This window comes from Pseudomonas moraviensis (genome assembly GCF_900105805.1).
Lineage (GTDB): Bacteria > Pseudomonadota > Gammaproteobacteria > Pseudomonadales > Pseudomonadaceae > Aquipseudomonas > Aquipseudomonas moraviensis_A.
In genome coordinates this window covers 853993-909878 of record NZ_LT629788.1, presented here as the reverse complement: position 1 = coordinate 909878, position 55886 = coordinate 853993, and the positions used below count along the sequence as shown (strand labels likewise).

Annotated in this window: 56 protein-coding genes and 2 pseudogenes (1 of these 58 running past the window's edge); 22 read left to right on the top strand and 36 right to left on the bottom strand. The window is 59.8% G+C overall.

Going from position 1 to position 55886, the window contains the following annotated elements; all coding sequences use genetic code 11:
• Nucleotides 1-664, top strand: partial view of an FAD-dependent oxidoreductase gene (locus BLU71_RS04390; RefSeq protein WP_083352404.1) — the final stretch only. It extends 866 nt beyond the left edge of the window; 664 of the gene's 1530 nt are visible here — the last part of the coding sequence; its start codon lies off the left edge, out of view; its stop codon occupies nt 662-664.
• Between the two features lie 124 nt (nt 665-788).
• Here BLU71_RS04390 and hemB read toward each other — a convergent pair whose 3' ends face one another.
• Nucleotides 789-1763 carry a porphobilinogen synthase gene (hemB, locus tag BLU71_RS04385; RefSeq protein ID WP_083352403.1) on the bottom strand — a complete coding sequence of 325 codons (975 nt, stop codon included), beginning with the start codon at nt 1761-1763 and terminating at the stop codon, nt 789-791.
• Between the two features lie 248 nt (nt 1764-2011).
• Entirely contained in the window at nt 2012-2710 is a 699-nt protein-coding gene (locus BLU71_RS04380; RefSeq protein WP_042609117.1) for a glutathione binding-like protein, read from the bottom strand.
• A gap of 283 nt (nt 2711-2993) precedes the next feature.
• On the opposite strand from BLU71_RS04380, the gene BLU71_RS04375 reads away from it, so the two are divergent.
• Complete coding sequence (locus BLU71_RS04375) at nt 2994-3668, top strand: hypothetical protein (RefSeq protein ID WP_039763430.1); 675 nt, start codon at nt 2994-2996, stop codon at nt 3666-3668.
• A 110-nt stretch (nt 3669-3778) separates the two neighbouring features.
• Here the strand turns inward: BLU71_RS04375 and mnmH are convergent, their stop codons facing one another.
• The 9 genes from mnmH to BLU71_RS04330 form a co-directional block, all read right to left on the bottom strand.
• Nucleotides 3779-4885 (bottom strand): tRNA 2-selenouridine(34) synthase MnmH, encoded by a 1107-nt coding sequence (gene mnmH, locus BLU71_RS04370; protein WP_064361377.1) that lies wholly within the window; start codon nt 4883-4885, stop codon nt 3779-3781.
• Nucleotides 4885-5919: a selenide, water dikinase SelD gene (gene selD / locus BLU71_RS04365; protein ID WP_042609115.1), complete on the bottom strand. Its 1035-nt coding sequence runs from the start codon at nt 5917-5919 to the stop codon at nt 4885-4887. The genes mnmH and selD overlap by 1 nt, the downstream gene beginning before the upstream one ends.
• Before the next feature lie 111 nt (nt 5920-6030).
• The gene (icmH, locus tag BLU71_RS04360) at nt 6031-6879 is read right to left on the bottom strand and encodes a type IVB secretion system protein IcmH/DotU (RefSeq protein ID WP_065615967.1); all 849 of its coding nucleotides are present in this window, start codon (nt 6877-6879) and stop codon (nt 6031-6033) included.
• Between the two features lie 140 nt (nt 6880-7019).
• A complete protein-coding gene (locus tag BLU71_RS04355; protein ID WP_065615966.1) occupies nt 7020-8126 on the bottom strand; it encodes a type VI immunity family protein in 1107 nt (368 codons plus the stop codon).
• Nucleotides 8119-9267, bottom strand: a complete 1149-nt coding sequence (locus tag BLU71_RS04350; protein ID WP_083352402.1) for a VRR-NUC domain-containing protein — start codon at nt 9265-9267, stop codon at nt 8119-8121. The genes BLU71_RS04355 and BLU71_RS04350 overlap by 8 nt, the downstream gene beginning before the upstream one ends.
• Before the next feature lie 182 nt (nt 9268-9449).
• Nucleotides 9450-11786, bottom strand: a complete 2337-nt coding sequence (locus BLU71_RS04345; protein ID WP_083352401.1) for a type VI secretion system Vgr family protein — start codon at nt 11784-11786, stop codon at nt 9450-9452.
• 365 nt (nt 11787-12151) lie between these two features.
• Entirely contained in the window at nt 12152-13108 is a 957-nt protein-coding gene (locus BLU71_RS04340; protein WP_083352400.1) for a quinone oxidoreductase family protein, read from the bottom strand.
• A gap of 29 nt (nt 13109-13137) precedes the next feature.
• On the bottom strand, nt 13138-13311 hold the full coding sequence (locus BLU71_RS04335) for a DUF1427 family protein (protein ID WP_080902507.1): 174 nt from the start codon (nt 13309-13311) through the stop codon (nt 13138-13140).
• Nucleotides 13312-13523: 212 nt separating this feature from the next.
• A complete protein-coding gene (locus BLU71_RS04330) occupies nt 13524-14291 on the bottom strand; it encodes an AraC family transcriptional regulator (RefSeq protein WP_042609113.1) in 768 nt (255 codons plus the stop codon).
• Between the two features lie 146 nt (nt 14292-14437).
• Between BLU71_RS04330 and BLU71_RS04325 the strand changes: the two genes are divergently transcribed.
• The gene (locus BLU71_RS04325) at nt 14438-14665 is read left to right on the top strand and encodes a DUF6555 family protein (protein WP_016775403.1); all 228 of its coding nucleotides are present in this window, start codon (nt 14438-14440) and stop codon (nt 14663-14665) included.
• Between the two features lie 48 nt (nt 14666-14713).
• Nucleotides 14714-14986, top strand: coding sequence for a hypothetical protein (locus BLU71_RS04320; RefSeq protein WP_083352399.1), 273 nt, complete (start codon nt 14714-14716; stop codon nt 14984-14986).
• 23 nt (nt 14987-15009) lie between these two features.
• Here the strand turns inward: BLU71_RS04320 and BLU71_RS04315 are convergent, their stop codons facing one another.
• The gene (locus BLU71_RS04315; RefSeq protein ID WP_080902506.1) at nt 15010-15177 is read right to left on the bottom strand and encodes a metallothionein; all 168 of its coding nucleotides are present in this window, start codon (nt 15175-15177) and stop codon (nt 15010-15012) included.
• 300 nt (nt 15178-15477) lie between these two features.
• Here BLU71_RS04315 and BLU71_RS04310 point away from each other — a divergent pair, with 300 nt between their 5' ends.
• Nucleotides 15478-17331 (top strand): glycosyltransferase, encoded by a 1854-nt coding sequence (locus BLU71_RS04310; protein ID WP_159245487.1) that lies wholly within the window; start codon nt 15478-15480, stop codon nt 17329-17331.
• A gap of 24 nt (nt 17332-17355) precedes the next feature.
• Here the strand turns inward: BLU71_RS04310 and BLU71_RS04305 are convergent, their stop codons facing one another.
• Together BLU71_RS04305 and BLU71_RS04300 are read right to left on the bottom strand one after the other, a co-directional pair.
• A complete protein-coding gene (locus BLU71_RS04305) occupies nt 17356-17808 on the bottom strand; it encodes a DMT family transporter (RefSeq protein WP_083354299.1) in 453 nt (150 codons plus the stop codon).
• Between the two features lie 3 nt (nt 17809-17811).
• Nucleotides 17812-18297 (bottom strand): DMT family transporter, encoded by a 486-nt coding sequence (locus BLU71_RS04300; RefSeq protein WP_065615962.1) that lies wholly within the window; start codon nt 18295-18297, stop codon nt 17812-17814.
• A 113-nt stretch (nt 18298-18410) separates the two neighbouring features.
• On the opposite strand from BLU71_RS04300, the gene BLU71_RS04295 reads away from it, so the two are divergent.
• The gene (locus tag BLU71_RS04295) at nt 18411-19346 is read left to right on the top strand and encodes a LysR family transcriptional regulator (RefSeq protein WP_083352397.1); all 936 of its coding nucleotides are present in this window, start codon (nt 18411-18413) and stop codon (nt 19344-19346) included.
• A gap of 200 nt (nt 19347-19546) precedes the next feature.
• Here BLU71_RS04295 and BLU71_RS28075 read toward each other — a convergent pair whose 3' ends face one another.
• The 3 genes and pseudogenes from BLU71_RS28075 to BLU71_RS04285 form a co-directional block, all read right to left on the bottom strand.
• The gene (locus BLU71_RS28075) at nt 19547-20302 is read right to left on the bottom strand and encodes a methyl-accepting chemotaxis protein (RefSeq protein WP_370593524.1); all 756 of its coding nucleotides are present in this window, start codon (nt 20300-20302) and stop codon (nt 19547-19549) included.
• A 102-nt stretch (nt 20303-20404) separates the two neighbouring features.
• Nucleotides 20405-21229: pseudogene (locus BLU71_RS28070) on the bottom strand (cache domain-containing protein); the annotation flags it as partial.
• 201 nt (nt 21230-21430) lie between these two features.
• On the bottom strand, nt 21431-22747 hold the full coding sequence (locus BLU71_RS04285; RefSeq protein WP_064361384.1) for a Na+/H+ antiporter family protein: 1317 nt from the start codon (nt 22745-22747) through the stop codon (nt 21431-21433).
• A gap of 230 nt (nt 22748-22977) precedes the next feature.
• On the opposite strand from BLU71_RS04285, the pseudogene BLU71_RS28065 reads away from it, so the two are divergent.
• Nucleotides 22978-24375: pseudogene (locus BLU71_RS28065) on the top strand (HAMP domain-containing protein); the annotation flags it as partial.
• A 102-nt stretch (nt 24376-24477) separates the two neighbouring features.
• Nucleotides 24478-25233 (top strand): methyl-accepting chemotaxis protein, encoded by a 756-nt coding sequence (locus BLU71_RS28060; RefSeq protein WP_371699990.1) that lies wholly within the window; start codon nt 24478-24480, stop codon nt 25231-25233.
• 247 nt (nt 25234-25480) lie between these two features.
• On the opposite strand, the gene BLU71_RS04275 is transcribed toward BLU71_RS28060, so the two are convergent.
• The 4 genes from BLU71_RS04275 to BLU71_RS04260 are packed head-to-tail and all read right to left on the bottom strand — an operon-like array spanning nt 25481 to nt 28082.
• Nucleotides 25481-26794 carry a sensor histidine kinase gene (locus BLU71_RS04275; RefSeq protein ID WP_083352395.1) on the bottom strand — a complete coding sequence of 438 codons (1314 nt, stop codon included), beginning with the start codon at nt 26792-26794 and terminating at the stop codon, nt 25481-25483.
• Nucleotides 26791-27459 carry a response regulator transcription factor gene (locus BLU71_RS04270; protein ID WP_042609104.1) on the bottom strand — a complete coding sequence of 223 codons (669 nt, stop codon included), beginning with the start codon at nt 27457-27459 and terminating at the stop codon, nt 26791-26793. Before BLU71_RS04270 ends, BLU71_RS04275 begins: the two co-directional genes overlap by 4 nt.
• Before the next feature lie 3 nt (nt 27460-27462).
• Nucleotides 27463-27774 carry a PepSY domain-containing protein gene (locus tag BLU71_RS04265; RefSeq protein WP_042609103.1) on the bottom strand — a complete coding sequence of 104 codons (312 nt, stop codon included), beginning with the start codon at nt 27772-27774 and terminating at the stop codon, nt 27463-27465.
• On the bottom strand, nt 27774-28082 hold the full coding sequence (locus tag BLU71_RS04260; RefSeq protein WP_083352394.1) for a PepSY domain-containing protein: 309 nt from the start codon (nt 28080-28082) through the stop codon (nt 27774-27776). Before BLU71_RS04260 ends, BLU71_RS04265 begins: the two co-directional genes overlap by 1 nt.
• A 263-nt stretch (nt 28083-28345) precedes the next feature.
• On the opposite strand from BLU71_RS04260, the gene BLU71_RS04255 reads away from it, so the two are divergent.
• The 4 genes from BLU71_RS04255 to codA all read left to right on the top strand — a co-directional run bounded on the left by BLU71_RS04255 (nt 28346) and on the right by codA (nt 32625).
• Entirely contained in the window at nt 28346-29425 is a 1080-nt protein-coding gene (locus BLU71_RS04255; protein WP_042609101.1) for a hypothetical protein, read from the top strand.
• 85 nt (nt 29426-29510) lie between these two features.
• Complete coding sequence (queD, locus tag BLU71_RS04250; protein WP_042609100.1) at nt 29511-29867, top strand: 6-carboxytetrahydropterin synthase QueD; 357 nt, start codon at nt 29511-29513, stop codon at nt 29865-29867.
• Nucleotides 29868-30103: 236 nt separating this feature from the next.
• Complete coding sequence (gene codB / locus BLU71_RS04245; protein ID WP_083352393.1) at nt 30104-31375, top strand: cytosine permease; 1272 nt, start codon at nt 30104-30106, stop codon at nt 31373-31375.
• Nucleotides 31376-31389: 14 nt separating this feature from the next.
• Nucleotides 31390-32625 carry a cytosine deaminase gene (codA, locus tag BLU71_RS04240; RefSeq protein ID WP_071172997.1) on the top strand — a complete coding sequence of 412 codons (1236 nt, stop codon included), beginning with the start codon at nt 31390-31392 and terminating at the stop codon, nt 32623-32625.
• A gap of 155 nt (nt 32626-32780) precedes the next feature.
• Here the strand turns inward: codA and BLU71_RS04235 are convergent, their stop codons facing one another.
• Nucleotides 32781-33761, bottom strand: a complete 981-nt coding sequence (locus BLU71_RS04235; RefSeq protein ID WP_083352392.1) for a diaminopimelate epimerase — start codon at nt 33759-33761, stop codon at nt 32781-32783.
• Between the two features lie 243 nt (nt 33762-34004).
• Between BLU71_RS04235 and BLU71_RS04230 the strand changes: the two genes are divergently transcribed.
• On the top strand, nt 34005-35156 hold the full coding sequence (locus BLU71_RS04230) for an MFS transporter (RefSeq protein ID WP_042609095.1): 1152 nt from the start codon (nt 34005-34007) through the stop codon (nt 35154-35156).
• A gap of 92 nt (nt 35157-35248) precedes the next feature.
• Here BLU71_RS04230 and BLU71_RS04225 read toward each other — a convergent pair whose 3' ends face one another.
• The 4 genes from BLU71_RS04225 to BLU71_RS04210 form a co-directional block, all read right to left on the bottom strand.
• Nucleotides 35249-37675, bottom strand: coding sequence for a TonB-dependent siderophore receptor (locus BLU71_RS04225; protein WP_083352391.1), 2427 nt, complete (start codon nt 37673-37675; stop codon nt 35249-35251).
• A 98-nt stretch (nt 37676-37773) separates the two neighbouring features.
• A complete protein-coding gene (locus BLU71_RS04220) occupies nt 37774-38757 on the bottom strand; it encodes a FecR family protein (protein WP_083352390.1) in 984 nt (327 codons plus the stop codon).
• Nucleotides 38758-38797: 40 nt separating this feature from the next.
• Entirely contained in the window at nt 38798-39289 is a 492-nt protein-coding gene (locus tag BLU71_RS04215; protein WP_083352389.1) for a sigma-70 family RNA polymerase sigma factor, read from the bottom strand.
• A gap of 51 nt (nt 39290-39340) precedes the next feature.
• Nucleotides 39341-40483, bottom strand: a complete 1143-nt coding sequence (locus tag BLU71_RS04210; protein ID WP_083352388.1) for an MFS transporter — start codon at nt 40481-40483, stop codon at nt 39341-39343.
• Nucleotides 40484-40580: 97 nt separating this feature from the next.
• Between BLU71_RS04210 and BLU71_RS04205 the strand changes: the two genes are divergently transcribed.
• The 3 genes from BLU71_RS04205 to BLU71_RS04195 all read left to right on the top strand — a co-directional run bounded on the left by BLU71_RS04205 (nt 40581) and on the right by BLU71_RS04195 (nt 44141).
• Entirely contained in the window at nt 40581-41345 is a 765-nt protein-coding gene (locus BLU71_RS04205; RefSeq protein ID WP_083352387.1) for an AraC family transcriptional regulator, read from the top strand.
• A gap of 97 nt (nt 41346-41442) precedes the next feature.
• Nucleotides 41443-42552 (top strand): HlyD family secretion protein, encoded by a 1110-nt coding sequence (locus BLU71_RS04200; RefSeq protein ID WP_083352386.1) that lies wholly within the window; start codon nt 41443-41445, stop codon nt 42550-42552.
• Nucleotides 42549-44141, top strand: a complete 1593-nt coding sequence (locus tag BLU71_RS04195; RefSeq protein WP_083352385.1) for a DHA2 family efflux MFS transporter permease subunit — start codon at nt 42549-42551, stop codon at nt 44139-44141. The genes BLU71_RS04200 and BLU71_RS04195 overlap by 4 nt, the downstream gene beginning before the upstream one ends.
• A gap of 116 nt (nt 44142-44257) precedes the next feature.
• Here the strand turns inward: BLU71_RS04195 and BLU71_RS04190 are convergent, their stop codons facing one another.
• Complete coding sequence (locus BLU71_RS04190) at nt 44258-44698, bottom strand: carboxymuconolactone decarboxylase family protein (RefSeq protein WP_042609087.1); 441 nt, start codon at nt 44696-44698, stop codon at nt 44258-44260.
• A gap of 189 nt (nt 44699-44887) precedes the next feature.
• Between BLU71_RS04190 and BLU71_RS04185 the strand changes: the two genes are divergently transcribed.
• Nucleotides 44888-45220, top strand: coding sequence for a hypothetical protein (locus BLU71_RS04185; RefSeq protein WP_042609086.1), 333 nt, complete (start codon nt 44888-44890; stop codon nt 45218-45220).
• A gap of 159 nt (nt 45221-45379) precedes the next feature.
• Here BLU71_RS04185 and BLU71_RS04180 read toward each other — a convergent pair whose 3' ends face one another.
• The 3 genes from BLU71_RS04180 to BLU71_RS04170 all read right to left on the bottom strand — a co-directional run bounded on the left by BLU71_RS04180 (nt 45380) and on the right by BLU71_RS04170 (nt 48615).
• Nucleotides 45380-46948, bottom strand: coding sequence for a sensor domain-containing diguanylate cyclase (locus tag BLU71_RS04180; protein ID WP_042609391.1), 1569 nt, complete (start codon nt 46946-46948; stop codon nt 45380-45382).
• A 174-nt stretch (nt 46949-47122) separates the two neighbouring features.
• Entirely contained in the window at nt 47123-47896 is a 774-nt protein-coding gene (locus tag BLU71_RS04175) for an aldolase (RefSeq protein ID WP_083352384.1), read from the bottom strand.
• A gap of 11 nt (nt 47897-47907) precedes the next feature.
• Entirely contained in the window at nt 47908-48615 is a 708-nt protein-coding gene (locus tag BLU71_RS04170; RefSeq protein ID WP_083352383.1) for a haloacid dehalogenase type II, read from the bottom strand.
• A 109-nt stretch (nt 48616-48724) separates the two neighbouring features.
• Here BLU71_RS04170 and BLU71_RS04165 point away from each other — a divergent pair, with 109 nt between their 5' ends.
• Nucleotides 48725-49582, top strand: a complete 858-nt coding sequence (locus BLU71_RS04165; RefSeq protein ID WP_083352382.1) for a LysR substrate-binding domain-containing protein — start codon at nt 48725-48727, stop codon at nt 49580-49582.
• A gap of 15 nt (nt 49583-49597) precedes the next feature.
• Here the strand turns inward: BLU71_RS04165 and BLU71_RS04160 are convergent, their stop codons facing one another.
• The 5 genes from BLU71_RS04160 to BLU71_RS04145 all read right to left on the bottom strand — a co-directional run bounded on the left by BLU71_RS04160 (nt 49598) and on the right by BLU71_RS04145 (nt 52152).
• Complete coding sequence (locus BLU71_RS04160) at nt 49598-50119, bottom strand: hypothetical protein (protein WP_042609082.1); 522 nt, start codon at nt 50117-50119, stop codon at nt 49598-49600.
• Nucleotides 50119-50430, bottom strand: coding sequence for a hypothetical protein (locus tag BLU71_RS27670; protein ID WP_231982468.1), 312 nt, complete (start codon nt 50428-50430; stop codon nt 50119-50121). Before BLU71_RS27670 ends, BLU71_RS04160 begins: the two co-directional genes overlap by 1 nt.
• Nucleotides 50431-50615: 185 nt before the next feature.
• The gene (locus BLU71_RS27665; RefSeq protein WP_231982466.1) at nt 50616-50846 is read right to left on the bottom strand and encodes a hypothetical protein; all 231 of its coding nucleotides are present in this window, start codon (nt 50844-50846) and stop codon (nt 50616-50618) included.
• A gap of 4 nt (nt 50847-50850) precedes the next feature.
• Nucleotides 50851-51348 (bottom strand): PAAR domain-containing protein, encoded by a 498-nt coding sequence (locus BLU71_RS04150; protein ID WP_042609080.1) that lies wholly within the window; start codon nt 51346-51348, stop codon nt 50851-50853.
• A gap of 135 nt (nt 51349-51483) precedes the next feature.
• Nucleotides 51484-52152 carry a ribonuclease T2 family protein gene (locus BLU71_RS04145; RefSeq protein WP_083352381.1) on the bottom strand — a complete coding sequence of 223 codons (669 nt, stop codon included), beginning with the start codon at nt 52150-52152 and terminating at the stop codon, nt 51484-51486.
• A gap of 164 nt (nt 52153-52316) precedes the next feature.
• On the opposite strand from BLU71_RS04145, the gene BLU71_RS04140 reads away from it, so the two are divergent.
• Both BLU71_RS04140 and BLU71_RS04135 read left to right on the top strand, forming a co-directional pair.
• The gene (locus BLU71_RS04140; RefSeq protein WP_042609078.1) at nt 52317-52787 is read left to right on the top strand and encodes a hypothetical protein; all 471 of its coding nucleotides are present in this window, start codon (nt 52317-52319) and stop codon (nt 52785-52787) included.
• Between the two features lie 100 nt (nt 52788-52887).
• Nucleotides 52888-53676, top strand: coding sequence for a transporter substrate-binding domain-containing protein (locus BLU71_RS04135; RefSeq protein ID WP_065615941.1), 789 nt, complete (start codon nt 52888-52890; stop codon nt 53674-53676).
• Between the two features lie 93 nt (nt 53677-53769).
• Here BLU71_RS04135 and BLU71_RS04130 read toward each other — a convergent pair whose 3' ends face one another.
• Nucleotides 53770-54132 carry a DUF6124 family protein gene (locus BLU71_RS04130; RefSeq protein WP_083352380.1) on the bottom strand — a complete coding sequence of 121 codons (363 nt, stop codon included), beginning with the start codon at nt 54130-54132 and terminating at the stop codon, nt 53770-53772.
• 441 nt (nt 54133-54573) lie between these two features.
• On the opposite strand from BLU71_RS04130, the gene BLU71_RS04125 reads away from it, so the two are divergent.
• Nucleotides 54574-55107: a PAAR domain-containing protein gene (locus tag BLU71_RS04125; RefSeq protein ID WP_083352379.1), complete on the top strand. Its 534-nt coding sequence runs from the start codon at nt 54574-54576 to the stop codon at nt 55105-55107.
• Nucleotides 55108-55112: 5 nt separating this feature from the next.
• Nucleotides 55113-55826, top strand: coding sequence for a peptidoglycan recognition family protein (locus BLU71_RS04120; protein WP_083352378.1), 714 nt, complete (start codon nt 55113-55115; stop codon nt 55824-55826).
• Nucleotides 55827-55886 lie beyond the last annotated feature (60 nt).

The following is a 55886-nucleotide window of genomic DNA, read 5'->3' as shown; positions in this document are numbered from 1 at the left end:
CGTACACAGCCCTGCGGGCGGCCAAGGCATGAACACCGGCATCGGCGATGCGATCAATCTGGCCTGGAAGCTCGCCGCCGTGCTCAGCGGTGGTGCCGAACCGAAACTGCTCGACACCTACGAAACCGAGCGCATCGCCTTCGCTCGCCGACTGGTCTCCACCACCGACAAGGTCTTCAGTTTCGTCACCGCCGAGGGGCGCATGGCCGACCTGCTACGCATGCGTGTGGCGCCGTTCCTGCTTCCGAAAATGGCCGCGTTCGAAGCAAGCCGCGAGTTCCTCTTTCGCACGGTCTCGCAAGTCACCCTCAACTATCGCGGCATGCCACTGAGTCAGGGCGAAGCCGGCCATGTGCACGGCGGCGACCGCTTGCCGTGGGCGCATGATGGCGAAGGAGATAATTTCGGACCGCTGCGGCAGCCGTGCTGGCAGGTGCATGTCTACGGCGACACCAGCGACGAGATGATCGCCTGGTGCGCCGAACATCACTTGCCGCTGCACGTCTTCGACTGGCGCCCGGCGTTTGAAACAGCCGGATTGGGCCGCAACGGCTTTTACCTGCTGCGCCCGGATACCTATGTGGCGATTGCCGAAAGCAGTGCCGATCCAAAAGTGATCGAGCGCTACTTCCGCGATCACGGCATCCGCCCGTTCTTCAACTGACACACCACAACCCCCTGTAGGAGTGAGCCTGCTCGCGATAGCGTTGTGTCAGTCGAGAAAATTCATGTCTGACACACCGCTATCGCGAGCAGGCTCACTCCTACAGTCTGGATTTGTGCTGGGCTTAGATCCCGGCCAGTGCCAGATCCATCGCAAAGTAAGTGAAGATCAGATCCGCGCCCGCACGCTTGATGGCGCCAAGGCTTTCGCGCACCACGCGATCCTCATCGATCGCGCCGGCCTGGGCGCCGAACTTGATCATCGCGTACTCGCCGCTGACCTGATACGCCGCCAATGGCAGGTTCGAAGCCTGACGAATGTCACGGATGATGTCGAGGTAGGCGCCAGCCGGTTTTACCATCAGCGCATCCGCGCCTTCCTGCTCATCGAGCAGCGATTCGCGCAGGGCTTCGCGACGATTCATCGGGTTCATCTGATAGCTCTTGCGATCACCCTTGAGCGCGCTGCCGCCGGCCTCGCGGAACGGACCGTACAGCGCAGAAGCGAATTTGGTCGAGTAGGCCATGATCGGAATCTGCGTGAAGCCGGCCGCGTCCAGTGCCTGGCGAATCGCGCGCACCTGGCCATCCATTGCTGCCGACGGTGCGATTACGTCAGCCCCGGCGCGAGCAGCGGCCACGGCTTGCTTGCCAAGATTGATCAGGGTCTGGTCGTTGCCGACTTCGTGGTTGTGCATCACACCGCAATGGCCGTGGTCGGTGTACTCGCAGAAGCAGGTGTCGGACATCACGATCATTTCCGGCACGGCATCCTTGGCGATGCGCGACATGCGCGAGACCAGGCCGTCTTCGCGCCAGGTGTCGCTGCCGCTGGCGTCGAGATGATGGGACACGCCAAAGGTCATCACCGACTTGATCCCGGCACGGGCATAGCGCTCGATTTCACTGGCCAGTTTGCGCTCGGGGATGCGCTGCACGCCGGGCATGCTGGTGATCGGCACGAAGTCGTCGATCTCTTCCTCGACGAATATCGGCAGCACCAGATCGTTGAGGCTGAATTCGGTTTCCTGGAACAGACTGCGCAGGCTCGCATTGCGGCGCAGACGGCGGGGACGTGCTTCGGGGAACTGACTGGACATGGGGCCTTTCCTGAAAAACAGCGGATGAGACGAAAGTCGTAGGGGGCGCAGCTTATGCCTTGCGGCGGGTGCGGGACAAACCTGGATCGGCCAAGAGAGCGTTACCGGGCTTGCAATAATCGATAAAACGCAACAAATCCCCTGTAGGAGTGAGCCTGCTCGCGATAGCAGTGTGTCAGACATAAATTTCTCCACTGATACACCGCTATCGCGAGCAGGCTCACTCCTACAAAAGGAAACGCGGTGCGTCAGGAAGGAATGGTCAGGCCGCGGATGACTGCCGGGCGAGCGAGGAACCGCTCCAGCACCCGGGTGACGTTGGGGAAATTCTGAATCCCGACCAGATCCCCTGCCTCATAGAAGCCGAGCAGATTGCGCACCCACGGGAACGTGGCGATATCGGCGATGGTGTAGCGCTCGCCCATGATCCAGTCGCGGCCTTCAAGGCGGGTGTTGAGCACGTTCAACAGGCGTTTGCTCTCCTCGACATAGCGGTCACGCGGGCGCTTGTCCTCGTAATCCTTGCCAGCGAATTTGTTGAAGAAACCGAGCTGGCCGAACATCGGGCCGATGCCGCCCATCTGCCACATCAGCCATTGAATGGTCTCGTAGCGCAGCGCGCCTTCCTGAGCGAGCAACTGGCCGCTCTTGTCGGCCAGATAAATCAGGATCGCGCCGGATTCGAACAGCGGCAGCGGCTGATCTTCCGGGCCATGCGGGTCGAGGATCGCCGGGATCTTGTTGTTCGGGTTCAGCGAGAGAAACTCCGCCGAGGTCTGGTCGTTGGTGTCGAAGCCGACGCGGTGCGGCTCGTACGGCAGGCCGATCTCTTCGAGCATGATCGACACTTTGACGCCGTTGGGGGTCGGCAGGGAGTAGAGCTGAATCCAGTCCGGGTACTGCGCCGGCCATTTCTGAGTAATCGGGAATGCAGACAGATCGGTCATTGGAAGCATCCAGTCACAAATTGAAAGCCGATCATAATGTAGGCCCGGGTTGGCGCCTACACGAACCGTAACATCCTGTCGCTAACCTGCCTGCATGCCCGCAAAGGTTGCCGTTAGAGTGCCGCGCACTGGCCCGGATCGAACCAAACGGGCATTACAGGACTCTGAGCTATGCCTTTCTCGCAGAGGAAGCTGTTCACGACAGGGAAACACCCGGTGCTGGGAGCCCGCGGTGCCAAGGTTTGTCAGCCTTAACCGATTTTGCTGAAGAATCTTCGAATTGATGACGAACCTGATGAGTTTCGCCAAACGTTTCAAACATCGCGCGTACGTGGCCCTGCCCTCCCTGCTGGCAGTCAGTGCGCTCTTTCTGTCCCTCGAATCCAGTGAAAGCCGCGCGCAACCGGCGGACGGCACGCAGACCCTGGTGTTCCTGCGTCATGCGGAAAAACCCGAAGGCGGCTTAGGCCAGCTCAACTGCCAGGGCCTGAACCGCGCCATCGATCTGTCGACACTGCTGCCGGAAAAATTCGGCAAGGCCGACTACGTGTTCGCCGCCAACCCGACACGCAACGTTGAAGAAGGCGAGCTGGACAACTCCTACAGCTACATTCGCCCGCTGATGACCATCAGCCCGGCCGCGATCAAGCTTGGCCTGCCGGTGAACATCGAGTTCTCCGCCAACGACACCAGCGATCTGGCCCGCGAACTGCTGGACGAGAAATACCACAACTCGACGATCTACACCGCCTGGTCACACGGCTATCTGCCGGAGCTGATCAACAAGGTCGCCGGCAATGCGGTGGGCGAGCGGCAGAAGATCACCGATGACTGGGCTGGAGACGACTTCGACTCGCTGTACGTGCTCACCCTGAAGTGGCACAACGGCAAGGCCAGTCTGCAGAGCCATAGCTACAAGCAAGGACTGGATAATGGCAAGGACACCTGCCCGACCTGAGTTTTTTATCGCCTGACCTGGCCCTATCGCGAGCAGGCTCACTCCTACATTTGGAACGCGTTCCACCTGTAGGAGTGAGCCTGCTCGCGATGAGGCCGGTACAACCGACGCTAAATCCTCTGACTCACCCGCTCGCGCAAATACTCGATCACCGCCTGACGCTCCCCGGCGAACTCGATCCGCCCGCCCTTCTTCTCGCGCTGGAACACATACATCGGGTCGTAGTACTCACGCAGCAACACGCTTGTCCAATCGCGAAACAGCTCGACCGAACCGCTACGGGCCTGTTCGGCCAGTGCCGCCTCCATCTGCCCGTACAGTCGTTGATAGCGCTCGCCACCCAGGCGACGCTGAATATTGTTCAGGCTGGCAATCAATCGCTCGGCATATAGGGCGAAACCCACCTGCTCGCCATGCAACGCGACGAACTCGGCGTGCAGGTCAATTACGTAATCCTGGAGGATTCGCTCGACCCGATTCTCAAGGCTGTCTTCAAGCCAGACCAGCGGTGCCGCTTGCATGCCCCGGTACAGCGGCAACGGCAAGGCACAGCTGCCGACCACCCGACTCTCGTCTTCCAGGACAAATTGCCCGATCCCGCGGGCGCGCTTTTTCAGCACATCGACAGCCAGGCGATTCTCGAAATCGATGTTGCCCGGTTGCCCGGTGGCGCGCTTGCCGAAACTCGAACCGCGGTGATTGGCATGGCCTTCCAGATCCAGACCATTGCTCAACTGCACCAGCACTTCGGTCTTGCCAGTACCGGTCATGCCACCGAGCAGAACCAGATCGCATTCGGCCACAGCCTGATCGACCGTTTCCAGGAGGAACGTGCGCATGGCCTTGTAGCCACCGCCCACACGCGGGTAATCGATGCCACCTTCGTCCTTGATCCATTGCTGGACGATCTGTGAACGCAGACCACCGCGGAAACAATAGAGATAGCCGTCGGGGTGGTTACGGGCGAATTCGACCCAGCCCTGGATGCGTGCCTCCCGAACCTCGGCCGACACCAGCCGCTCACCCAGAGCAATCGCGGCTTGCTGCCCGTGCTGTTTGTAACAGGTGCCGACCTGTTCGCGCTCACGGTCGTTCATCAGCGGCTGATTGATCACACCCGGGAACGCGCCGTGGGAAAATTCAACCGGCGCACGGACATCCATCATTGGCCGGTCGTTGAGGAAAATATCGCGGTAGTCAGTGCAGTCGCGGAGCATCAGATCACCTCGACTGCGTTCGTCTGTCGCTCGACCAGTTCGCCGATCGGCTCAAGGTTCAGCCCCAGTTCGGCAGCAACGCCGAGGAACTCTTCATTGCCCTCGGGCGTGACCGCAATCAGCAGACCGCCACTGGTTTGCGGATCGCACAGCACGCGCTTGTGCAGTTCCTGCACGCGGCCGACCTTGCTCGAATAGCTGTCGAAATTGCGCAGCGTACCGCCCGGCACACAGCCTTGATCGAGGTAGTACTCGACACTGTCCAGACGCGGCACGCGGTCGTAGGCGATGCGCGCGGTCAACTGGCTGCCGTCGGCCATTTCCACCAGATGCCCGAGCAGGCCGAAACCGGTAACGTCGGTCATCGCCGTAACGCCGGCGAGCTTGCCGAAACGGCTGCCGGGCTTGTTCAGGGTACACATCCAGTCACGGGCGACACCGACGTCGGCGGCGCGCAATTTGCCCTTCTTTTCTGCGGTAGTGAGGATGCCGATGCCCAGCGGTTTGGTCAGATACAACAGGCAACCGGCGGTGGCGGTGTCGTTGCGCTTCATGTGGCGCTTTTCCACCAGACCGGTGACGGCAAGACCGAAAATCGGCTCCGGCGCATCGATCGAATGCCCCCCCGCCAACGGTATGCCTGCGGCGTCACACACCGAGCGACCGCCACGAATCACTTCCCGCGCCACTTCCGGCGCCAGCACGTTCACCGGCCAGCCGAGGATCGCAATCGCCATCAACGGATCGCCACCCATCGCGTAGATGTCGCTGATCGCGTTGGTCGCGGCGATGCGGCCGAAGTCGAACGGGTCATCGACAATCGGCATGAAGAAATCGGTGGTCGACACCACACCGCGCTCGGCATCGATCTCATACACCGCAGCGTCATCGCGCGACGCGTTGCCGACCCAGAGCTTGGGATCGAGGTTCTGTGCGCCGCTGCCGGCGAGGATCACTTCCAGCACCTGTGGGGAAATCTTGCAGCCACAACCGGCGCCATGGCTGTATTGGGTCAGACGAATCGGCTCGCTCATGGGAGAGTCTCTGGCAATGAATGGGGCGGATTCTAGCAGAGCGTGGCACAGCGTTTCTGCCGGGTGCATGCCGGGCGCGGTCCATTTGCCTCGTCTTCAGGAGAAAATCGGTTACAGGTTGAGAATCCGCTCCAGGGACACCAGCACTTCCTCGGTGATGGCATTCAGACGGATCGTGTAGATCGTGTAGGCGACCGTCAGGACGACCGCTGCAAGAGCCCAAGGTGTCCACAACGGCCACGTCCGCTTGATCCGGTAGTTGCGTGGCGCGACATTTTTAAGCGGGTCGGTCAGGCGCTTGGGCGTCTCGCCACGCAGGGGGCGCAGCAGGCCGTGCAGCTGGCTGATGATCTTCTGTATCTCGTCATCGCCCTTGGCGTGGGCGCCGTATTTGCCCTTCAGACCGGCGATCAGGCACAGGTACATGAACTCCAGCACCTGCTGATAGCGGGCGGCTTCGGGGATCATGTTGTTCATCACGGTGAAGAATTTCTCGCCGCCCTGGGTTTCCCCATGGAACTGGCTGAGCAACGAGCGTGCGCTCCAACTGGACGACTTGCCCCACGAGGTGCGCATGACCACTTCGTCAATCAACAGGCACAGACTGTAGGAGTACGCCTTGAGCATGCCGGCGTCGTAGTCGAGTTGACGGACTTCTTCCATGATCGTGGTGATCTGGTTGCTGACGCTCATGTACAACTCAGGTACGTCGTCGTGCTGGTCCAGACGGCGCAGGCGGATGACCAGGCCTATCAGCGGCATGGCGGCATCGCACAGTGGATTCCATGCAAGGCCGCGCAGGTCGAACTCCGGGTCTGCAAGCAGCAAGGGTGGCTTGGGCTTGACTTGTTGCTCGGGCAGGTCCGTTTCAGCGTTGCTGGTGTCCTGTTGCGAATAGTCGAAGAGCCGATTGCTGGCGTCTGCTGCAGGCGCATTTTCAGTGGGTAGGTAGTCGTTCATACTTTCACTCCTGATCGTCCAGAATTGCATTTGGGGCAGCGGGATTACCGGTGCAGCAGGCCCACTCGCAACCACTGTTCAGGCTTTTGTCGATGATGGCGGACGAGTTTGAGAATCCGTTTAACGCCGGCATGGTTTGGTTACTGTTGTGATTTGTCGTCGGTGGCCTGGTTTGGAAAGGCGTCAAACATCAGCCTGCTTGCATCCAACTGCTGTTGCTCCGCTGCTGATATGCGGCGGTACTGTGGTGAAGACTGTCGCTTCGGGGTGTCTTTGGGAATGTCAAACCGGCGCATCCATTGATTGCTGGTGCGCTCATTGAGCCTCACTTCGCCAGCAATCGAGCCGTAATGCAGTGAACCGATGTTGCTGACCCGCAAAGGTTTGAGCACTTCATTGACCATCACATACAGTTCAGGACGTGGATCAATGTTGGCTTTACCCAAAGCAGGCCAGTCCCCGGCGCGGAAGATCGTGCCCCATTCGTAAGGCAAGATGCCGATGCGGACGTCGTTGAGTTGTTCAAGCAAGTCCTCGGTTGTGCCTAATTTGCTTACCCAATGGTGGGCGATAAAGGTGTACCAATTGAGGTTGGTGTAGCCGGTGCGCCACTTTTGATTGCCGTAGGGAATACACAGATCTGCCCCCCGATACTCTTGTATGAGTTCATATTCGATGTGCTGATAATTTTCCCACTCAAAACTGTGTTGAACGCCTAGTCCCGCGGCGCCGTGCAGCGGCCGTAAAATGTTGCAAAGATCGAGCATTAGGGTGTCGAATCTTTTCTTACCGGCACCCTTAAGCTCTTCTACGGGAAGGTAGAGTCTGACAGTTGTCATCGAGCCATGAACTTTTTCGTACCACCCTGCAGGCGAGCAAACATCAAACATATACGCGCCGACTTTTTCAAACCCCTTGTCGGATGACCACATAAGTGCAGCTGACTCTGATAGTCCATCTGACTGTATATACGAAATACAGTCCTGCTTGTTTTGCGGGGTGAAGGTTCTCTCAACCATGACCTCTCCCCCCGTATAACCCCACACCAATTTTTCACCGAAATGCGTGCAATAGAGTTCAAAAGCCTGAGCAATGTGTTTTCTACGCACTGGAAGATAAGCATCGACCAGATAAAAAATCGCGACCAACCCAACTTGTAAAACCGGCTTCTCTTCATCGTCCTCATCAACAATGGTGAAATCCCAGCGATGGGCATCAAAGTCTTTGAAGAATGACTCTTCATTCATAATAGGTCTCCGGCGCATCTTCCCAAAACACATAATTGTGGATGGTGGTCTGCTGGTGCTGCTGACGTTGGTTCCATTCGGTCCACCGGGCTTGGGCCTCCTGCTCGTCCGCAAGCAATGTCGAATGTGAAGGCTCTGTATTTGGATGGGCAAAGGCGGGCATGGCGGCTCCAGTCCCTACTCCGGCACCCGCTAGAAGTCGCTTGGTGACCGCAGTGATGAAAGGCTTGAAGCGGATCGAATGCCCGCCCGCATTGGCGACCAGAGCAGTTGCTTCAACCGCAGCAGTAGCGGGCGCAACCGCCACGGATGTCATCGCCGCGCCAATCGCCACAAAGGGTGCGGCCAAAGTTATTTCAATGCCTGCAACAGCTCGTCGATTCTCAGCCTGTATCGCTCGTTCATCCGGCGCTGCTGTCATCACTGGCGTTCCAAGTGCTATGAACTGGTTTTCCAATCTGAGCCGCGCTGCCGCATGTTCTGCATCTATGCGGCCAACCAGCAGCTTGTGCCTGGCCGCTGCGGCGCGCGACGCCAAGCTAGTGACTTGCGCGACCGGGCGGTAGACTGGCTCACTGGCCGAGGAGCGGACCCACTCACGCCACTTTTGTTTGTCGCTTGAGTCGCAATTCCTGGTCTCAAGGAGCCTCAGCTTCTGATAACCCCCCGCAATATCCGCGTATGCGGTCTGTTGATCACGAGTTAGCCTGTCCCCCGGAAACTTCATCTCAATCACCGATGCCAAATTACCTTGACTATATTGCGACATCCCTGGGTTGCCGAACGATCTAAGACGCAGAACATCAGGTATACGCAGCAATCCAGGAGGTTTTTTTTGTCCATCAATCCATAGTGCGCCGTCACTCGTCGAAGGCGTGGGTGACAAGAGTTGTTCAAGATCCGTTTTGCTCAACAGGTCGGTTTCAACGCGCATGCTTGCAAGTTGTTCAAAGTGACGGTTGCGCAACTGTTGATACTGCGAAAGCGGAAAACTGCTTGGCCGATGAGGCTCGCGCTTGCTCATGATCGGTTGCGGTGGACTTTTGCTCATATCAAAACCAACTTCACCGCAGTAAGGAAAGTGATACTTGAACGCTTCGTTATCACACCGCACTAACTGCGAGACGGTGCGCTGATACATTGGATAGCCATCCTTCGCGCGCTTATAGGGAGTTGCTTTAGCGTATGAGGCTTTTTCACACAAGTACCATAAGTCCAGGGGGTCCGTGACGGGTAACACCATGCCGCTACTACTGGGTTTCGTGACACTGCGGGTTTTACCGTCAGGGGCTCGGCTTGCTGTTCGCGGTTTTAAGGGTTCATTCATGACTTGTTATCTTCCGATGTCGGGTTCAGGGCAAAGTCAATGTCCATAACGCCGAAGTCATCCCAGTATCCGGCACGGAGCTTCACTAGTTTGTTTTCATCGGCTAATACTTGAATTTCCAAAGGCTCTGCATCGCTTGAATCAACGATTTTGGTTTTGCCTTCGGCGTCAGTTCTTTCACGTAAGGTGTGACCGCTGCCGCGTGATATTTCATAAGGCCGATCGGCTACCGGAGCACCGGTATTGGCGTCCCGCAGAATAAAAAATTCTTGCAAGTCGCCGTTTGAAGGACTGCCTTCTCCCCTCCAGCCGCCATGGCCTCCAGGCCCACCGTGCAACTCGACCGGACCTTTGATAGTGATCAATAAGCCGTCGAGTGTGATGCCGCTGTCGTCGAGGGTGAGGGTTCCCGCAGGGGCCTTGAAGACAATGCGCTGCCCTGCTTTCACTTCGTAGCAGGTAGTTTCCTGTTCAATAATCTTGCCAACCGCCAGCCGATAATTACTTTGTACTTTGTGATCAACGTTACCGCCGGTTTGAATGTGATGATCAGTTCCCGTTTTATCGTGGCGCTCATTGCCAACACATTCGATACGGTTGTTGTCGATGACGGTCTCGTGATCACGCCCGACATGGTGGAACCGATCCCGAGCGACGGCGTGACGATGGTCCTGGCCAATACTCACGGTCTCGTTATTGCTGACCTGTTTCATACGGTCATGGCCGACCTCGACTTTTTCATCATGTTCTACCCGCTTGTTACGATCATTGCCGACGAAGATGCCATTGTCGTTTTTGACATGAACGTTCTTGTCCCTCTCTGCATGAATAAACACCTCCTGCTGCCCCAGCTCATCTTCAAACCGCAGCTCATTGAACCCTAGCCCTTTGTGCGTGCGGCTTTTGATGGTCATCCGGGTTTTGTGTTTCGGTAGTTCATACGGGGGCAAGTTGGTTTGCCGATATGCACGCCCGGTGGCAATCGGTTGATCCGGGTCGCCGTCGAGATAGCTGATGATCAGTTCCTGTCCGACTCGCGGTATCGCCATGGCGCCCCAGGTCGCCCCGGCCCAGCCTTGCGCCACACGAATCCAGCATGAGCTCTGGTCGTTGTTTTTATCCGAACGGTCCCACGGGAACTGCACCTTGACCCGGCCCCATTCATCGCAATAGATCTCTTCCCCCGGCGGGCCGACTACGGTGGCGATCTGCGGGCCGTCGATGCAGGGTTTGGTGCGCAGCGGGGCTTTCCAGTCGGCCATCCAGTGGATGGCGCTGGCGCTCATTTCATAAGACGTTCCATGGTCGCTGCCGAACGCTTCCTCCTCCAGGCTGCTGTGTTGTTTGCCTTGATGCTGAACGGCGATGGTGCGCCAGCGATCGTTGAAACTCTCGCGCGGGTGTTCGTTGAGGTCGAACGCCAATCCCGGTTGCAGGCGTGCATCGTCGCCTTTGAGATGCGCGAGTTTGGCGTCGTTGCGCAGGGCGGTCAGGCGTGTCTTGGTAAAGGGCTTGCCGGCGATGTCGCGCTTGTAGCGCCCGGGGTAGTCGTAGCGTTCGTAGTCCTTGTGCTGGTTGTTCAGGTCCTGGTCACCGGTCGCGGTGTGCTGTTGGTTGTAGCGCGGGTGGGTGAAGGTATAGTCGCGCTGTACCTGGCGTGCGGTGCGCACTTGTTCGGTGTAGTGGAAGCGGGTCAGCGCTGGCTCCATGCAATCGCCGCCGGCCATTGGCTGATAGAGCACCGGGCAGTCTTTATGGGTACCGATCGTGCCGAGGCCACCGACGCGGTCGGTGAGGACCAAAGTGTGGCCGTCGGCGCGGTGTTCGAAGGTGTAGAGCAGGCCTTCTTCGGCAGCGAGGCGGGCGGTGAAATCGAGGTCGGTTTCGCCGGCCTGTACGCAGTATTCGCGGGGTTGGTGGTCGAAGCAGATTTCGCGGCGGATGTCCGTCAGCTTCTGCTCGGCCAGTACGCTGGTGATGATGTCGGGCACGGTCTGGCCCTGGAAGATGCGCCAGTTGGAGCGTAGATCGAAACGCGACAAGGTCGGCTCCACCACAGCGCTGTAGCGGGTGCGACGAAAACCGGTGTCGCCCTGGGTGAACAGGCTGACCAGACCATGGACGTAGCGCACCGCGGTTTCGCCGCGCCAGATGGTGAACAGCCCCGCCAGGTCGAGCACGCGATTGAAGTCGATGGCGGCGTTGTGGCTGGCCAGTTCCAGGGTGAGCTGGAATGGCTGGGACAGCCCTTCTTCGAGGGTGAACGAGACCACGTCAAAGGGATCGCCTTTCAGGGGGGTGAAGGTGAAACGCAGGTCACATTGGCGGGGCATGGCATGACTCCTTGTCGAGTGCCGGGATGATTCGATCAGAGCCTGCCAGGCTGCCAGTCGTCAGAGCGTTACCGGGCCGCAAGACGGGAATTCGGACCGCTCGTGCGAGCGTTCGGGTAGGACTGCGGAGGCAATCCTAGGGGGGAGGAATGGTGCGCTCAATCCCGAGCAGATAATCAAGAAGACCCTTACGGAGGAACCACGAAGGGCTGTCAGACACGTCTGAAATTTGCCTGTCGAGTTCCCAACCCAGGGAGCGAGCCTGCTCGCGAAAGCGGTGTGTCAGTCGGCGAATGTTTCACTGATATATCGCCATCGCGAGCAGGCTCACTCCTACATGGGTTCCGTGTGTGTGGGAATGGGCGTCAGGGCAGCAAAATGATCTTGTCGCCGCCACCCTGATTGACCTCTGCATAACGCGCCAACCCTTCCGCCAGCGGCACTTCCACCAGGCCCTGCGGCAGCGGCAAGCGATCCTCGTCGAAGAACCGCCCGAACTGCTCAAGCATCGCCGCGCATTCTTCGACGCCGTACAGCAACGAGTTGATGCCGACCACCGAGCCGCCCTTGCGATACAGCGCCAGCGCCGGCAGTTGCACGTGGCCGTCGACCGGGGCGGCGATGATGGCGATGCGGCCGAAGGTGGCCAGTGCGGCGACCGAGGCCGGCAGCCAGAAACCGGTGGTATCGAAGATCACATCGGCGCCGCCGCGGTACACCGCGTTGACCTGCGCACCCAGCTCGTCAGGCTTGTCCAGTTGAATCGTCTGATAGCCCTGCTTCTGCAAATCCGCCACCTGCTCGGGCCGGCGCGCGGCGGCCAGCAACTGCGCGCCGCGCACTTTCGCCAAGTCCAATGCCGCCGTCGCCACCGCCCCGCCGCCGATCACCAGCAAGCGCGTGTCAGCGCTGACCAGGCTGCGTTCCAGCGCATCCCACGCCGTGGTGTACGGCACGCCGAGGCTGGCGGCCTGGGCGAAACTCAGATGCGCCGGTTTGTGCGCCACGCCATTGGCCGGCAGTTTGACGAATTGCGCATGGGCGCCGTCGGCGAAGAAACCCAGCTCGCGCCCGGTGCCCCAGACTTCCTGACCGATCAACGCTTGCGGTCCCTCGACCACCACCCCGGCAAAATCCCGTCCCGGTACCCGCGGCAAAGTGGTGTAAGGGAAACGACCGAGGACGTTTTTCACATCGCTGGGATTGAGGCCCGCAGCCTTGATCTGCACCAGCACTTCATCGACGCCGGGCACCGGGGTCGGCACGTCGACGAAACGCAGGGAAGACAGGTCGCCGGTCTGATCGAATTGCAACGCTTTCATGGGCACATCCACCGTGAAAAAAGGGAAATTCAGGACAACCAGCCAGCGACCAGTTGCCGGCCCATCGGCCACAACTGCTCACCGGCCAACATGCCGAGCAGACCGACCAGCGCGATGGCCGGCGGTGCGGGAGAACGGAAATCGAGCGCGCCGTAGAGCAGGCCGACGCCCAGGCCAATGGTCAGAGAAATGAGGTAGTTCATGGGGGGAACTCCGCCGCGATAAGTGATGGGCAGAGTCTAGGGAAAGGGACGGAGCGGTATCGGCCAAGGACTTCTGAATTTCGGACAAAACCAAAAGGTCACCACAACTCCCTGTAGGAGTGAGCCTGCTCGCGATAGCGGAGTGTCAGTCAACTCATCAACCTCTGAAAGACCGCTATCGCGAGCAGGCTCGCTCCTACAGGGGGTTGTGTTCAGCCAGTGGAGAATTGCGAAGGCGCGACGCCCAGCTCTCGGCGAAACATGTCGCTGAAGCTGCTCGGTGAATAGCCCAGTTCACGAGCGATGACGCTCACCGCCACGCCCTGAATCAACGCCGCCACCGCCGTCGCCAGTTGCACTTGGCGCCGCCATTCGGCGAAGCCCATGCCGAGGCTGTCCTTGAACAACCGCGCCAGAGTGCGCACGCTGGCGCCGGCGTTTTCCGCATGCTGCTCGAACGGGATCTCCAGTGACGGCGCGGCCATCACTGCCTGACACAGGTTCATCAGACGCCGGTCGGACTCATCCGGCAGTGGGATCTTCAGTTGCGAACGCCTTGCCCGCCGCAACTCCAGCAACGCCAGCCCGACCAGCGCCTCGTAATACTCAGCCTCGCCATCATCGCCCTGCGCCACCAGCCCGACGATCAACTCGCGCAGCAAACCGCCGACTTCGATCACCTGCACCGTCGCATCCAGCGTCGCCGCCAACGCCGGGCGCAGGTAGATATTGCGCATCTGCAAGTCCGACACCACGCGAATCCCGTGGGGCACCCCCGGCGGCAACCACACCGCCCGCTGCGGCGGCACCACCAGTGCTTCGTGCGGGGTTTCCACCCACATCACCCCGCTCATCGCATACAGCAACTGCCCCCAGACATGCTCGTGCGGCTCGACGAACAAACCACGCGGGTACGTCCGCGCCAGCGGTTGCACGGGCACATCGGTGTCGGTCAGATCAGGGGGCGCGGCGAGGGCCATGGCGAGCGTTCACAGGGGGTTGGCGAAGCCGCCATGGTAACCAGCACGCCCCGCCCTCGCCAACGATAGATACCGTCGAACAATCCAACTGAATTTTCTCGGCACAGCGCGATCCGTTTAATACCACAGGGAGGAATACGGGCTTTATGAACAACGCAAAACTTTACGTCATCGACTACACACTGCATGGCACCCCCAAGTCGTTCATTATCCGCTCGGACAAAATGGACAACGCCGAAGCCTGGCACTGGGCAAGCTGCGACGCGGGCGTGGGTCGCATCCCGCGCTTCGGCCGCGAGAAAGTGCAAAAGACCAGCAAACCGATGGCAGAAAAATTCGGCCTGGAAAACGTCACCTGGCGCCAGACCAACTGACCCCATCGCCTTCACCGCAGGCTTGGCAATCGCAAGGGGGAATCGACGATGACCGACACTTATCACCCGGCCCGACTGGATTACGGCCTGACCACTTTCTTCGGCCAGATCAGCAAAACGGTGGATTGCGAGGTGGCCCTGGAAACGGTGGCGGATGACCCCTACCGCTTCACCTTGTGCGTCCAGGCACCGGTGCCGGAGGATCTGGACCAGGCCAAGATCGTGGTGGTCAAGGTCAAGGGGCGAACGTTGCAAGGCACGGTGAGGCACTTTGAGCGCCGGGAAGACGACAGTCTGAAAATGGAAGTGGAGCCTGATTAGGCTCCACTTTTTTTTTGCCCTGATTATTTCGGATGGGCGCAACCGCAGCCCTTCATCGCACACTCTTCACCGTGCTTGTGGTGATGAGCGCAGGCCTCACAGCAATAGTGTTTACCGTGCACAGCATAGGAATGTTCGCCCTCTTTGAGGGTGCAGTTGCAGCCGGGGCAGTCGCATTTTTTATCGGACATGGGACAGACTCCTTGCGGGTGGTTGTCTGGGACTTGCGGGCGAGCCGTGATATCAGTGTAGATGCTGTCCAATGGCAACGAGACTGATACCCCATGGAAGTGCTGCGACAAATAATGGGGTTACACCAGTTCGTCTGAAATCCGCCAATTCAGCACTTCTGACTCCCGCACGGCTGGTTGGCTATAACTGTCATTTCAAAATATGCTAAAAACCTGTCATTTATGACAGTAGACCGAAAAAACCATAGCAATACATTCTTCCTGAATGCCAGATAACTAGCACTATCAGGAACAATGCAGATGAACGCCTTATATTTCGGCTCAATTATTTACGTACTTGGCGGCATTATTCTAATGATGACATATTCATTGGAAACCATTTCAAATAAATACTGGACACGCTTATACACAATCGCCGCTCTCATCGCTGCAGCATGCACTTTATTCATAACAGGCAGCATTGAAAGCATTGTCATGCCAACAGCATTTTCGCTTTTTATTGGAGTACTTGCCCGCTTTAGCATGCCGCGCTACACACTATTTGGGATTTACAACCTGATGTTCACTGCCTGTTACCTGTCATCACTGGCGATTTTCATGGCAGCGCTTATCCATCAAAGCCAGTGGAGTAAAACAGCTGAGATAACGGCCTACGTGCTACTGACTGCTGCGACATTAGTCACGGCATTCGACATGCTATGGAGCGGTATCATGGAGCTGCCGGAACTCCCACTGAAGTATATTAAGCGTAACCACGCCTTACAAACTTCAGCTCTGCAAAAAAACAAAATATCACCAAAAATATCCATACACGTGCCTTGCTACAAAGAACCCCCCAGCCTGGTTATTATGACACTGAACGCCTTAGCAAATTTATCCTATGAAAATTACGAAGTCATCGTAATCGACAATAACACCAAAGATGAAAATCTTTGGAAGCCGGTACGATCCCACTGCCAAAAGCTGGGTAAGCGCTTTAATTTTTATCATGTCGACCCTCTTTCAGGAGCCAAAGCGGGCGCAATGAATTACGCTTTGCGGCATACGGATCCTGCGGCAGAAATAATTGCATCTGTTGATGCAGATTACATAGCACATCCTGAGTTTCTGTCTTCGCTTATCCCCCTGTTCAGCGATCAAAATGTATCCTTCGTACAATCCAGCCACGATTATCGTGAGTGGCGAGACAATCTTTTTCTATCAGGAGTCTATTATTTCTACTTGCGGAAACAAAAAATAGTTCACCCCGTCATGAATGAGTTCAACTCAGCCAATCTCGTAGGCACCATGTGTTTGATTCGCAGAAAAATGCTTGAGGAGGTCGGTGGTTGGGCTGAGTGGAGCCTTACGGAAGACGATGAACTATCGGTTCGCCTGCTGGCACGAGGTTATATCGGACACGTGTTCGCTGATACATGGGGACGCGGCTTGATACCCAGCACATTTGAAGGCATTAAAAAACAGATGTTTCGCTGGCAAGCTGGCCCCATTCAAGAACTCCAAAAAAATTGGCGCTTGCACATCAGCTTAGTAAAAAACAGCAACCTGAGTTCAACACAAAAAGTACTTCGATTAAAGCGTCTGATGGGAGAAGCAGCGCCAGGTTTTCTGCTAGTGCCTAGTCTCGTGACAATATCACTCGGAGCTTACCTGGCCAAAAACGACATAAAGATAGAGATCCCCAACAGCATATTATTATTCCTGATCTGCGCACCTTACATGAGACAGATCAAGAGATGGATTACTTTGAAACATCTCAAAGGAAACAGTGCACGCAATTTTATAATGACAATCATGATAGAAAACGCATTGCAGTGGAATACAGCCACCGCTTTCTTCACCCCACTTTTCAAATTAAACATACCCTGGATCAGAACGAACAAGTTCGGCAAGACACACAGCCTGGCAAGAGCCTTTCAAGCTTCTCGCACGGAAATCGTGCTAGCAATAACCCACTTGGTTTCTTCATTGATACTTTTCCAACATTCATCCCTTTATCCGATTGACCTCATCGCATTACTGTCCATATGGTTACTTTCCCAGGCTTTCACTTATTTCTGCGCCCCACTAATGGCAATTATCAGCGAGCTTGAACTACCGAAGGAAAAGTCATCATTTACAACCGCGCCCATACCCGATGACGTAATAGAATGACTATTTCATCTGATATGTATTCATTCACCCAGTCCGCTGCGAACTCCGATACATAAACACCAAAGCCACCGCCAAACAAACCATCGCCAGCATCCGGCTCGAAGACAAGCCGATCGCCGGATTCTCCAACCAGCCAAAATTGTCGATCAACATCCCCATCCCCAACTGCCCGACAATCACCGCCACGGTCGCCACAGCCGTCCCGACCACTGGCACCGCGCCGACCATCACCATCATGTACACCACGCCAAACAGCGCCCCGGTCAACTGCCACTTCGGCACCTCCAGCAGACTCACCGCCTGCGCCGGCTCGAAAAACAGGATCAACAACCCGGTCACCACCGCACCCACGGCAAAGGTCAGCAGACTGCTACGCAGCACACCCACCGTCTCACCCAAGCGACCATTGATCGCCGCCTGAACACTCAATACCGCACCGGCCAACACCACCACCGCCAGCAAAATCACCAGACCCATCATTCACCCCCGCGCAATCAGAATCAAAGCCACCACAATCAAACCCAACGCCAGCCAGCGCTCGCCGTTGACCTTCTTGCGCGTCGCGCCGAACCAGCCGAAATGGTCGATCAGCACACTCTTGCCGACCTGCCCGGACAAAATCGCGATCATCGTCATGGCAATGCCGATGTGCGGCGTCGCCAGCGTCAGCACCACCACGTAGATCGGCCCCAGAAAACCGCCGATCAACTGCCAGCGCGGCAGTTCGGTCAGCGCCGGACCTTTTCGCGGGCCGGCGAACAGCAGCAGTAAAAACAGAATCGCCGAGCCCACGCCGAAGATGCTCAAAGTTGCCCACAAATGCCCGACCTGCTCGCCCAACGGCCCGAGCAAGCCCGCCTCCACCGACAAGCCCATGCCGGCGAGAATCACCAGCGGCAGCAACAACAGACGTAACACCGAACGCTTCACTGGTGCCGCGACCAACCCCTCATCCAACGTCTGCATACACAACCTTCCACGCTCATAAACAAGGGCGCGGATTATCGGCTGGCGCCGCTGTGCGATAAATGGGAGCATCCGGACAACACTTTTGCGCAAAACGCACAGCGAGACACAGCATGCACGGGCTTAATGAACTCGGATTCAAGGCGTTACGGCTGTTTGTAGCGGTCCTCGACCACGGCAGCTTTTCCGAAGTGGCCCGCCGCGAAGGCGTCGCCCCCTCCTCCATTTCGCGGCAGATCCAGTTGATGGAGCAGGCGCTGAATCAGCAATTGCTCTACCGCCACACCCGTGCCGTCACCCCGACCGAAGCCGGGCGCACGCTCGGCCATCATGCGCGGTTGCTGCTGGTGCAATTGGAAGAAGCCGAGCAAGCGTTGCAGGAGCAGCAAAGCGAACCCACCGGACTGGTGCGGATCAACGCGCCAGTGGTGTTCGGCCAACGCCACCTGACGCCGTGGCTGGGCGAGCTCTGCGCGCGCTATCCGAAGCTGCAACTGGACATCCAGCAAACCGACCATTACATCGATCCGTTGCAGGAAGGCGCCGATCTGCTGTTTCGCATCGGTGCGCTGCACGACTCGAGCATGCAGGCTCGGATCCTTGCTCCGCACCGCTTTCAGGTCGCCGCCAGCCCGGCCTATCTGCAGCGCCACGGCACCCCACAGCATCCCGACGAACTCGCGCAGCATCAGTGCCTGGCCTACAAAGGCGCGGCCGGTCAGCAGCGCTGGTTTTTCCGCCGTGAGGGCGAGGACTGGACGCCGTACACGGTCAGAGGCCCGATCACCGGCAACCACGCCGACACACTCACCCAGGCTGCTCGGCAAGGGCTGGGGCTGGTGATGTTTCCGTCGTGGCTGATTGGCGAAGCGGTGCGCGAAGGCACACTGGTGCCGGTGCTCGGGGAGTATCAGGTGTCGAACAGTCTGGAGCCGCAGCAGATCGCGGTGCTGTGGCCGGGGAGCCGACGGTTGTCGGTGAAGGTGCGCACAGTGATTGATTTTTTTGTTGAATGCTTTGGCGAGATTCCCTATTGGGACAGAGCTTGAAGATCAAGAGCCCCTCACCCTAGCCCTCTCCCGGAGGGAGAGGGAACCGACCGAGGTGTACCACCTCCTGCATCGACCTGAAAAACCGCGTCGATTATGGATTCAAAGCGGGACTTTCAGGTCGGCGTAATCCCGCAATATCCCCCAATCGGTCCCCTCTCCCTCTGGGAGAGGGCTAGGGTGAGGGGCTTTTCAGGCGATCAGATACGGAACTGACCGACCAGCTTGCCCAGCCGCTGCCCCAGCTCCGCCAGACTGCGCGAGGTCTGCGCACCCAACTGCGTTTCATCAGCGACGCTGTCCACCGCCACCGCAATCTGATGCACGCTGCGGTTGATCTCTTCGGCCACCGCTGTCTGCTCTTCCGCTGCGCTGGCGATCTGCGCGTTCATCGAGTTGATCGTCGCGATCAACTGGGCCATGGCATCCAGCGACGCGCCGGCCTGATTAGCTTGCTGGGAAGTGCCGTCGCCGGCCTCGCTGGAGCGGCGCATCGCCTCGACCGCCTGCTGCGTGCCCGCTTGCAAGCGGTCAATCATGCCCTGGATTTCCTGGGTGCTGATCTGCGTTCGGCTGGCCAGCGCGCGCACTTCGTCGGCGACCACGGCGAAACCACGCCCGGCCTCGCCAGCACGGGCCGCTTCGATGGCTGCGTTCAAGGCCAACAGATTGGTCTGCTCGGCAATCGAACGGATCACCCCGAGCACGCCGACAATTGAACTGACGTCCTGCTGCAGGCTGTCCAGCGACACGCCGCTGTTGCGGATGTCATCGACCAGCGCATGAATCTGTTTGATGCTGCCCGCGACCACGCGCTTGGCGCTCTGGCCTTCTTCGTCGGTCTGTTGGGCGGCGACGGCGGCGTTCTGCGCGCTTTTCGCCACCTCCTGGGCGGCAGCGGACATTTCGTTGATCGCCGTAGCGACCTGATCGGTTTCGTGGCGCTGACGCTCCATGGCCTGATCGGAACGCTGCGCCTGTTCCGAGACCTGGGTGACCAGTCCGGTGAGTTGCGTGGTCATTTCGGTGATCTGCCGCACCAGGCCGTGGATCTTGTCGACGAAACGGTTGAACGAGCCGGCCAGCTCACCGAGTTCGTCTTGGCTGGTGATGTTCAGGCGCCGGGTCAGGTCGCCCTCGCCCGCCGCGATATCGTCGAGGCTGGCTTTCATTTGCGTCAGCGGGCGCAGAATGGTGTTGGCCAGCAGCATGCCCGCCGCCGCGATCACCAGCAGCACCAGTACAGCGACGCCGACGATGCTCAGCACCACGCCTTGCACACGCTCCTGCACTTGCGCTTCGACCTGCGCGACTTGCGCTTCGATGCCGTCGAGGTTGACCGAAGTACCGACCGCCATGTCCCACTTCGGCAGGTATTCGGTGTAGCCGAGTTTCGGCACCAGCACCTTGGCGTTGCCCGGCAGTGGCGAGCTGTATTGCAGATAGTGGGTGCCGTCCTTGGCCACTTTGACCAGGCCGAGGTTGACGTAGACGCCGTTCGGATCGCGGTTGTCCTTGAAGCTTTTGCCCACACCGTCGGGGTCATTGGCCTTGAACAGGCGCACGGTCTCGGAATCGTAGCCGAAGAAGTAACCGTCCTTGCCGTAGCGGATGCCCGAGAGCAATTTGATCGCCTGCGCCCGCGCCGCGTCGTCACCCGGCGCAGCGGCGTCGTAAAGGGGTTTGATCGTGGTCATGGCCACGGCGACGTAACTTTGCAGGGTGGCTTTGGCATCGCTGAGCAGCCGCTCGCGGGTCTGCTCGACTTCCTTGCGCGCCTGTTCCTGGAGGATGAACAGCGTGGTCACGCTGATGACCAGCGCAAAGAGCAGCACCGGCAGAACAGCAAGGGACAGGACTTTAGCCTTCAGACTCAGGCGCATCGGGGGACTCACTCTTTTGATTTTGTTGGCGTGGTTAAAGGCTTTAACGGCACGCCGGGGCAAAAGTTGAGTCCGGGAAATAACCCGATCCCCTGTAGGAGTGAGCCTGCTCGCGATAGCGGTGTATCAGTCAGCGGATGAGGCGACGGATACACCGCTATCGCGAGCAGGCCAACTCCTACAAGGGGGTTGGTGGGCCGTTTAGAGAACCATCGCCGCCACCCAGCCAAACGCCAACAGCGGCAAATTGTAGTGCAGGAAGGTCGGTACGACGGTGTCCCAGATGTGGTGATGCTGGCCGTCGATGTTCAGGCCGGAGGTCGGGCCGAGGGTCGAGTCCGAGGCCGGCGATCCGGCGTCGCCGAGCGCACCGGCAGTGCCGACGATGCAGACGATGGCGATCGGACTGAAGCCCAGTTGCACGCACAGCGGCACGAAAATCACCGCGAGAATCGGCACGGTGGAAAACGACGAGCCGATGCCCATGGTCACCAGCAGCCCGACCAGCAACATCATCAGGGCACCGACGCCCTTGCTGTGATCGATCCACGCCGCCGAGGCTTCTACCAGGGTCTGCACTTCGCCGGTGGCCTTGATCACTTCGCCGAAACCGGAGGAGGCGATCATGATGAAGCCGATCATCGCCATCATTTTCATGCCTTCGGTGAACAGATCATCGGTCTCGCGCCACTTGACGATGCCCGATGCCGAGAAGATCAGAAACCCGGCCAGCGCACCGATAATCATCGAGTCCAACAACAGCTGAATGACGAACGCGGCGGCGATCGCTACACCGGCAATCATCAGGCTCAGCGGGTTGTACTGCACCGCGGTCTGCTCGACTTGTTCGATCTTCGCCAGGTCATAGACGCGCTTCTTGCGATAGCTGATAAACGCGATGCCGAGGCCGACCAGCATGCCCAGCGCCGGAATACCCATGGCATGGGTGACATTGATACCGCTGATGTCGACGCCGCTGCGCGCGACGTTGGCCAGCAGGATTTCATTGAGGAAGATGTTGCCGAAGCCCACCGGCAGGAACATGTACGGAGTGATGAGGCCGAACGTCATGACGCAGGCGATCAAACGGCGATCGAGTTGCAGCTTGGTCAGTACATAGAGAAGCGGCGGCACCAGCAGCGGAATGAACGCGATGTGGATCGGCAGGATGTTCTGCGAAGCAATCGCCACCACCCAGAGCAGGCCGATCAACAGCCATTTGACGTTACCGCCGCCGGTCGCGTGTTGCCGGTCCACCATGGCCAGGGCCTTGTCGGCCAGCGCATGGGCCAGGCCGGACTTGGCGATCGCCACGGCAAAAGCACCGAGCAAGGCGTAGGACAACGCCACCGTCGCGCCGCCGCCCAGGCCGCTGTTGAACGCCTTGAGCGTCGCTTCGATGCCCAGACCACCGGTCAGGCCACCAACCAGCGCCCCGACGATCAGCGCGATCACCACATGCACGCGCGACAGGCTGAGGATCAGCATGACGCCGACGGCTGCTATGACTGCATTCATTTCACTACCTCAAAAAACACTGCGGGTGAAAACACACCGCCAGACAGGATGAGTCCGCCCGGAATTGGCCGGCGGATTTGTACGGAGGGTCTTATTAGAGGGCGCGCACTGTGCCGCAGCGAACAGTCCTTGTCAAAGTCACACGGCCCTGTAGGAGCTGCCGAAGGCTGCGATCTTTTGATCTTGTTCCAGAGCAAAAACGCAAGATCGCAGCCTTCGGCAGCTCCTACATGGATCGCATGCGCAATTGGTCATATTGCGCTGGAGGGATAAAGAAAGCGCAAACGCAGCCGCTACAGTGCAAAGTCTCAGATATTTATCGGATAAGGATGTTTTCCATGTCGCTCAGACAACTTTCCATCCAATGGAAAATCACCCTGCTCGCCGGCCTCTGCCTGGCCGGTATCGTGACCCTGTTGGTCGGTCTTTCGCTGTATCGCATGGAACACAGCTCGGCGCTGGTCAAGGCCTCGAGCATGGAGATGCTCACCGAATCGGCGCAGGCGCGGATCGAATCGCAAGGTGAAGTGCAGGCTGCGGGCATTCGCCAGCAGTTCATGGACGCCTATCAGTACGGCCACGGTTTCTCGCGGCAGGTGCTGTTCTTGCGTGAACAGGCCGAGAAGCGTTTTCTCGATGCCTTCGACCTGCGCGAGGACATGACCCGTCAGGTCAAGTCCGCGCTGCAGGCCAACCCCGACCTGCTCGGCCTGTCGCTGGTGTTTGAAGCCAACGCGCTGGACGGCAAGGATGAACTGTTCGCCGATCAGGCTGAGCTGGGCAGCAACGACGAGGGCCGTTTCGCCCTGTACTGGTCGCAGCCGACCCCGGGCAAAGTCACCTCGATGGCGCTGCCGGAAAGCGACATGAGCGACACCAGCACCGGCCCCAGCGGTCAAGCCGCCAACGCCTGGTTCACCTGCCCGCGCACCACCCTCAAACCCTGCGTGATCGAGCCGTACTTCTACGTCATCGACGGGCAGAAAGTGCTGATGACCAGCATCGTCTTCCCGCTGCAGGTCAACGGCAAAGTCATTGCGTCGTTGTCGGTCGACATCAACCTCAACAGCCTGCAAGCGATCAGCCAGAATGCCAGTCGCAAACTTTATGACGGTCAGACCGCGGTAAGCATCGTCAGCCCTGCCGGCCTGCTCGCCGGCTACAGCCCGGATGCCGGCAAGCTCAGCCAGCGCCTGGATGCGGTGGATCAGGCCAGCGGCAGCGAGTTGCTGCGCCTGCTCGCCTCGAGCACTGGCGTGAGCAGTCTGCACAGCAACGGCCAGTTGAAAGTGCTGTCGCCGTTCCAGCCGATTCCCGGCGGGCCGGCGTGGGGCGTGTTGTTGGACGTGCCGGAAAAAGTCCTGGTCAGCCGCGCCGAAGCGCTCAAGCAGCAACTGGATGCGAGCAATAATTCGGGCACGCTGATCGAACTGAGCCTCGGCCTGCTCGCCGCGCTGATCGGTTTGCTATTGGTGTGGCTGATGGCGCGCAGCGTGACCAAGCCGATCCTCGGCGTGGCGCACATGCTTGAAGACATCGCCAGCGGCGAAGGCGATCTGACCCGGCGCCTGGCCTATGACAAGCAGGACGAACTCGGGCAACTGGCCGGCTGGTTCAACCGTTTCCTCGACAAGCTGCAGCCGATCATCGCCGAGGTGAAACGCTCGGTGCAGGACGCGCGCAACACCGCCGACCAGTCCTCGGCCATCGCTACCCAGACCAGCGCTGGCATGGAGCAGCAATACCGTCAGGTCGATCAGGTCGCCACCGCCTCCCATGAAATGAGTGCCACTGCGCAGGACGTCGCACGCAGCGCCGCGCAGGCCGCCGAAGCCGCCAAGGACGCCGACCGCGCTACCCGCCAAGGCCTGACGGTGATCGATCGCACCACCGCGAGCATCGACACCCTCGCCGCCGACATGAGCGCAGCGATGGTGCAGGTCGAGGGCTTGGCCGCCAACAGCGAGAAGATCGGCACGGTGCTGGAAACCATTCGCGCCATCGCCGAGCAGACCAACCTTCTGGCGCTTAACGCTGCCATCGAAGCGGCCCGCGCCGGTGAAGCCGGACGCGGTTTCGCGGTGGTCGCTGACGAAGTGCGCAACCTCGCGCGCCGCACCCAGGAGTCGGTGGAGGAAACCCGCCAGGTCATCGAGCAATTGCAGAACGGTACGCAGGAAGTGGTCGGCTCGATGGGCAACAGCCATCGTCAGGCCCAGGGCAGTGTCGAGCAGGTGGGCCAGGCCGTGACGGCGCTGCGGCAGATCGGCGATGCGGTGACGGTGATCAGCGACATGAACCTGCAGATCGCCAGCGCCGCCGAAGAGCAAAGCGCGGTGGCCGAGGAGATCAACAATAATGTGGCGACGATTCGCGATGTGACCGAATCCTTGTCGGGACAGGCGAATGAATCGGCGCGGGTGAGCCAGTCGCTCAATAGCCTGGCGAACCAGCAGCAGCGGTTGATGGATCAGTTTCGCGTTTGATCTGAGATTGCGGGGTGTCAGTCAGATTCCCCCCTCACCCCAGCCCTCTCCCCCAAGGGGGGCGAGGGGGAAAGGGAGCCGATCTTCACGCCATTCAAACCTGAGTCCGGCTCGGTACTCAGATCACGGTGATGCTTTCAAAACCTGAGTTCGGCTCGGTATCTCACGTCGGTGTACCTCGACTAAACACCTCGGTCAGTCCCCTCTCCCTCCGGGAGAGGGTTAGGGTGAGGGGCTTTTCAAGGGCTCACCGCCGAGGCAGCTCGATCACCACTTTCAACCCGCCCCACTCGCTCTCGCCCAGCACCAGCAAGCCGCCCCAGGTATCGACGATGTCCCGCACGATGCCAAGGCCCAGCCCATGCCCGTGGGTCTGCTCATCAAGCCGCGTGCCACGGCTGAACACTTGAGCGCGTTGTTCCTCGGGGATTCCCGGCCCGTCATCTTCCACGCTCAGGGCAAAGCCGTCAGACCGTTCGATCACACTCAAGCGCACTTCGGCATCGGCCCATTTGCAGGCGTTGTCGAGCAGGTTGCCGAGCAGTTCCAGCAAGTCCTCGCGATCCCACGGCAGTTGCAGGCCCGGCGGTGCGACGTAACTCAAGGCCAGGTGTTCGCCATGAATCATGTTCAGCGTCGCCAGCAACCCCGGCAGCTCGGCATCGCAATCGAACAACGCGCCGGGCAGCGCATCACCGGATAACCGCGCCCGATTGAGTTCACGATTGAGGCGCTGCTGCACCTGTTCCAGTTGTTCCTTGAGAATCCTGCGCAGCTCGGGATGGTCGTCGAGCTTGTCGCTGGAGGCCAGGCTCAGCAGCACCGCCAGCGGTGTTTTCAACGCGTGGCCGAGGTTGCCCAAGGCATTGCGCGAGCGCTTGAGGCTGTCTTCGGTGTGGGCGAGCAAATGGTTGATCTGCGCCACCAGCGGTTCCAGTTCCACCGGCACCTGATCGTCGAGTTGCGAGCGCTGGCCCTGCTGCAACTGAGCGATCTGCTCGCGCGCGCGCTCCAGTGGTTTGAGGGCGCGGCGCACGGTCAGGCGCTGCAGGAACAGGATCAGCAACAACGCCGCCAGCCCCAGGCCGAGGCCGATCTGGCGCATGCGCTGGAAGCTGTCGCTGACCGGCGTGTAATCCTGGGCGACGCTGATCGAGATCGACTGGCCCAGGCGCCGATAGTCCGAACGCAATATCAGCAGGCGTTGCCCGCCGGGGCCCAGTTGCAGGTTACTGTGCAGCCCCGGGTGGTCGAGCAAGGGCAGATCCTGATCCCATAACGAGCGCGAGCGCCAGTGACTGTCAGAGAAGTCGATGCGAAAGTAATGCCCGGAAAATGGCCGCTGATAGGCCGGCGACAGATGCCGCTCATCCAGCTGCAACCCTTGCGGGCCGCGCACCAGCGCCACCAGCAGGCTTTCGCTGTCATTGCGCAGGCCGGCTTCGAGGTAGCGCTGCAAGCCGACTTCGAATAACCACAGGCTGGTTTGCGCCAGCACCAGACCGACGATCACCATCACGCTGATCAAACCCAGGCTCAACCGGCGCTGGATTGATCTCATGAAGCTTGCCCGCCGAACAGGTATCCCTGACCGCGACGGGTTTCGATGACGCTTTTGCCGAGCTTGCGCCGCAGGTGATTGACGTGGACTTCGAGGACGTTGGAATCGCGCTCGGTCTCACCGTCGTAGAGGTGTTCGGCGAGGTGGCTTTTCGAGAGGATTTGTTCGGGGTGCAGCATGAAATAGCGCAGCAGGCGGAATTCGGCGGCGGTCAGCTGGATGTCGGCGCCGTCGCGAACCACGCACTGGCGGCCCTCGTCCAGATGCAGGCCCGCGGCTTGCAGGGTGGGCTGGTTGGACTGGCCCTTGGAGCGGCGCAACAGCGACTGAATGCGCAGGAACAGCTCTTCCGGGTGAAACGGTTTGGTCAGGTAATCATCCGCGCCGGCCTTCAGGCCTTCGATGCGCTCGGCCCAGGAATCGCGCGCGGTGAGGATCAGCACCGGTATCGCCAGACCGGCCGCGCGCCACTGCGCAAGCACGTCCAGCCCCGGTACGCCGGGCAGGCCGAGGTCGAGGATGATCAGGTCATAGGGCTCGCTGCTGCCCTGATACACCGCGTCACGGCCATCGGCCAGCCAATCCACCGCGTAGCCCTGGCGCTGAAGGCCAGCGAGCAATTCGTCGGCCAGCGGTACGTGGTCTTCCACCAGAAGCAAACGCATCGATCAATCTTCCTTGTCTTTGACTAACTCGCCGGTATCGGCCTTCAAGTGCAGCTCGCGCGCCACGCCTTCGACCGTCAGCAATTCGACTTCGTAAATGTACACGTCGTGTTTTTCTTCCAGCTCGACTTCCAGCAGTTTGGCACCGGGGTAGCGATCCATGGCCTGCTGCAGCACTTGCTCCAGCGGCAGGATCACGCCATCGCGACGCAGGGCCAGTGCCTCGTCCTGATCAAGGTCGCGGGCCATGGCAGTGGTGCAGAACAACACCAGCGCCAGCGCCGTCAGGCGGGTGGCGCGAATATTCAGCTTCATTACGTATCCTGATGATCCCTGAGCACTTCACCATCTACCGCGTTCAACTCCAGATCCCACTTCACACCTTTCGGGTCGCGCAGTTCGATCTGGTAAATGAACTTGCCGTACTCTTCTTCCAGCTCGGTTTCGGTGATTTCCGAACCGGGGTGTTCTTCCAGCGCGATGGCGTTGAGCTTCTCGAAGGAGACGATAGTACCAGCGTCGCGCAAACGAAGCGCTTCGTCAGGCCCGAGATCGCGCGCGTGAGCGGTGCTGGCAGTGAGGCCGATGATCGAGGCAGTGGTCAGGGCAGTCAGGGTTTTCATGGTGTCTCCGAATTCTTATATGTTGCATACGGTGGGCACCTTAGCGGGGTCAACTTAACTGAAACTGAATGGCCATCATTGTGCCCTTTTCATTACCAATCCACCGCCTGGAATAAGACTCTGTAGGAGTGAGCCTGCTCGCGATAGCGGTGTGTCAGCCAACACATCTGCCACTGATGCACCGCTATCGCGAGCAGGCTCACTCCTACAAGGGTTCGCAACATCGGCTTATAATTCGCAGCTTGCTAACGATCGAGACCGGTATGACCGCCATCCACATCAAGTTCCCCGCCCTCACCCTCAAGGCCGGCCCGCGGGCCATGGCGCGGATTCGTGCGCAGGGCTTGCACGCCGCTGACGTCGGCACCCTGCCCGGTGCGGCCGGTGGGCCGAAGGCGCTGGGGATTCAGGGGCTCGATCTGGCGTTGTTCGGCGAGTGGCTGCCGAGTGCGCCGCGCGAGCGTTCGCTGATCGGCGCCTCGGTGGGTTCCTGGCGCTTCGCCAGTGCCTGCCTGCCGGACGCCGCCGAAGGCATTCGCCGCCTCGGTCAGCTGTACGCCGAGCAGAATTTCAACAAAGGCGTGACCATGGCCGAGATCAGTCAGAGCTCGCAACGCATGCTCAACGACCTGCTCGACGGCCGCGACGCGAGCATCCTCGAAAACCGCGATTACCGCCTCAACATCATGGTGGTGAAAAGTCAGGGCCGCCTCGCCGAAGACCATCGCGGGCGCCTCGGTCTGGCACTCGGTTCGGTGATCGCCGACAACCTGCGCGGGCGCGCCCGGCTGTCGCGGCACTTCGAACGGCTGATCATCCACGATCCGCGCCTCGCCCCGCCGCTCGATGCCTTGACCGATTTCCCCTCGCGCTTCGTTGCCCTCAATGCCGGCAACCTGCGTCAGGCCCTGCTCGCTTCGGGGTCGATTCCGATGGTCATGGAAGGCGTGCGCGACTTGCCCGGCGCCGGCGCAGGTACGTTCCGCGACGGCGGCCTGCTCGACTATCACCTCGACCTTCCCTACAGCGGCGACGGCATCGTGCTTTATCCGCACTTCACCGATCGGGTGATCCCCGGCTGGTTCGACAAGACCCTGCCGTGGCGCCGCGCCTCGGTGCAGCGTTTGCAGGACGTGGTGCTGGTCGCGCCGTCGAAGGAATATCTGGCGCGCCTGCCCTACGGCAAGCTGCCCGATCGTAACGACTTCAAACGCTTCATGGGCGATGCGCCGAGCCGGCAGAAATACTGGCACGCGGCGATGGACGAGAGTCGCCGACTGGGCGATGAATTCCTCGAACTGACGGCCAGCGGTCGCCTCGCCGACCGCTTGCTGACCCTTTAGTCAGCACGGCCAAAGACAAGCTGATAAACTCGCCGCCTGCCCGAATCGCTGCGGCGAACGCCATCTGAACAGAGCCGAAAATACCGTGGAAATCTTCAAAGAGTTTACCTTCGAATCCGCCCACCGCCTGCCCCACGTCCCCGACGGCCACAAGTGCGGACGCCTGCACGGTCACTCGTTCAAGGTCGCGCTGCACCTGAGCGGCGACCTTGATCCGCACACTGGCTGGATTCGCGATTTCTCCGAGATCAAAGCGTTCTTCAAGCCGCTGTACGAACGCCTCGACCACAACTACCTGAACGACATTCCCGGTCTGGAAAACCCGACCAGCGAAGTGCTGGCCAAATTCATCTGGAACGAGATGAAGCCGTTGCTGCCGGAACTCAGCGCGATCCGCATTCATGAGACGTGCACCAGCGGCTGCATTTATCGCGGGGAATAAGCCACACAGACACCTCTGTAGGAGCTGCCGAAGGCTGCGATCTTTTGATCTTGGTTTTTACAATCAAAATCAAAAGATCGCAGCCTTCGGCAGCTCCTACATTGGGCTTCGGTGTGGTCAGGTGCACCGTTTTCGCGCCTGACTTCGCCGTGTCGTCTATACATACCCAGCCCGACCGCGTTTGGCACGACCGCTGCAACCCTCCTGCGTCTTCCCCTTCCAGCAAGGACTGCCCCATGACGCAGAACGCCTCCGGCAACGATTACCCGCTCAGTGAAGTGCCGATGCACGCGCGCAAAGGCCTGGCCTCGACGGCGATGGTGTTACTGGGTTTCACGTTTTTCACCGCGACCATGTTTGCCGGCGGCAAGCTGGGGGTCGCGTTCGGTTTTGCCGAGATGATGGCGGTGATCATTGTCGGCAACCTGTTGCTCGGTCTGTACGCCGCGGGCCTGGGTTACATCGCCTTCAAGAGCGGCCTCAATTCGGTGCTGATGGGGCGGTTCTGTTTTGGCGAAGTCGGCAGCAAGCTCAGCGACCTGATCCTCGGTTTCACTCAGATCGGCTGGTACGCCTGGGGCACGGCGACGGCGGCGGTGGTGATCGGCAAGTACTTCGATCTGAATGAGGCCACGGTGCTCGGCCTGATGGTGTTGTTCGGTCTGGGCTTCTGCGCCACGGCGTACATCGGTTATCGCGGACTGGAAATTCTCTCGTACATCGCGGTGCCGGCGATGATGTTGCTGTTAATGCTGTCGATGTGGGTAGCGACGGTGAAGGTCGGCGGTTTCGAGGGATTGCTCAGCGTGATACCGACGGGCTCGCTGGACTGGTCGACAGCGATCACCCTGGTGTTCGGCACCTTCGTCAGCGGCGCTACGCAAGCCACCAACTGGACGCGATTTTCGCGTTCGGCGCGGGTGGCAGTGTTGGCCAGTCTGATCGGCTTTTTCATCGGCAACGGCCTGATGGTGCTGATCGGCGCATACGGCGCGATCGTCTATCAGCAGCCGGACGTGGTTGAAGTGCTGCTGTTGCAGGGCTTCGCCATGGCCGCGATGGCCATGCTCTTGCTGAACATCTGGAGCACGCAGGACAACACCATCTACAACTTTGCCGTGGCCGGCTGCAACCTGCTGCGTACCGGGCGGCGCAAAACCGTAACCCTCGGCGGTGCGGTGATTGGCACCCTGCTCGCCCTCCTCGGCATGTATGACATGCTGGTGCCGTACCTGATCCTGCTCGGCACGGTGATTCCGCCGATTGGCGGGGTGATCATGGCTGACTTCTTCTACCGCTGGCGCGGGCACTATCCGCGTCTGGCCGACGCACGGTTGCCGGCGTTCAACTGGCCGGGGCTCGGGGCCTATGGGGTGGGCACCGTCGCTGCGTTCAGCTCGCCATGGGTCGCGCCGCTGGTAGGGATCGCCGCTGCCGCGCTAACGTATGTCATCGTCACCGGTGTGCTCGGCGCCCATCGCCTCAGCGCACCACTACAAGACCTATAAAAAGGATTCGCCTGATGCACATCATCAACGCCCGCCTGCGCAACCAGGAAGGCCTGCACGAATTGCACCTCGAAGACGGCCTGATCCACAGCATCGCCCGCCAGACCGAAGCGCCGACCCTCGGCCCGGATGACCTCGATGCCGGCGGCAATCTGGTGGTGCCGCCCTTCGTCGAGCCGCACATTCACCTCGACGCCACCCTTACCGCCGGCGAGCCGCGCTGGAACATGAGCGGCACGCTGTTCGAAGGCATCGAGTGCTGGGGCGAGCGCAAAGTCACCATTACCGAAGAAGACACCAAGACCCGCGCCAAGAAGACCATTCAGGCGCTGGCCGCCCACGGCATCCAGCATGTGCGCACCCACGTCGACGTCACTGACCCGCAACTCACTGCGCTCAAAGCCATGCTCGAAGTGCGCGAGGAAAGCCGCCACCTGATCGACCTACAAATCGTCGCGTTCCCGCAAGAAGGCATCGAGTCGTTCCGCAACGGTCGCGAGCTAATGGAAGAAGCGATCCGCATGGGTGCCGATGTGGTCGGGGGCATTCCGCATTTCGAATACACCCGCGATCAGGGCGTCAGCTCGGTGAAGTTTCTGATGGACCTGGCCGAGCGCACCGGTTGCCTGGTCGACGTGCATTGCGACGAGACCGACGACCCGCATTCGCGCTTCCTTGAAGTGCTCGCCGAAGAAGCGCGCAGCCGCGACATGGGCGCCCGCGTCACCGCCAGCCACACCACGGCGATGGGCTCTTACGACAACGCCTACTGCGCCAAACTGTTCCGCCTGCTCGGCCATTCCGGGATCAGTTTTGTTTCCTGCCCGACCGAAAGCATCCACCTGCAGGGACGTTTCGACAATTTCCCGAAACGCCGCGGCGTCACCCGCGTCAACGAACTGCTCGAAGCCGGGATGAACGTGTGTTTCGGCCAGGATTCCATCGTCGATCCGTGGTACCCGCTGGGCAACGGCAACATCCTGCGCGTGCTTGAAGCGGGTCTGCACATCTGCCACATGCTCGGTTATCGCAACCTGCAAAGCGCGCTGGACCTGGTCACCGACAACAGCGCCAAAGCCATGCACCTGGGCGAGCGTTACGGCCTGGAACAGGGCCGCCCGGCGAACCTGCTGATTCTGTCGGCGGACAGCGATTACGAGGTGATCCGCAGCCAGGGTCTGCCGCTGTATTCGATTCGTGGCGGCAAGGTGTTGATGAAGCGGCAGATGCCGGTGGTGGAGTTCAGCTGAGAATTGCGCTGAGTCAAATGCAAATATTCCATTTGCCACAAACCCTGTAGGAGTGAGCCTGCTCGCGATAGCGTTCTTTCAGTCGATGGAAATGTGGCTGACACACCGCCATCGCGAGCAGGCTCACTCCTACAAGAGCATCGCTAGTGGCCGAATCAAGCGATCAACCGCGCCGTGCCAAACAATCTGACGCGCAGCAACTCCCCTTCTGAAACCTCAAGCAAAACCGGTGCAGTGCCGCCAGGCATGATCACTTGCACTTCCCCCGCCTCAACCCAACCCACCCGCCACGCCGCACACGCCACTGCGCTGGCACTGGTGCCGGATGACGCGGTCGGCCCCTCGCCGCGCTCGAACACCCGGGCAAGAATTTGCTGCGGTGACGCCAGCGCAGCCCATTGCAGATTGACGCCCGCCGGACAGGGATTGCCGGCACCGGTGGGCATGGCATAGGCGATAGCGGTCAGCCGTTCGTTCAGGGGCGATTCACGCATCTGTTGGTTGCCCGGCAACGCGGCCGCATCGCTGAGCAGCGTTACGCAGTGCGGATTGCCGATGCGCACGAACTGGCTGTGGGTCCAGTCGGGATCGAGTTGTGCCAGGGGCCGGACATGACTGACGTCACGGTGATTGAAGTGAACGCTCTCAACTGACTGCGCCCCCACGGCTTGCGCGCCGAATCCGGGCTGACCGAGATCAAGCCAGAAACCGCGCACGCCTTCGACCTCGGCCGGTTTCACCGAGGTTTCCAGCGCCTCGCCCTTGTCATGATGAACGCGCAACACTGCACCCTGCGCCGGCATCAGGCCTTGCTCGGTCAGCGCCTCAGAAAAAATCGTCAGGCCGTTGCCGCTGCGCTCAGCGAGGCTGCCGTCTGTGTTCACAATCAGCACATCGAACGGTGCAGACGTCTGATAAGGGCCGATCAGCAGACCATCACTGCGGTGCGGTTTGCTGTTGGCCGGGCGCAGGCCTTCGGGCCAATGGCAGCACAGGGCGATGGCGGCTTTGCTCCATTGCTGCCGAGACGTGGCGCATTCGGCGGCGCTGACCGGCAAAGCAATCCCGGCCTCGCGCAAGGCTTGGGGCGAAACCACGGCGTAGATATTGCCGCGTGCGTCGAAGAAGCTCGTCATGCCTTGGTCCCGTATTCCATGCTGGCGAAAATCCAACTGTAAACCGCAATCCCCGGTAGGAGTGAGCCTGCTCGCGATAGCGGTGTGTCCGTTAAAAAATTGTCGACTGACACACCGCTATCGCGAGCAGGCTCACTCCTACAGGGTAGGATGTTCACCGTTATGCCCCGAAGGCCTGAGATCGAACCTCAACGCCGTCAGAATGTCACTCGGGATGCAGTTGTTTTTTTGCCAAGGATCGATATGACCAGCCTCAACCCCCAAGACACGTTCGTCCCCGGACGCCTGGAACAGATGTCCACGCGCGTCGCTTTTTTCATCGCCGGCCTCGGCATCGCCGCGTGGGCGCCGCTGGTGCCGTATGCCAAGGCGCGGGCCGGGCTGGATGAGGGCACGCTGGGGTTATTGCTGTTGTGCCTGGGCGTCGGTTCGATTCTGGCGATGCCGCTGGCGGGAATTCTCGCGACGCGCTTCGGCTGCCGGCGTGTGGCCACCGGCGGCACGTTGCTGATCTGCGCGGCGCTGCCTTTGCTGGCGACGGTATCGTCGATCCCGGCGCTGATCGCCACGCTGTTCATGTTCGGTGCCGGCCTCGGCACGGTGGATTCGACGGTGAACCTGCAAGCCGTGATCGTCGAGCGCGCCAGCGGCAAGCACATGATGTCGGGCTTCCACGGCTTGTTCAGCCTCGGCGGCATTGTCGGTGCTGCGGGCGTCAGCGCATTGCTCGGCCTCGGCCTGACGCCGCTGGCGGCGATGCTGGTGGTGGTGGTTTTGCTGATCGGCGCCTTGCTCAAGTGCGTGCCGCACATGTTGCCCTACGGCAGTGAAAGCTCCGGCCCGGCCTTCGCCATTCCCCACGGCATCGTGCTGTTTATCGGCGGCATGTGCTTCATCGTGTTCCTCACCGAAGGCGCGGCGCTGGACTGGAGCGCCGTGTTCCTCGCCCAGGAACGCGGAATCGACACGGCGTACGCTGGAATGGGTTACGCAGCGTTCGCCCTGACCATGACCGTCGGACGTCTGCTGGGTGACCGCATCGTGCGCAAGCTGGGTGCCACGCGGATCATTCTGTTCGGCGGGCTGCTGGCGGCGGCGGGGTTGTTTCTCGCCACCTTCGCGCCGAGCTGGCAAGCGGCGCTGGTCGGTTACGCGTTGGTCGGCGCCGGTTGCTCGAACATCGTTCCCGTGCTGTATACGGCAGTGGGCAAGCAGACGGTGATGCCGGAAAGCATCGCGGTGCCGGCGATTACCACGCTCGGTTACGCAGGGATTCTCGCCGGGCCGGCGGTGATCGGTTTTGTCGCCCATGCCAGCAGCCTGAGTTTTGCCTTTGGACTGATGGCGGTGTTGCTGGTCGCTGTGGCGATCGGCGGGAAAGTCCTGAAGGTCTAAAGCAAAAGATCGCAGCCTTCGGCAGCTCCTACAGGGGATCGGCGAACATCCTGTAGGAGCTGCCGAAGGCTGCGATCTTTTGATCTTGTGTTTTAAAAACCGACGCTGGCCTGCACGAAGAACGTGCGCGGCGCGCCGACATACATCCCCGAGTTGTTGTCGCTGGAGCGGGTGAAGTACTGCTTGTCGAAGACGTTTTTCACCCCGGCGCCGAGCTTGAGATTCGACACCTGCGGGCCGAAGTCATAGCCGCCGCGCACGTTCCAGGTCACGTAACCCGGAATGTCGCCATACTGCCCGTCCGCTGTGCCTTCGGTGATGTAGTTGCCGTTGAAGCTGCCATCGGCATTCACACCGGTGCCCGGCGAACGTTGTTTCGATTGGGCGAAGCCGTCGATGTTCCAGGTCCAGCGATTGATGTCGTAACGCAACCCGACCGTGGCCACCTGCCGCGAATAGAACGGCAGATCGCGGCCCTTGAAGCCGGGAATCTCGCCTTCATAGGTGGCGCGGGTGTAGGTGAAGCCGGCATTGGCGGTCAGGCCATCGAGGCGCGGGTCGAGTGCCGCCATGTCGTAGTGCACGGACGCTTCGATGCCCTGGTGCTTGGTGGCGCCGAGGTTGGTCCAGCCAACGTCGTTGCTGATGTATTGCAGCTCGTCGTCGAAGTCGATGTAGAACAGCGTCACTTCGCCGCCCCAGACATCATCGTTGTAGCGCGTGCCGATCTCGTAGGTCTTGGCCTTTTCCGGCTCCAGACCGTTGGCGGTGCTGTCACCCGAACCGCCCTGGCCGAGCTGGAAATACTGCAGGCTGCCGAACGAGGTCTCGTAATTGGCGAACAGCTTCCAGGCGTCCGACAGGTGATACATCACGCTCAGCGCCGGCAGCGGTTCGTTGCTTTCGATGCTGCGGTTTTTTTCCGGGACCGGCCGGCCGGCCGTGTCGAGCACGGCGCGGTCATGCCAGTCGGTACTGATGTGTTCGAAGCGGATGCCCGGGGTGATGGTCCAGTTGCCGACGTCGATCTTGTTGTCGACATACACCGAGTTGGCCTCGGTGCCACCGGTGCGATCCTGGAACACATGGCCGTCGGAGGTCGGTGTGACCACCGGCTGGTTGTTGACCAGCGCCAGACGGCTCGATTCTTCGTGCATTGCTTCTTTCAGATAGCGATAACCAACGCTGACTTCCTGGGTGGTCGGGCCGACATCGAACACCCGCGACACGCGCGGCTCGATGCCGAGGGTGTAATAGGAACGCGGGTACGAGCTGAGGGTGCGCTGATCGCGCGCGGCGATGGTACTGCCGCGAAAGCTGTCGGTGTAATAGGTGAGGATCTCCGCCTGAGTGCGCTCATCGATCTGGCGAATCCACTTGAACGACACGTCTTTGCGCCGGCCACTGAACTGATCGTAGTCACGCACCGATTGGTACGGCTTGTCGTCGTACTGACGCTGGGTCAGGCCGCCGGGCATGTCGGCGCTGGCGTCGTAGTAGTGAAAATTGAGACTGAAATCATCCTGATCGGTGGGCGCCCAATGCGTCTTGAGCAGCACGTCGTCGATGTCATTGCCGTTGTTGCGTTCGCGATAGCCGTGGCCGTTGACGCCGGAGTACAACAGTGCGACGCCCATGCCGTTGTCGGCGGTGCCGCCGAGGAACGCCGTGTCGATGTGTTTCCAGCCGCCGTACTGCGTGGTCTCGAGGGTGGTGCCGATTTCACCGGTGGTTTTTTCCGGAATCGCACGAGTCACGAAGTTGATTACGCCGCCGACGTTCTGCGGCCCGTAACGCACGGAACCGGCACCCCGCACCACGTCGATGCTGTCGAGATTGCCCGAGGAGATTGGCGCCATCGACAGTTGCGGCTGGCCGTACGGGGCAAACGCCGCCGGCACGCCGTCGATCAGCACGGTCGAGCGTGGCGACAGACGCGAAGTCAGACCGCGCACGCCAACGTTGAGGGAAATATCGCTGCCGCCGGTGCCGTTGGAGTCCTGTACCTGCACGCCGGGCACGCGCTTGAGCACGTCGCTGACGTTCATCGCACCCTGCTCGACCATCGCTTCGCGGCGAATCACCGTACGTGCGCCGGGATGGTTCTGCACCACCGCCGCATCGGCGTCACCGAGCCAGTCGCCGACCACTTTGATGTCGGTCACGCCGAGCTCCAGCGGGCCACTGCTGGCAGCCGAAGTGGCGGCCGGTGCGAGCGTCACCGAGCCATCGTTGATCTGATAATCGAGGCCGCTGCCCTGCAACAACTGGCGCAGCGCCTGCTCCGCCGAGAGGTCGCCGTCGACCGCTGGCGCCTGTTTGCCAGCCACCAGCTCAGGGCTGAAAAACACCTGCAGCGAGGTCTGCTGGCCCAGCTCGCTCAAGGCCTGGCCCAGCGGCTGCGCGCGGATATGAATCGCTTCGGCGGCAAACGCCAACGGCATCGCCGAGTTGACCGCGAGCGCCAGCGCGAGTGGCAACCAAGGGGATTTTTTATTGTTGGTTGTGATGATGTTCACGTCGTACGGAGTCCTGTGGATCGCAAGAGTGTGCGGCTGTTAATGCAAACCAGTTGCAGTTGAACAGGAAGACGCTGAACGGGGAAAAAACCTGAATGCTATCGGGAAATTATTTCCTGACTGCCATCGGCGAGGGTGCGCACGGTCACCGGCAGGATGCTCGGCAAGGCTTTGAGCAAGGCCTCGGTGTCGTCGGATTTGAACACGCTGGTCAGGCGCAGGCTGGCCACGTTCGGCTGAGTGACGGTGAGCGGCTTGTCGCGATAGCGTGATACTTCTGCCGCCACTTCGCTGAGGCTGGCGTTGTTGAACACCAGTTTGCCGTGGCGCCATGCAGTCAGTTCCGCCGGGTTGACCGGGTATGCCGGCAGGACTTTGCCTTGCGCATCGACCGAAGTGCCGAGGCCTGCGCTCAGGTTGATGAACTCGTTGTCCCGCGCATGACTTCCCTGCACTTTCACCGTGCCCTGCTCCACCGCCACACGGGTTTGCGTGGCCTCGCGGCGCACATCGAAACGTGTACCGGTGACCGTGACCTTGCCGCTACCGGCCTCGACGACAAACGGCCGCGAGGGGTCATGTGCAACGCTGAACATCGCCTCGCCTGCGCTCAGTTCGATCACCCGTCGATCCTGCTCGTAACGCACCTGCAAGCGGCTGCGACTGTTCAGATCAATCACCGAGCCATCCGGCAACGCCACATGTTTGCGCTCGCCCTGCGCCGTGGCGACCTCGACGCGGTAACCGCCCGGATGGTTCAGTCCACTGAACAGGCCAAGTCCCAGCGCAACGGCCAGGACACTCGCGGCCGCGGCATAACGCAACAACGGACGTCGTTCGCGGCGAGCTGGCGCAGTTTCAACAAGCGCTTGCAGACGCGACGTCGGCAGCCAATCAGCCGCCGTCCACAATCCTTGCAGCAGTTGGAATTCTTCGCGGTGTTGCGGATGCTCGTTCAGCCAGGCGTCGAAGCGCTGCTGTTGTTCGACGCTGACATCCGGCTCCTGCAAGCGCACGAACCAGCCCGCCGCCTCATCCCGCACCGCGGTTTGCCCACAGGCGCAATCACGAATCTCCATCATGGAATGTCCTGTCCGGGCGAAAATGAAAAGGTGCGAGCGCTCATGACTGCAACCCATCCAGCCGCTCGCGCAGATGGCGCAGGGTGCGGATCATATACTTTTCGACCATGTTCTTGGACAGCCCGAGGCGCTCGGCAATTTCTGCCTGCGTCAGGCCTTCGATTTTCTGCCAGACAAAGATCTTGCGACAGTTGAGCGGCAGCTCGGTGAGCGCGCGTTCGATGGAATCGGCCAACTGGATCGCGTGCATGTAGTGCTCCGGGTCGCCCGCTGATGACGCACTGTCATCGACCGTCTCCGACTCCATGGCGCCCCGCCGGTCCTCACGCCGGTAACCATCGACCGCGATATTGCGCGCGGTCTGGTGCAGATACGCGCGAGGCTGCTGCACCGCCGCCGAATCCGCCTCGAGCACCCGCACAAAGGTATCGTGCGCCAGATCCTCGGCCTGCGCGCGATTGCGCAGGCGCCGAGTCCAGGTGCCGATCAACTCTTCGTAATGCTCGAAAAAGCCGGATCTGCGGGAGCGCATGGGGGATGGACGGCGTGGTGAGGAAAGGGGCGTGAATAGTAATGCTTCCTATTAAGCCCGGCAATTCATTCCTTTGCATGCAAACGCGCTCAGCAACAACGCCACACCATTGCACACGATCAGCGCTGCGCCCAACGCCTGAAACCAACCGGCAAGCATCAGTCCCGCGCCTATCAGCAAGTAATACATCAACCCCAGCAACGCCCCGGCGGTGCCCAGCCGATCGGCGTAATCCACCAGCGCCAGGCCCAGAACGTTGGGAATGGCCATGCCGAATGCCTGCACGATCAACAGCATTGGCAGCAGGAACGCGGCGCTGTCCTGCAGTAACCAGACGCCAATGCCACCGGCCAGTCCGCACACCGCTGCGAGCCGGATCAATTGCATCGCCGCGTACCCGGCCAGCAACAGACGCTTGTTGAACCACGCGCCAAGACCCGAACCCAGCGCGAGCAACACGCCGCTGTAGCCGAACCACTCCTCGCTCATGCCCAAGCGCTGGAACATGAATGGCGCGAGGCTGTAGTAACTGAACAGCGCGACGTTGAATGACGCAACCCACAACGCTGAGCGCCAGATCCCGAGGTCGCGCAGCATGAGCCAGAGGGTTTCGGAAAGACGGATGTCCGGCGTCTGTTCCGGCCGCGACTCCGCCAGGCCGTACCAACTCCACAGCCACAAACAGGCCGCGAGCAGCACCAACGCGCCGAGCACACCGCGATACCCGAACACCTGCACCAGACTGGCACCGCTGAACAATCCAATCGCCGGGCTTGCGGCCAGTGCGATGCCCACCAGCGAGAACACCTGCGCCAGTTCGGCACCCTTGAAGCGATCACGCAATACGGTTTGCGTGACCACCGAAGCCACCGCCGCGCCAAACGCTGCCAGCCCTTGAACCAACAGCAAAGCGTTGAAACTGCTGACCCCCAGGCCGACCAGCATGGCTACGGCATAAAGCGCCAGTCCCGCCAGCATCACCGGACGCCGTCCGAAGCGATCACACGCGCGGCCCCACGTAACTACGCCGAACGCAAACGCCAGAAAAAATACCGACAGGGACTGCGCGGCCGCTTGCGGACCGACAGCAAACGCTTGCCCCATGTCAGCCAAGGCCGGGCTGTACAGCGTTTGCGCGATTTGCGGGAACGTCAGCAACCCGATCGCCAGCGCCAGAAAACTTCGGTTATTCATCCCTCACGACTCCTCTACGAAAGCAGAGAAGTTTAAGAACCAACCGTTGGCGTATTATCCAGACCCCGCCAATTTATCGCTGAAATCGGACAACCCCATGGCCTGGCTCGATGCCCATTCGACGTTTGATGCAGACAGTTTTGCCGCCCCGGTCATCGGCCTCGCCTCGACCCTGGATGAACACGATTCCGGTATGCATCAGCATCGGCGCGGGCAATTGCTGTACACCCGGCAGGGCTGCATCCGGATCACCCTGGCGCAGCAGTTGTGCCTGTTGCCGCCGTCGCGGGCAGCATGGATTCCGGCTGGCATCAGCCATCGCGCGGTGATGCAGCAGAGCGTCGATTATCGTTCGATCTACCTGGTCGATGACTTATGCCATGAGTTGCCGCATGAGGTCTGCGTCATTGAAGTCAGCCCCTTGCTGCGCGCGGTGCTCGAACCCATGGCGACGGCGGCGTTCGACACTGACTGGCGAACAGGCAAATTCGCCCACTTGCTCGGGCTGTGCCTGAGTGAAATCAATGACGCGGCGCAGCAACCGATGCTGTTGCCATTGCCTTGGGACAAACGAATTGCACCGCTGCTGGCGATGCCCGAACGCCTGCCACCCGCGCTGCATGTGCTGGACCAGCAGATCGGCGCCAGCAGCCGCACGATCGGGCGGATCTTCCAGCGCGAGACCGGCATGAGTTATCAGCAATGGCGTCAGCAGTGGCGCTTGATGCGCGCGATCGAACTGCTTGCCACCGGGCGAAGCCTGAGTTACTGCGCTTTTCAGTTGGGGTTTGCCAGCGACAGCGCGTTCATCGCCTTTTTCAAATCAATGACCGGCAGCACACCGGGCCAGTGGCTCAAGTAAGCAACTGACGATCGACCGCAGAAATAATTTGCCACGAAATATTACTCGCGTCATATTACAGCCGTAATAACGAACCGTTTCCTCAGGTACTGACGCCATGACCAGCATGCCCTCCCCCGATTCTGTTCCGGTCAAGACCCGGCCTCCCCTGTTCAAACGCCTGTTGATCGCCGGCAGCGTTTTGCTGGTGTTGATCCTGGCGGGCATGTACGCCTTGCACTGGTGGGGCGCCGGACGCTTTCTGGAGGAGACCGACGATGCCTACATCGGTGGCAACGTCACAGTGATCGGGCCGAAAGTGGCCGGTTACATCGAAGAGGTGCTGGTGGGCGACAACCAGTCGGTCAAGGCCGGCGATGTGTTGATCCGCCTCGATGCCCGGGACTATCGCGCCAATCTGGCCAAGGCCGAAGGCGCTGTGGCGGCGGAACAAGCGCTGCTGGCCAACCTCGACGCCACCGAGCAATTGCAGCACGCGGTGATCGGTCAGGCCCGCGCCGGTATCGACGCAGCAAGCGCGGAAACGGCGCGGTCACGGGATGACAACACACGCTACAAACGTCTGGTGAGCAGCAACGCAGTGTCGGTGGAAAGTGCGCAGCGCGCTGACGCCACGTTCAAGACCGCGCAAGCCCTGAGCGCCCGAGCGCAGGCCGAACTGCTCGCCGCGCAACGGCAACTGGCGGTGATCGAAACCCAAAAACAACAAGCCCGCGCCGCCCTGCAGCAGGCCCGCGCTGAACGTGATCTGGCCGAGTTGAACCTCGGTTACACCGAACTGCGCGCGCCGGTCGATGGGGTGATCGGCAATCGCCGCGCCAGGGTCGGCGCCTATGCCCAGGCCGGTTCGCAACAACTGTCGGTGGTGCCGGCCAGCGGTCTGTGGGTCGATGCCAATTTCAAGGAAGATCAACTGGCGCGGATGAAACCCGGGCAACGCGTGAGCATCCGCGCCGACGTGCTGTCCGGGCAGGAATTCCACGGCCATCTCGACAGCCTCGCCCCGGCGACCGGCTCACTGTTCAGCGTGTTGCCGCCGGAAAACGCCACCGGCAACTTCACTAAAATCGTTCAGCGCGTGCCGGTCAGAATCGTCCTTGATCCGGCCGATGGTGTGCTCGGTCACCTGCGCCCGGGTCTGTCGGTGACCGCTGAAGTCGACACCCGCGCCGAGCCGCAAACCCCCGCCGTGGCTGTCGCGCCATGAGCACCCGCCTCGCCGCTCCTGCGCAACCGTTCAATGCGGCAGACATGAGCACTGCGACCAAGGTGTTTGCCTTCGCCACCATGTGCATCGGCATGTTCATCGCCCTGCTGGATATCCAGATCGTCTCGGCGTCGCTGCGCGATATCGGCGGAGGCCTGTCCGCCGGCACCGACGAAACTGCGTGGGTGCAGACCAGCTACCTGATCGCCGAAATCATCGTGATTCCGTTGTCGGGCTGGTTGTCGCGGGTGTTTTCCACGCGCTGGCTGTTCTGCGCCTCGGCAGTCGGTTTCACCCTCGCCAGTCTGCTCTGCGGCCTGGCCTGGAACATCCAGAGCATGATCGCCTTCCGCGCATTGCAAGGCTTTCTCGGCGGCTCGATGATTCCGCTGGTGTTTACCACCGCGTTCTTTTTCTTCACTGGCAAGCAACGGGTGATTGCCGCCGCGACCATCGGCGCGGTGGCTTCGCTGGCACCGACGCTGGGGCCGGTGATCGGTGGCTGGATTACTGACATTTCTTCTTGGCACTGGCTGTTCTATATCAATCTGGTGCCGGGGATTTTCGTCGCCGTGGCGGTGCCGATGCTGGTCAGGATCGATCAGCCGGAACTGTCGCTGCTCAAGGGTGCGGACTACCTGAGCATGGTCTTTCTCGCGCTGTTCCTCGGTTGCCTGGAATACACCCTCGAAGAAGGCCCGCGCTGGAACTGGTTCAGCGACCAGACGATCCTCATCACCGCGTGGATCAGCGGCCTGGCCGGGCTGGCCTTCATTGGCCGTACGCTGCATGTAGCCAATCCGATCGTCGATCTGCGCGCCTTGAAAGACCGCAATTTCGCCCTCGGCTGCTTCTTTTCCTTCGTCACCGGCATCGGCCTGTTCGCGACGATCTACCTGACGCCGCTGTTTCTCGGACGCGTGCGCGGCTACAGCGCGCTGGACATTGGTATGGCGGTTTTCTCCACCGGGGTGTTCCAGATTCTGGCGATTCCGCTGTATGCCTTTCTGGCCAATCGCATCGATCTGCGCTGGATCATGATGCTCGGCCTGGGCCTGTTTGCCTTGTCGATGTGGGAGTTCAGCCCGATCACCCACGACTGGGGCGCCGGGGAATTGATGCTGCCGCAAGCGCTACGCGGGATTGCCCAGCAACTGGCGGTGCCGCCCGCGGTGACGTTGACGTTGGGTGGACTGGCACCGGCGCGACTCAAGCACGCGTCAGGGTTGTTCAACCTGATGCGCAACCTCGGCGGTGCGATTGGCATCGCGGCCTGCGCGACGATTCTCAATGACCGCACCAACCTGCATTTCACCCGGTTGGCCGAGCATTTGAACAGCAGCAATGAGGCGATGAATCAGTGGCTGTCGCAGGTCGGCGGCAACTTCGCCCATCTCGGCCAGAGCGGCGATGTCGGCGTCACTGCCAGCCTGCGCCAGTTGTGGCTGGTGACGTATCGCGAGGCGCAGACGCAGACCTATGGCGATACGTTTCTGATGATCATGGTCTGCTTCATCATCGCCACGGCGATGGTGCCCTTGATGCGCAAGGTGCAACCACCGGCCGCGCCGACTTCACAAGCACATTGAAGATTCCCTTGTAGGAGTGAGCCTGCTCGCGATAGCGGTGTGTCAGGTAGCAAACATGGTGACTGACATACTGCTATCGCGAGCAGGCTCACTCCTACAGGGGATGTGCGTTGGACTTAAGCCTGCGGCAGTTTGCGGAAGCCCACCGCCAGGCGATTCCAGCCATTGATGGTGTTGATTGCCACGGTCAGGTCAACCAGTTCCTTCGGCGAGAATTGCGCAGCCACCACGTCATAGTCTTCGTCGGGTGCGTGGGTCAGGCTCAGTTGCGTCAGGGATTCGGTCCACAGCAGCGCGGCACGTTCGCGCTCGCTGAAGAACGGCGCTTCGCGCCATGCCGTCACGGCGAACAGGCGACGCGGGGTTTCGCCATCCTTGATGGCGTCGGCGGTGTGCATGTCGATGCAGAAGGCGCAGCCGTTGATCTGCGAAGCGCGCAGCTTGACCAGTTCGATCAGGCTCTTTTCCAGCGGCAGTTTCGAGACGGCATTTTCCAGCGCCATCATCGCTTTCAGGGCATCAGGGGAAGCGGTGTAGAAATCGGCACGAGGTTGCATGGTGGGCTCCGGGGTAGCGATTGAATGTGTGGCTACGTTAGTACCCGGGGGTGGTTCGGCAAATAGCCAATATTGCAGAAGAACGGTAGGCCACTCAGCGCGGCAACTGACCGCTCGTCACTCGACCGGCACCAAGGCTTGGGCGCGCGAGACCAATATCAGGTAATCCCCTTTATCAGGAGACGTACCATGATGACGCGCAAATTCACTTCGTTGTTGTTGGCCGGCCTGCTCGCCACGGCATCTGCCGCCAGCTTCGCCGCCAATGACAGCACCGACGCGACGGGCACCAAGTCAGGCGGCCCCACCAGCTCGACCATGCCGCCAGACAACACCCCGGGCTCGCCATCGGGCAGCACCGGCTCCGGCACCAACAACGGCACGGGCACGGGCACTGGTTCGAGCATGGGCACCGGCACGGGCACCAATGGCGGCGCCAGCGGCTCCGGTTCCGGCGCGGGTGGCGGCACCGGTTCGGCCGGCGGCGGCACAGGTGGCGCGGGCGGTGGCACGGGCGGCTGAACGAACAAGAGTCATCCCAGATAGTCCTGAATACATCAGGACCCTTGTGGGAGCGAGGCTGCTCGCGAAAGTGGTGTATCAGTCAACAAATATCGTGACTGACATGCCCTCTTCGCGAGCAGGCTCGCTCCCACTTTCTATTTATGTGAATTGAAAGAATCAGCGATCCGAACGCATCAGCTCGGCAAAACCTTCTTCCGGCGCAAACACCGCCGCCCGATTACGCCCGGCATTTTTCGCCTGATACAACGCCGCATCTGCACGCTGGATAAACACCTGCGGGCTGTCATTGCCATGGGGAATAAATGAATAACAGCCCAGGCTCACGGTGAGATAACCGGTCGGCGAGCCACTGTGAATGATGTGCTTGTCGATCACGCTGCGGCGTATCTGCCCGGCGATTGCCAGTGCCCCATTGATATCGGTGTCCGGCAACAGCACCGCGAACTCTTCACCACCGTAACGCACCGCCAGATCCGACTTGCGCTGGCAGCAGGTCTTCACCACTTGCGCCACTTGCGCCAGGCATTGATCGCCGGCGACATGGCCGTAAGCGTCGTTGTAGCGCTTGAAGAAATCGATATCCAGCATGATCAGGCTGACCGGACTCACCTGGCGCGCGCCACGGGCAAATTCGATGTCCAGCGAACGCTCGAACAAGCGTCGATTAGCCAGTCCGGTAAGGCTGTCGTGGGTGGCGATCTGCTCCAGCGCCAGTTGCGCCTTGCGCAGGTTTTTCTCGATGCGCTCACCATCGCGCACCTGATGGATGAACACCCAGCCGAACAGGCCAACCCCGAGAATCACCAGCGCGACAATCACGCTGGACTGGAAAGCGCGGTCGTGCCAGCCCTGCAGAATGGTGTCTTGCGAAGTCGCGGCGGAGACCACCAGCGGATACGAGGCGAGCTGTCGATAGCCATACAAGCGGGTCACGCCATCGACCACTGAATTGAGCATCGCCGTGCCCGCGTTAGCGTTGGGCAACAAGGTTTGATAGATCTCGCCGTGGGCTACCGAGGTATTGATCAGCGACTCATCGAAAGGCCGTCGCGCCAGCAAGGTGCCGTCGGTCAACGCCATGAACATGATGCCGCTGTCATCAAGGCTGAAACTTTTGAAGAACTGATCGAAGTACGACATGCGGATGCCGGCCATCAGCACGCCCTGAAAATTGCCAACCTGGTCGTTGACGCGTCTGGAGATCGGGATGATCCACTCGCCATTTTCACGGCTGCGAATCGCCGGGCCGATGTGCGCCACGGTCGAGGCATTCTGCTGATGGAACTTGAAATATTCGCGATCGGCCACGCCCTTGCCACGGGGCAGATTGGCGAACGAAGTGATGACCCACTGCCCCTCGCGATCAAACAGAAAGATGCCGTGCAACTGATCCAGCTGCTGCGCGCGGCGGGCGAAGATCCTTTGTAATCGAGGACGCTGCACCGCTCCGTAACCGTCATCCTGAATCCAGTCGACCAGGCTGGTCATCACCAGATCCGCTGCCCGCACGGTGTCTTCGGCCTGCTGGGCCATGGCTCGGGTCAGGTTGCCCGAAGCCATCTTCGCCACCGCCAGATCCTGCCGCCGCGACTGCTCCAGTTGCAGATACAACAAGCCGCACAGGCACAGGCTCACCGCAACGATGAACAGCACCGCCGCTTTGCGTAGCGGCAGGCGCTTGAGCGTGCCGGGGGCTTGATGCGGATCGTGAATGGGGATTGGCAAAAGCATGTCCTGGGCAGGTACGACAGGGGCGCGAGCCCGAAACCCTTGTGTTCGTGAGCGTAGCCCACCGGGATGCACGGAGCAAACGCCCGCCTCCCGCCCAGTTATCGGCGCCTCGCGAGTTTGGATGATCGCTTTTCGTCGATTTATTTGCGATTGCTTCTTTCCGGTTAATCAGTTGTGCAGGGCCAGCCGCCGCATCGCGCTGCTCAGGTGCGCGCGAGCACTTTGCGCATCGCCTTCACGCATTTGCTCGCTGGCGCGCTGCGCTATGGCATGCGGCACCGGTTTCAATTCGCGCTGGGTGGCCATGGCCAGCAGTTGAACCTGCGCGGCGCGTTCCAGGTAATACAGATCATCCCAGGCTTCGGCGATAGTCGGCGCGGCAACGATCACACCGTGGTTTTTCAGAAAAAGAATATCGGCGTCGCCCATGACGCTGGCGATGCGGTCGCCTTCGGATGCGTCCAGCGCGAGGCCGTGGTAATCCTCGTCCACCGCCGTGCGTCCGTAGAACTTCAGCGCGGTCTGCCCCAGCCACAGCAGCGGCGGGCCTTGCAGCAGGCACAACGCCGTGGCGTGCGGCATGTGCGTGTGGAACGCAACTTTTACCCGTGGCAACTGTTTGTGCAGGCGCGCGTGGATGTAGAACGCCGTGGCTTCGGGCTCGCCCTCGCCAGCGACCACGTTGCCGGCGAAATCGCAGACCAGCAGATTCTGCGCGGTCACTTCCGAGAAAGCGTAGCCATAGGGATTGACCAGAAACAGATCATCATGCCCCGGCAGCATCGCCGAAAAGTGATTGCAGATGCCCTCCTCCAGGCCATGCACAGCCGCCAGTTGAAAGCACGCGGCGAGTTCGTTGCGAGCCGTGTTGATCGCCTCGGTTTGCAGATTCAGCGTTGCGGTTGGTCTGGCTTTGCCAGGGCCGCTCAAGGTGTGAGCCATGGCAGTTCTCCTTAGGTCCAGCCGAGAGATTTAAACAGCGGCAGCACTTGATCGAGGCTCGGCAGAATCGCGTCGGGGCGATAGTCCGGCAACAGCTGGCGGCCCGTGCCGCGATCGATCCACACGCAACGAAAACCCATGTCCCGCGCCGCTGTGTGATCAAGCATGGGGCTGGCGCAGATGTGCACCACTTCACCCCTTGTCACGCCCAATTGCTGATGAGCGTAGTCGAACAGCCGCGGCGCCGGTTTGTAGCCACCGGCCTGTTGCGCGGTGATCACCCGGTCGATATGACCACCGAGTTGCGCGACGTTGCCGGCGATGATGTCGTCGTCGGTGTTGGACACAATGCACAGCTTGAAACCCATCGCCTTGAGTTGCGCGAGGGTGTCGAGCACTTCGGCAAAGGGCGGCATGTTCGGGATGGCGGCCGCCAAGCGTTGACTGTCTTCCGGCAAGCTCGGCAAGCCAAGTTCTTCCAGAGCCAGTTGCAGACCGAGGGTACTCAATTCGCGGAAGGAACGATGCGGCGGGGTTTGTTCGAGGCGGTGCTCGTGACGGTCGTAGACTTCAATCAGCTTATCGGCATCGATTGCGTGCTCGCCCTTCACGCCGAGGATTTTTTCGACAACGGCTTTCAGTCCTTCGTCCCACTGAATCAGCGTGCCGTAGCAATCGAAGGTCAGCCATTGCGGGCGTGGCGTGTTGTTCATGGTCATGGGTCGATTCCTCCAGAGTCAGGACTTCAGCTTATGAGCGCACGGTGATAGTGTGAAATTAAATAAACACGCGATCGTCATTCGCAAAACCACTATCAGGATCGTTGCCATGCTGGATCTGGAACTGCTGAAAACCTTCGTCTGTGTGGTCGACGAAGGCAGCTTCACCCGCGCCGCCGAGCGTGTGCACCGCACGCAATCAACGGTCAGCCAGCAGGTGCGCAAACTCGAAGATCTGGTCGGCCACCCGCTGCTGTTGCGTGACCGCAGCGGATTGAACGTTGCCGTCACCGAGCACGGCGAATTGCTGATCCACTACGCGCGTCGATTGCTGGCGCTGTCCGCTGAAGCCAGCCAAGCACTGGCCAGCGATGTCGACCTGGAAGTGCTGCGCATCGGCATGCCGGAAGACTTCGATGCGCGGCGCATGGCGCTGATCCTCGCCGGCTTCACCCGCAGCCAGCCGCAAGCGCGCCTGGAAACCATCAGTGGCATGAGCCTCGACCTGCGCCAACGCCTCGATGCCGGCGACATCGACATCGCCCTGATCAAACGCGAACCCGACAGCGGCCCGGCATGGGCGACCTGGCCGGAGCGACTGGTGTGGGTCAAAAGCCCCGGGTTCGATACCTCCAGGGGCGTGCTGCCGCTAGCGCTGTTTCCTCAGGGTTGCCTGTATCGACAACGGGCGATCCGCCTGCTCGACGTGGCGCAACGACCGTGGCGGGTGGCGTTCGGCAGTCATAGCCTGACCGGGATTCAAGCGGCGGTGGCGTCCGGGCTGGGGGTTTCGGTGCTCCCGGTTTCGGCGGTTTTGCCGGAGCATGAGGTGTGTGCGGATTTGCCGGAGCTGGCGCCGACGGAACTGGCGCTGGTTAGTCGTGAAGGGGTTTTGAGCGGGTTGCAGCGGGGGTTGGTGGAGTTTTTGCGTGGGGAGTTGGGGGTGAATGCGGGGGGATTTGCCTGACCCCCCCGGGGATCCTTATTCGGGTTTGTTGATTTCGCGGAGCAGGTCGGCGGTGGGGATGTTCATGGTGTTTGAAAAGTAGGTTTTGTAGCCAAAGGCAGTGACAAATAGTTTGCAGGGAATCTGGCTTTTGTTGGAGAGAAGGTTGTTTAGCTCCGTTGTAGACAGGTGACGTTCTGAACTACGGCTGCTGGAGGTTTCAACGAGAAACGCGCTGGTGAGATAAGAAAATTTCCCTCCGTTTAGCGGTTCCCCATCAGACTCAATCAAACCTACCGCGGAAAACTGCATCGCTTTCTCAATGGAGAAATCATGATCGTCCCCCAACGCACACGTCAGAAAACCTGCAATCATCCCTTTTCCCTGTCCTTTATCAAACAGGTTCAGGACATCCACATCCGATTGGTATCGGATGTCATATAAAAGCGTCCTCTCTCGTTTCACGGACACGAAACTCAAGTTCGCTGAAGGCTTTGAATGGTCTTTAGCACATCCGGAGCAAACAATGAGCAATACACAGATGATCAATCTGGACATCAAGAAAACTCCTTCATGATCGAAGCCAACAACAAATCGCTCGCCGAATTGCCACCGGAAATAGGCGCGTCAAACAGCTCTAGCGCATTTGCATGACTGGTATCGACGTTTACGTTCAAAGAAGGCCCACAAGAAACAATCCACTTCTCACCAAAGTCAGCTACACCATCTGATGAATTTCTATTGGTAGGTGTCGCTTTGATGTTGATCCATTCGACAGCGACTGGGTCAGGTCGCTGGCGATATATGTCTGAGCCGATCCAGACAAGAGCACCTTCGCCAACCGGATCCAAAGTAATCAGCATCTGCATTCTGTATCCCCAATCCGACATGAGTTTCGTCAGATGCGCACCGTTCCATCCACCCAGGCTATGTCCGACGATGTATATAGGGCAACTCTTGTACGGAATCAGGCTAAGAACATATCGCTGGATGTCTTGCTTCCCTCTGACTTCGTTATAACCCAGCCACTCTGAGCGATATCTACCTTTGGCGCTCAGCGACTCATTGCGTTTATCAAATGCAGCCCGGGCGGCCAAAATGTTTCCATAAGGCCCAGAAAAGTAATAACTCTCCTTAACCCAGCCCCACCAATAAAAAGCACAATCGCCTTGGTACTTTCCACCGGCACAGGCTTGGCACTGACATCCTTCTTGTCGGTCAGCACATGTTCCTTATGCAGCTTGTAAGTGTTGCCCTTCGCGCACGTTACCGTCTCAGCCGTCATTGCCTCACTCCTCCAGAAACAGCTTGATGGTTTCAGGCAGGTGCGAACTGACCTCATGGGTAAATCCGGCGGCATCAGACACGCCGTGCTCCATGCGCCCGTCGGCGCGCTGGATCATGTAGGGGTGATCGGGCATCGGTTCACCGGTCACATCGTTGACCAGTTTCAACTTGTCGGTGAAGTGCACCGGCATCGGCAGCAGACCACTGAAAGGCGCCAAGACTACGGTGTCGCCAATGATCACCGTGCCTGAACCGCCGATGACGACATTACCGTGGCCACCGGTGCTGTCCAGCGTCGCCGCGTTCAGGCCATTGATGAACACGGTGCCGGATACAGCGCCACTGATCGCGCTGCCGCATGCGGACTTGTCGGTCATGCGTGCAGCCGCCAGACCGTCGAAATTCACGTTCGGCGAGCCGCTGACGATCGGGTTGGTGCCGTGTCCTGGCAATGGACAGGCGGTGGGGTCGGTGACGCGGGCAGCGGGTTTTCCGCTCATGAACAGCTCCTTGCAATGTGTCGTGCAGATCCTTTGAGGCGCGCAGCATGCGCGAATTTGCCAGGAGCTACAAATCTTCAGGCCAAAAAAAAGGCGCTCATGCGAGCGCCTCTTTTCCTGGACCGTTACGCATGCTCAGCGTGCCGGCGGCACCCGAATGTCCCCCGCGCGGCACTGAGTCTTCACCCCTTTGCCACACGCGCCGAATTGCAAATCCTTGCCCATGCACACCCGCACTTCCGACAGCTGCGGGCCGCTGCAAACCACCGCGATTCCATCCTCGGGAATATTCGGATTGGCCTTGCGAAACAGATCGACAATCTCCTGCGCTTCGAAGTAGTACGACGTCGAGCCGAACGGTTGCAGTTCCTGCGGAATCTTCACAGCGCCGAGAGCCTGATCTGACTTGTCCAGATAGCCCATCGCACCAAGACCGCTGCAGGTGCCGTGCTTGGACCATTCGTGATCGAGTAGTTTTTTCGTCGGGTACATCGTCAGGCCTTTGCTGGTTTCTGCCGCCGACAGCGTCGTCAGCGGCGGGCAGGATTCTGGCCAGCCACCCTTGGCATATTGCGGCCACAAGCCGTGCAGGACAAACCCATAACCCTTGCCGGTGCATTGCGCGTCGTCCTTGTGCGTCAGACAAAAGGTCGGCGACCAGGACAGCGCCAGCAGGTAGTAGTCGAATACCCCCGCCACCGACTCCGCCTGCGCTTTGTTCGATGACGGCTGACGCGCCGAGCTTATGCCGATGCTACCGGCCGTCAGCGCAATCAGCGCCAGAATTGTAAACAGCTTTTTCATTAACCCATTCCTTGGGACGCCTGCGTCCGTGGTTTTCGTTGATGGCCACGCTTGGCCAGCGCTGATTTCGACACGTTTGTATTGCAAGCGCATGACGCAAGGCAAGGCCCTGCGCCGTGCAAAGGTCTACGCTGAACAGGCAGACATCCAACAAGGGAACCGACATGAGTAAAGCAGACGAACTCGCCGCCAGACTCAAGCAGACCCGGCATACCCAGGCTGATGCGGCGCTGGAAATCGATTGCTGGCCTGCTCAGGTGTACGACTTGTACCACCGCATCGAGGGCTGGCTGCAGCCAGTCACCGAAGTAGGACTGAAGATTCGCCGCAATCCTACGCACGTTTGCGAAACTTCGCCGGATGGCGAAGCCCGTGACTACGCCATCGACCAACTGGTGATCGAGGCCAACCATCACAGCCTGACGTTCGATCCGATTGCGCGGTTTACCGAGGATGGTTGCGGGCGTGTCGAAATCAAGGTGCCAGGGCGCGATCAGTCGTTGCTGCGCACGGTTGACGAGCATGGCGAAAGTCACTGGTGGTTGCAGACTATCGAGACCGGCCAGGAGCTGGATGCGATTGCGTTGACGGAAAACAATCTGCTGCAAGTAGTGCAGCAAGGGCTGGGCCTCTAACGGATCACCACTGACGGGTAACGTCGGACTGGATCAACGGTGAGAACGTGGTTAACTTCGAACACGTTCTTCCCGCCCACTCCAGAGAAAAGTCCGACAGATGCCAACGACAAAAACCACATTCCTGCTCGGTGCATTGCTCGCGTTGCCTTTCACCGCTCAGGCAACCGAACCGTCAACCCACCTCGACAGCATCCAGCAACAAGGCCAGTTGCGCGTCTGCACCACCGGCGACTACAAGCCCTACACCTTCAAGCGCAGCGACGGCGACTTCGAAGGCATCGACATCAGCATGGCCCGCTCCCTGGCCGACAGCCTCGGCGTCAAAGTGCAATGGGTGCAAACCACTTGGAAAACCCTGATGCCCGACATGCAGGCTGGCAAATGCGACATCGGCATGGGCGGCATCTCGGTCACCCTCGAGCGACAGAAAAAGGCCTACTTCAGCAACACCCTCGACACCGACGGCAAGATCCCGCTGGTGCGCTGCGCCGACCAGTCCAAATACCAGACCATCGAACAGATCAACCAGCCCACCGTGCGCCTGGTCGAACCGGCCGGCGGCACCAACGAAGCCTTCGTCCACGCCTTCCTGCCCAAAGCGCAACTGGCACTGCACGACAACGTGACGATCTTCCAGCAACTGCTCGACAACAAAGCCGACGTGATGATCACCGACGCGTCGGAAGCGCTGTATCAGCAGAAACTCAAACCCGGTTTGTGCGCGGTGAATCCGCATCAGTACATGCAATACGGTGAGAAGGCGTACTTGCTGCCGCGTGATGACATCAGCTGGAAACTGTATGTCGATCAGTGGCTGCATTTGAGCAAGGTCACTGGCAAGTATCAGCAGACGTTGAGTGAGTGGATTGCGGTGCCGTCTCAATAACGGTTAATCGTCGTGCAGCGGTGACGGCGACTGTTCAGCTAACCATATAGCCTCGCGGTGACGGATAAGCGCTCCGTCACCGCGAGGTTCGCTTCAAGCCTTCACTTCAACTTTGTCCAACGCCTGATTCACTGCGATCTCTCCCAGCATCACTACCTGGGCGATGCCCAATAACGTCTTGCGGTGCGAGTTTTCCAGTAACGCGGCGAAGTCGTTGAGCATGGTGCTGGCCGAACCCAGCGATTCGCTGGCATTGGCCAACAGGGATTCGCTGTCGTACGCAGGGTTGGCGAGGAACATGCGTTCGGGCTGGTTGGTGGAGGCTTTGATGTGACTGGCGGGAGGCAGGTAGTAATCCAGCGCACGCTCGGCGGCGTCGTGGAGTTTTTTTGCGTCGGGGGATTTGTAGGGGGATGCGGGATCGGTGTCCGGCGGATTGGGTGTGGGTTTGAACATGGGTGAATCCTCTAGCGCGATTACCAAAAGGAGCCATCACCCTCGCTACCAAACGAAGGGTGGCGGCCATACGCGGGTTGGTAGACCGGTCGCACTAGAACCCGGCGCCCACGAATGGACCCCACGCATGACCACCATGATATTCGAGCGCTGAGAAGCGACCTGAATCAGGTGACGCAATGCATCTAGACACGAAGCGGGCTACCAAACCCGATCACTGATTTCAGTGACCCAGGGACGATAGAACCCGCAGGCTAGACGCACAAGCCGGCGGATTCTGTCTTAGGTGTAGGGGGAGGCGCAAGACAACGTAGGCTTCGAATGACTTTCACTAGTCAGATTTAAACAAGCGCCCGCGTAACCGTTTAAAAGTCCCGAGCCAAAGTTCAAATCGAGTCTGATACAGTTCCACTTGGCAAAATCGTAGACAGGAAGTCAAACATGGCAAAGCCAGCAGCTCGTATTACCGATCCCACCAATTGCCCTATCCCTGGACACGGTCCGAAAGCTATCGCGTCCGGATCTCCCGATGTTTTCTTCGACGGTCTTGCAGCCGCGACCAAAGGCGATACTTGCACCTGCGGCAGCGCTTTGGCGTCAGCAGTGTCCTCGACTGTATTTATCAACGGTAAGAATGCTGCCTTGGTAGGTACGGTAGGCACCCATGGAGACATCGTCATCGGCGGCTCGGGCACCGTGATTATTGGTGACTCGCATAGTCCGGCACCATTTACTGCCCCGCTTCCCCTATTGCCGCAGAAAACTTATGGGCACACCTTCAGCATCGTTGACAGCGAAACAGGCCAGCCCTTGGCAGGAAGGAATTTCAGCGCAATCGTTAATGGTCAAAAGATTACCGGTGTTACCGATAGTGCAGGAGCAGCGACTGTTAAGACCCCAACAAAAGATGCTGCTATTTCAATTACCATCGACTTCATCTCACCAGCTCGGACGCTCAGCGAACTCACGGATTGAACAAAATGGCCGAACAATTTACTACTGAAGCAAAAGCAGCGGAAGTCAAATCCGGCGCGCCGATTGCCCCCACGATTATCACGGTCAACGATAGAGCCGCAACGAGGGAAGCGATTATCAGACTTCTCAATAAAAACAAATGCGAATTCGTGGAAAGATCTTCATGGGGAGCGCATAAAGCAAAGGGGGAAATGGTCGATGATTGGGACTACTCAATGATCGCCCTTCATCATGCCGGCCGGAGTGTGGGTTGCGGTGCTGGAGCAGGACAAATGCGGGCGATCCAAAGCGAGCATCAAGCCAAGTTTGATGACATCGGCTATCACTATGGTATCGACTGCACGGGAAAAGTCTTTGAAGGACGCGACATACGATTCAAAGGCTCAAGCGTACATAACTACAACACTGGTGTAATTGGGATCGTTTTGCTGGAGAACCTGACGACTGCCGAAGAAGGTGGAGACATGGTAGCTCTTGCCCGTCAAGCTCTTGAAACCGTCAATGGCAATATGGATCAGAAGATTCCTGCCATTCAGATCGATACCCTTCTGAAGTTGATTCAGGCCCTGACCAGTGTTTTCAGGGTGACAACGTTAGGAGGACATCGTGAATTCCCAATGCAAGCCGGCGAAGGGAAGATTTGTCCAGGCAATATTGGCATGGAACTGGTAAAAAACCTTCGAATCAAAACCAAACTCTTGCGACCGCCTTCATCATGAAATCGCTTCTTATCATCTCCACAATTATCTGTGTCGTTGTCCTTTACGTCGGCTTCTATG

Bases quoted from the DNA above. Each gene is read 5' to 3' on its own strand.
- hemB (WP_083352403.1), bottom strand. From the start codon at position 1,763: ATGTCCAGTCAGTTCCCCGAAGCACGTCCCCGCCGTCTGCGCCGCAAT.
- BLU71_RS04380 (WP_042609117.1), bottom strand. From the start codon at position 2,710: ATGACCGATCTGTCTGCATTCCCGATTACTCAGAAATGGCCGGCGCAG.
- BLU71_RS04375 (WP_039763430.1), top strand. From the start codon at position 2,994: ATGACGAACCTGATGAGTTTCGCCAAACGTTTCAAACATCGCGCGTAC.
- mnmH (WP_064361377.1), bottom strand. From the start codon at position 4,885: ATGCTCCGCGACTGCACTGACTACCGCGATATTTTCCTCAACGACCGG.
- selD (WP_042609115.1), bottom strand. From the start codon at position 5,919: ATGAGCGAGCCGATTCGTCTGACCCAATACAGCCATGGCGCCGGTTGT.
- icmH (WP_065615967.1), bottom strand. From the start codon at position 6,879: ATGAACGACTACCTACCCACTGAAAATGCGCCTGCAGCAGACGCCAGC.
- BLU71_RS04355 (WP_065615966.1), bottom strand. From the start codon at position 8,126: ATGAATGAAGAGTCATTCTTCAAAGACTTTGATGCCCATCGCTGGGAT.
- BLU71_RS04350 (WP_083352402.1), bottom strand. From the start codon at position 9,267: ATGTATCAGCGCACCGTCTCGCAGTTAGTGCGGTGTGATAACGAAGCG.
- BLU71_RS04345 (WP_083352401.1), bottom strand. From the start codon at position 11,786: ATGCCCCGCCAATGTGACCTGCGTTTCACCTTCACCCCCCTGAAAGGC.
- BLU71_RS04340 (WP_083352400.1), bottom strand. From the start codon at position 13,108: ATGAAAGCGTTGCAATTCGATCAGACCGGCGACCTGTCTTCCCTGCGT.
- BLU71_RS04335 (WP_080902507.1), bottom strand. From the start codon at position 13,311: ATGAACTACCTCATTTCTCTGACCATTGGCCTGGGCGTCGGCCTGCTC.
- BLU71_RS04330 (WP_042609113.1), bottom strand. From the start codon at position 14,291: ATGGCCCTCGCCGCGCCCCCTGATCTGACCGACACCGATGTGCCCGTG.
- BLU71_RS04325 (WP_016775403.1), top strand. From the start codon at position 14,438: ATGAACAACGCAAAACTTTACGTCATCGACTACACACTGCATGGCACC.
- BLU71_RS04320 (WP_083352399.1), top strand. From the start codon at position 14,714: ATGACCGACACTTATCACCCGGCCCGACTGGATTACGGCCTGACCACT.
- BLU71_RS04315 (WP_080902506.1), bottom strand. From the start codon at position 15,177: ATGTCCGATAAAAAATGCGACTGCCCCGGCTGCAACTGCACCCTCAAA.
- BLU71_RS04310 (WP_159245487.1), top strand. From the start codon at position 15,478: ATGAACGCCTTATATTTCGGCTCAATTATTTACGTACTTGGCGGCATT.
- BLU71_RS04305 (WP_083354299.1), bottom strand. From the start codon at position 17,808: ATGGGTCTGGTGATTTTGCTGGCGGTGGTGGTGTTGGCCGGTGCGGTA.
- BLU71_RS04300 (WP_065615962.1), bottom strand. From the start codon at position 18,297: ATGCAGACGTTGGATGAGGGGTTGGTCGCGGCACCAGTGAAGCGTTCG.
- BLU71_RS04295 (WP_083352397.1), top strand. From the start codon at position 18,411: ATGCACGGGCTTAATGAACTCGGATTCAAGGCGTTACGGCTGTTTGTA.
- BLU71_RS28075 (WP_370593524.1), bottom strand. From the start codon at position 20,302: ATGGAGCGTCAGCGCCACGAAACCGATCAGGTCGCTACGGCGATCAAC.
- BLU71_RS04285 (WP_064361384.1), bottom strand. From the start codon at position 22,747: ATGAATGCAGTCATAGCAGCCGTCGGCGTCATGCTGATCCTCAGCCTG.
- BLU71_RS28060 (WP_371699990.1), top strand. From the start codon at position 24,478: ATGGAGCAGCAATACCGTCAGGTCGATCAGGTCGCCACCGCCTCCCAT.
- BLU71_RS04275 (WP_083352395.1), bottom strand. From the start codon at position 26,794: ATGAGATCAATCCAGCGCCGGTTGAGCCTGGGTTTGATCAGCGTGATG.
- BLU71_RS04270 (WP_042609104.1), bottom strand. From the start codon at position 27,459: ATGCGTTTGCTTCTGGTGGAAGACCACGTACCGCTGGCCGACGAATTG.
- BLU71_RS04265 (WP_042609103.1), bottom strand. From the start codon at position 27,774: ATGAAGCTGAATATTCGCGCCACCCGCCTGACGGCGCTGGCGCTGGTG.
- BLU71_RS04260 (WP_083352394.1), bottom strand. From the start codon at position 28,082: ATGAAAACCCTGACTGCCCTGACCACTGCCTCGATCATCGGCCTCACT.
- BLU71_RS04255 (WP_042609101.1), top strand. From the start codon at position 28,346: ATGACCGCCATCCACATCAAGTTCCCCGCCCTCACCCTCAAGGCCGGC.
- codB (WP_083352393.1), top strand. From the start codon at position 30,104: ATGACGCAGAACGCCTCCGGCAACGATTACCCGCTCAGTGAAGTGCCG.
- codA (WP_071172997.1), top strand. From the start codon at position 31,390: ATGCACATCATCAACGCCCGCCTGCGCAACCAGGAAGGCCTGCACGAA.
- BLU71_RS04235 (WP_083352392.1), bottom strand. From the start codon at position 33,761: ATGACGAGCTTCTTCGACGCACGCGGCAATATCTACGCCGTGGTTTCG.
- BLU71_RS04230 (WP_042609095.1), top strand. From the start codon at position 34,005: ATGACCAGCCTCAACCCCCAAGACACGTTCGTCCCCGGACGCCTGGAA.
- BLU71_RS04220 (WP_083352390.1), bottom strand. From the start codon at position 38,757: ATGATGGAGATTCGTGATTGCGCCTGTGGGCAAACCGCGGTGCGGGAT.
- BLU71_RS04215 (WP_083352389.1), bottom strand. From the start codon at position 39,289: ATGCGCTCCCGCAGATCCGGCTTTTTCGAGCATTACGAAGAGTTGATC.
- BLU71_RS04210 (WP_083352388.1), bottom strand. From the start codon at position 40,483: ATGAATAACCGAAGTTTTCTGGCGCTGGCGATCGGGTTGCTGACGTTC.
- BLU71_RS04205 (WP_083352387.1), top strand. From the start codon at position 40,581: ATGGCCTGGCTCGATGCCCATTCGACGTTTGATGCAGACAGTTTTGCC.
- BLU71_RS04200 (WP_083352386.1), top strand. From the start codon at position 41,443: ATGACCAGCATGCCCTCCCCCGATTCTGTTCCGGTCAAGACCCGGCCT.
- BLU71_RS04195 (WP_083352385.1), top strand. From the start codon at position 42,549: ATGAGCACCCGCCTCGCCGCTCCTGCGCAACCGTTCAATGCGGCAGAC.
- BLU71_RS04190 (WP_042609087.1), bottom strand. From the start codon at position 44,698: ATGCAACCTCGTGCCGATTTCTACACCGCTTCCCCTGATGCCCTGAAA.
- BLU71_RS04185 (WP_042609086.1), top strand. From the start codon at position 44,888: ATGATGACGCGCAAATTCACTTCGTTGTTGTTGGCCGGCCTGCTCGCC.
- BLU71_RS04175 (WP_083352384.1), bottom strand. From the start codon at position 47,896: ATGGCTCACACCTTGAGCGGCCCTGGCAAAGCCAGACCAACCGCAACG.
- BLU71_RS04170 (WP_083352383.1), bottom strand. From the start codon at position 48,615: ATGACCATGAACAACACGCCACGCCCGCAATGGCTGACCTTCGATTGC.
- BLU71_RS04165 (WP_083352382.1), top strand. From the start codon at position 48,725: ATGCTGGATCTGGAACTGCTGAAAACCTTCGTCTGTGTGGTCGACGAA.
- BLU71_RS04160 (WP_042609082.1), bottom strand. From the start codon at position 50,119: ATGTCCAGATTGATCATCTGTGTATTGCTCATTGTTTGCTCCGGATGT.
- BLU71_RS27670 (WP_231982468.1), bottom strand. From the start codon at position 50,430: ATGCAGATGCTGATTACTTTGGATCCGGTTGGCGAAGGTGCTCTTGTC.
- BLU71_RS27665 (WP_231982466.1), bottom strand. From the start codon at position 50,846: ATGACGGCTGAGACGGTAACGTGCGCGAAGGGCAACACTTACAAGCTG.
- BLU71_RS04150 (WP_042609080.1), bottom strand. From the start codon at position 51,348: ATGAGCGGAAAACCCGCTGCCCGCGTCACCGACCCCACCGCCTGTCCA.
- BLU71_RS04145 (WP_083352381.1), bottom strand. From the start codon at position 52,152: ATGAAAAAGCTGTTTACAATTCTGGCGCTGATTGCGCTGACGGCCGGT.
- BLU71_RS04140 (WP_042609078.1), top strand. From the start codon at position 52,317: ATGAGTAAAGCAGACGAACTCGCCGCCAGACTCAAGCAGACCCGGCAT.
- BLU71_RS04135 (WP_065615941.1), top strand. From the start codon at position 52,888: ATGCCAACGACAAAAACCACATTCCTGCTCGGTGCATTGCTCGCGTTG.
- BLU71_RS04130 (WP_083352380.1), bottom strand. From the start codon at position 54,132: ATGTTCAAACCCACACCCAATCCGCCGGACACCGATCCCGCATCCCCC.
- BLU71_RS04125 (WP_083352379.1), top strand. From the start codon at position 54,574: ATGGCAAAGCCAGCAGCTCGTATTACCGATCCCACCAATTGCCCTATC.
- BLU71_RS04120 (WP_083352378.1), top strand. From the start codon at position 55,113: ATGGCCGAACAATTTACTACTGAAGCAAAAGCAGCGGAAGTCAAATCC.